At 68.1% G+C, this 41,876-nt stretch carries 43 protein-coding genes and 3 tRNA genes (1 of these 46 running past the window's edge); 15 read left to right on the top strand and 31 right to left on the bottom strand.

Annotated features, from left to right (window positions below; genetic code table 11):
* The coding region (locus FWJ24_RS11525; protein WP_150287971.1) for an integrase core domain-containing protein at positions 1-97 on the top strand (97 nt) is incomplete at its 5' end.
* A 22-nt stretch (positions 98-119) separates the two neighbouring features.
* On the opposite strand, the gene tcmP is transcribed toward FWJ24_RS11525, so the two are convergent.
* From tcmP to FWJ24_RS11510, 3 genes are all read right to left on the bottom strand, one after another.
* Entirely contained in the window at positions 120-1,169 is a 1,050-nt protein-coding gene (gene tcmP, locus FWJ24_RS11520; protein WP_150287970.1) for a three-Cys-motif partner protein TcmP, read from the bottom strand.
* A complete protein-coding gene (locus tag FWJ24_RS11515) occupies positions 1,169-1,936 on the bottom strand; it encodes a DUF5131 family protein (RefSeq protein WP_150287969.1) in 768 nt (255 codons plus the stop codon). Before FWJ24_RS11515 ends, tcmP begins: the two co-directional genes overlap by 1 nt.
* A 369-nt stretch (positions 1,937-2,305) precedes the next feature.
* Positions 2,306-2,395, bottom strand: a tRNA-Ser gene (locus tag FWJ24_RS11510).
* A 258-nt stretch (positions 2,396-2,653) separates the two neighbouring features.
* On the opposite strand from FWJ24_RS11510, the gene msrA reads away from it, so the two are divergent.
* Positions 2,654-3,310 (top strand): peptide-methionine (S)-S-oxide reductase MsrA, encoded by a 657-nt coding sequence (gene msrA, locus FWJ24_RS11505; RefSeq protein WP_150287968.1) that lies wholly within the window; start codon positions 2,654-2,656, stop codon positions 3,308-3,310.
* On the opposite strand, the gene FWJ24_RS11500 is transcribed toward msrA, so the two are convergent.
* Positions 3,307-4,026 (bottom strand): GntR family transcriptional regulator, encoded by a 720-nt coding sequence (locus tag FWJ24_RS11500; RefSeq protein WP_150287967.1) that lies wholly within the window; start codon positions 4,024-4,026, stop codon positions 3,307-3,309. The genes msrA and FWJ24_RS11500 overlap by 4 nt on opposite strands.
* A gap of 97 nt (positions 4,027-4,123) precedes the next feature.
* Between FWJ24_RS11500 and FWJ24_RS11495 the strand changes: the two genes are divergently transcribed.
* From FWJ24_RS11495 to uxuA, 4 genes are all read left to right on the top strand, one after another.
* A complete protein-coding gene (locus FWJ24_RS11495; RefSeq protein ID WP_246155662.1) occupies positions 4,124-5,107 on the top strand; it encodes a C4-dicarboxylate TRAP transporter substrate-binding protein in 984 nt (327 codons plus the stop codon).
* A 116-nt stretch (positions 5,108-5,223) separates the two neighbouring features.
* Positions 5,224-5,730, top strand: a complete 507-nt coding sequence (locus FWJ24_RS11490; protein ID WP_150287966.1) for a TRAP transporter small permease — start codon at positions 5,224-5,226, stop codon at positions 5,728-5,730.
* 6 nt (positions 5,731-5,736) lie between these two features.
* Positions 5,737-7,014 (top strand): TRAP transporter large permease, encoded by a 1,278-nt coding sequence (locus FWJ24_RS11485; protein WP_150287965.1) that lies wholly within the window; start codon positions 5,737-5,739, stop codon positions 7,012-7,014.
* Positions 7,015-7,029: 15 nt separating this feature from the next.
* Positions 7,030-8,220, top strand: coding sequence for a mannonate dehydratase (uxuA, locus tag FWJ24_RS11480; protein WP_150287964.1), 1,191 nt, complete (start codon positions 7,030-7,032; stop codon positions 8,218-8,220).
* A gap of 66 nt (positions 8,221-8,286) precedes the next feature.
* Here the strand turns inward: uxuA and ccoS are convergent, their stop codons facing one another.
* From ccoS to FWJ24_RS11415, 13 genes are all read right to left on the bottom strand, one after another.
* The gene (gene ccoS / locus FWJ24_RS11475; protein ID WP_150287963.1) at positions 8,287-8,433 is read right to left on the bottom strand and encodes a cbb3-type cytochrome oxidase assembly protein CcoS; all 147 of its coding nucleotides are present in this window, start codon (positions 8,431-8,433) and stop codon (positions 8,287-8,289) included.
* On the bottom strand, positions 8,430-9,263 hold the full coding sequence (locus FWJ24_RS11470) for a DUF2189 domain-containing protein (RefSeq protein ID WP_150287962.1): 834 nt from the start codon (positions 9,261-9,263) through the stop codon (positions 8,430-8,432). The genes ccoS and FWJ24_RS11470 overlap by 4 nt, the downstream gene beginning before the upstream one ends.
* 34 nt (positions 9,264-9,297) lie before the next feature.
* Complete coding sequence (locus FWJ24_RS11465) at positions 9,298-9,504, bottom strand: hypothetical protein (RefSeq protein WP_246155661.1); 207 nt, start codon at positions 9,502-9,504, stop codon at positions 9,298-9,300.
* Entirely contained in the window at positions 9,501-10,406 is a 906-nt protein-coding gene (ccoP, locus tag FWJ24_RS11460; protein WP_150287961.1) for a cytochrome-c oxidase, cbb3-type subunit III, read from the bottom strand. Before ccoP ends, FWJ24_RS11465 begins: the two co-directional genes overlap by 4 nt.
* Positions 10,397-10,573 carry a cbb3-type cytochrome c oxidase subunit 3 gene (locus FWJ24_RS11455; RefSeq protein ID WP_150287960.1) on the bottom strand — a complete coding sequence of 59 codons (177 nt, stop codon included), beginning with the start codon at positions 10,571-10,573 and terminating at the stop codon, positions 10,397-10,399. Before FWJ24_RS11455 ends, ccoP begins: the two co-directional genes overlap by 10 nt.
* Positions 10,570-11,301 carry a cytochrome-c oxidase, cbb3-type subunit II gene (ccoO, locus tag FWJ24_RS11450; RefSeq protein WP_150287959.1) on the bottom strand — a complete coding sequence of 244 codons (732 nt, stop codon included), beginning with the start codon at positions 11,299-11,301 and terminating at the stop codon, positions 10,570-10,572. Before ccoO ends, FWJ24_RS11455 begins: the two co-directional genes overlap by 4 nt.
* A gap of 4 nt (positions 11,302-11,305) precedes the next feature.
* Complete coding sequence (gene ccoN / locus FWJ24_RS11445) at positions 11,306-12,949, bottom strand: cytochrome-c oxidase, cbb3-type subunit I (protein ID WP_150287958.1); 1,644 nt, start codon at positions 12,947-12,949, stop codon at positions 11,306-11,308.
* Positions 12,946-13,266 carry a DUF6522 family protein gene (locus FWJ24_RS11440; protein ID WP_150287957.1) on the bottom strand — a complete coding sequence of 107 codons (321 nt, stop codon included), beginning with the start codon at positions 13,264-13,266 and terminating at the stop codon, positions 12,946-12,948. Before FWJ24_RS11440 ends, ccoN begins: the two co-directional genes overlap by 4 nt.
* Positions 13,267-13,499: 233 nt before the next feature.
* A complete protein-coding gene (locus tag FWJ24_RS11435) occupies positions 13,500-14,372 on the bottom strand; it encodes a PPC domain-containing DNA-binding protein (protein WP_150287956.1) in 873 nt (290 codons plus the stop codon).
* On the bottom strand, positions 14,369-16,006 hold the full coding sequence (locus FWJ24_RS11430) for an acyl-CoA synthetase (RefSeq protein WP_150287955.1): 1,638 nt from the start codon (positions 16,004-16,006) through the stop codon (positions 14,369-14,371). Before FWJ24_RS11430 ends, FWJ24_RS11435 begins: the two co-directional genes overlap by 4 nt.
* A 58-nt stretch (positions 16,007-16,064) precedes the next feature.
* Positions 16,065-16,922 carry an IclR family transcriptional regulator gene (locus FWJ24_RS11425; RefSeq protein WP_150287954.1) on the bottom strand — a complete coding sequence of 286 codons (858 nt, stop codon included), beginning with the start codon at positions 16,920-16,922 and terminating at the stop codon, positions 16,065-16,067.
* Positions 16,923-16,996: 74 nt separating this feature from the next.
* Positions 16,997-18,016 (bottom strand): TRAP transporter substrate-binding protein, encoded by a 1,020-nt coding sequence (locus FWJ24_RS11420; RefSeq protein WP_150287953.1) that lies wholly within the window; start codon positions 18,014-18,016, stop codon positions 16,997-16,999.
* 76 nt (positions 18,017-18,092) lie between these two features.
* Positions 18,093-19,988, bottom strand: a complete 1,896-nt coding sequence (locus FWJ24_RS11415) for a TRAP transporter large permease (RefSeq protein ID WP_425468933.1) — start codon at positions 19,986-19,988, stop codon at positions 18,093-18,095.
* Positions 19,989-20,353: 365 nt separating this feature from the next.
* Between FWJ24_RS11415 and FWJ24_RS11410 the strand changes: the two genes are divergently transcribed.
* Positions 20,354-21,163 carry an SDR family NAD(P)-dependent oxidoreductase gene (locus tag FWJ24_RS11410; RefSeq protein ID WP_150287951.1) on the top strand — a complete coding sequence of 270 codons (810 nt, stop codon included), beginning with the start codon at positions 20,354-20,356 and terminating at the stop codon, positions 21,161-21,163.
* 62 nt (positions 21,164-21,225) lie between these two features.
* Here FWJ24_RS11410 and FWJ24_RS11405 read toward each other — a convergent pair.
* Positions 21,226-21,300: transfer RNA gene (locus tag FWJ24_RS11405), tRNA-Gln, on the bottom strand.
* A gap of 199 nt (positions 21,301-21,499) precedes the next feature.
* On the opposite strand from FWJ24_RS11405, the gene FWJ24_RS11400 reads away from it, so the two are divergent.
* Positions 21,500-21,576, top strand: a tRNA-Pro gene (locus FWJ24_RS11400).
* Positions 21,577-21,727: 151 nt separating this feature from the next.
* On the opposite strand, the gene FWJ24_RS11395 is transcribed toward FWJ24_RS11400, so the two are convergent.
* Positions 21,728-22,927, bottom strand: a complete 1,200-nt coding sequence (locus FWJ24_RS11395) for an AGE family epimerase/isomerase (RefSeq protein WP_166443672.1) — start codon at positions 22,925-22,927, stop codon at positions 21,728-21,730.
* A gap of 145 nt (positions 22,928-23,072) precedes the next feature.
* Here FWJ24_RS11395 and folP point away from each other — a divergent pair, with 145 nt between their 5' ends.
* From folP to folK, 3 genes are read left to right on the top strand one after another with little or no spacing between them, the layout of a single operon-like run.
* Entirely contained in the window at positions 23,073-23,930 is an 858-nt protein-coding gene (gene folP, locus FWJ24_RS11390; protein WP_206110831.1) for a dihydropteroate synthase, read from the top strand.
* A gap of 14 nt (positions 23,931-23,944) precedes the next feature.
* The gene (folB, locus tag FWJ24_RS11385; RefSeq protein WP_150287948.1) at positions 23,945-24,331 is read left to right on the top strand and encodes a dihydroneopterin aldolase; all 387 of its coding nucleotides are present in this window, start codon (positions 23,945-23,947) and stop codon (positions 24,329-24,331) included.
* On the top strand, positions 24,328-24,867 hold the full coding sequence (gene folK, locus FWJ24_RS11380) for a 2-amino-4-hydroxy-6-hydroxymethyldihydropteridine diphosphokinase (protein ID WP_206110830.1): 540 nt from the start codon (positions 24,328-24,330) through the stop codon (positions 24,865-24,867). The genes folB and folK overlap by 4 nt, the downstream gene beginning before the upstream one ends.
* 91 nt (positions 24,868-24,958) lie before the next feature.
* Here folK and FWJ24_RS11375 read toward each other — a convergent pair whose 3' ends face one another.
* Positions 24,959-25,546, bottom strand: a complete 588-nt coding sequence (locus FWJ24_RS11375; RefSeq protein ID WP_150287947.1) for a biotin transporter BioY — start codon at positions 25,544-25,546, stop codon at positions 24,959-24,961.
* A 116-nt stretch (positions 25,547-25,662) separates the two neighbouring features.
* Here FWJ24_RS11375 and FWJ24_RS11370 point away from each other — a divergent pair, with 116 nt between their 5' ends.
* Positions 25,663-26,586 carry an MBL fold metallo-hydrolase gene (locus FWJ24_RS11370; RefSeq protein WP_150287946.1) on the top strand — a complete coding sequence of 308 codons (924 nt, stop codon included), beginning with the start codon at positions 25,663-25,665 and terminating at the stop codon, positions 26,584-26,586.
* A gap of 1 nt (position 26,587) precedes the next feature.
* On the opposite strand, the gene FWJ24_RS11365 is transcribed toward FWJ24_RS11370, so the two are convergent.
* Genes FWJ24_RS11365 through FWJ24_RS11355 form a run of 3 tightly spaced genes read right to left on the bottom strand, consistent with a single transcriptional unit; the run spans position 26,588 to position 29,774 of the window.
* A complete protein-coding gene (locus FWJ24_RS11365) occupies positions 26,588-27,358 on the bottom strand; it encodes a DUF1499 domain-containing protein (protein WP_150287945.1) in 771 nt (256 codons plus the stop codon).
* Positions 27,359-27,399: 41 nt separating this feature from the next.
* On the bottom strand, positions 27,400-28,530 hold the full coding sequence (locus FWJ24_RS11360; RefSeq protein WP_166443671.1) for a M48 family metallopeptidase: 1,131 nt from the start codon (positions 28,528-28,530) through the stop codon (positions 27,400-27,402).
* A gap of 5 nt (positions 28,531-28,535) precedes the next feature.
* Positions 28,536-29,774, bottom strand: a complete 1,239-nt coding sequence (locus FWJ24_RS11355; RefSeq protein WP_166443670.1) for a YjgN family protein — start codon at positions 29,772-29,774, stop codon at positions 28,536-28,538.
* A 210-nt stretch (positions 29,775-29,984) separates the two neighbouring features.
* Here FWJ24_RS11355 and FWJ24_RS11350 point away from each other — a divergent pair, with 210 nt between their 5' ends.
* Positions 29,985-30,500, top strand: a complete 516-nt coding sequence (locus tag FWJ24_RS11350; protein ID WP_150287942.1) for a MarR family winged helix-turn-helix transcriptional regulator — start codon at positions 29,985-29,987, stop codon at positions 30,498-30,500.
* A 125-nt stretch (positions 30,501-30,625) separates the two neighbouring features.
* A complete protein-coding gene (locus tag FWJ24_RS11345) occupies positions 30,626-30,823 on the top strand; it encodes a hypothetical protein (protein ID WP_150287941.1) in 198 nt (65 codons plus the stop codon).
* A 94-nt stretch (positions 30,824-30,917) separates the two neighbouring features.
* Here FWJ24_RS11345 and FWJ24_RS11340 read toward each other — a convergent pair whose 3' ends face one another.
* Positions 30,918-31,538: a L,D-transpeptidase gene (locus FWJ24_RS11340; RefSeq protein ID WP_150287940.1), complete on the bottom strand. Its 621-nt coding sequence runs from the start codon at positions 31,536-31,538 to the stop codon at positions 30,918-30,920.
* 163 nt (positions 31,539-31,701) lie between these two features.
* Between FWJ24_RS11340 and FWJ24_RS11335 the strand changes: the two genes are divergently transcribed.
* Positions 31,702-32,628, top strand: coding sequence for a histone deacetylase family protein (locus tag FWJ24_RS11335; protein ID WP_150287939.1), 927 nt, complete (start codon positions 31,702-31,704; stop codon positions 32,626-32,628).
* A 40-nt stretch (positions 32,629-32,668) separates the two neighbouring features.
* Here FWJ24_RS11335 and ribB read toward each other — a convergent pair whose 3' ends face one another.
* The 7 genes from ribB to FWJ24_RS11300 all read right to left on the bottom strand — a co-directional run.
* On the bottom strand, positions 32,669-33,742 hold the full coding sequence (gene ribB / locus FWJ24_RS11330) for a 3,4-dihydroxy-2-butanone-4-phosphate synthase (RefSeq protein ID WP_150287938.1): 1,074 nt from the start codon (positions 33,740-33,742) through the stop codon (positions 32,669-32,671).
* Positions 33,743-33,753: 11 nt separating this feature from the next.
* Entirely contained in the window at positions 33,754-34,839 is a 1,086-nt protein-coding gene (gene aroC, locus FWJ24_RS11325; protein WP_150287937.1) for a chorismate synthase, read from the bottom strand.
* Positions 34,840-34,922: 83 nt separating this feature from the next.
* Positions 34,923-38,936: a Pls/PosA family non-ribosomal peptide synthetase gene (locus tag FWJ24_RS11320; protein WP_150287936.1), complete on the bottom strand. Its 4,014-nt coding sequence runs from the start codon at positions 38,934-38,936 to the stop codon at positions 34,923-34,925.
* 226 nt (positions 38,937-39,162) lie between these two features.
* Complete coding sequence (locus tag FWJ24_RS11315; RefSeq protein WP_150287935.1) at positions 39,163-39,774, bottom strand: histidine phosphatase family protein; 612 nt, start codon at positions 39,772-39,774, stop codon at positions 39,163-39,165.
* Positions 39,775-39,778: 4 nt separating this feature from the next.
* Entirely contained in the window at positions 39,779-40,249 is a 471-nt protein-coding gene (locus tag FWJ24_RS11310) for a hypothetical protein (protein ID WP_150287934.1), read from the bottom strand.
* A gap of 8 nt (positions 40,250-40,257) precedes the next feature.
* Complete coding sequence (gene fabI, locus FWJ24_RS11305) at positions 40,258-41,094, bottom strand: enoyl-ACP reductase FabI (protein WP_281291969.1); 837 nt, start codon at positions 41,092-41,094, stop codon at positions 40,258-40,260.
* A gap of 120 nt (positions 41,095-41,214) precedes the next feature.
* Positions 41,215-41,876 carry the 3' portion of a DnaJ C-terminal domain-containing protein gene (locus FWJ24_RS11300; protein ID WP_150287933.1) on the bottom strand. 271 nt of this gene lie beyond the right edge of the window, so the window shows 662 of its 933 coding nt (coding positions 272-933); its start codon lies beyond the right edge, outside the window — the gene reads right to left on this strand; its stop codon occupies positions 41,215-41,217.

Below are 41,876 nucleotides of genomic sequence, written 5' to 3'. Positions count from 1 at the left end.
GCCGGAATGGTTCGACCACTACAACGAGCTTCACCCGCATCGGGCGCTCGGATATCGTTCACCCCGCGAGTTCATCGCGGCCCAAGCAGCACCGTGAGAAATGTCCGGGCTTTTGGGGGCTACAACATCTTGTTCAGATTGGTCGTGCGCACCGGAACCTGCTCCATGACCTGACTGGCGACTGCTCCGAACGCGATCCCTGGCCTCAGTGACACCGCTCGCAGCAACAGTTCGGTGGCCCAGCCCAAATGGGCCGAACAGCCCACCCCGTCGCAATCAGTCTCGAAAGCAATAATCTGATCCTCGGGGAAGAGCTGGGGCTGCCCGCTTTCCTCGGTCCGGATGTTGTGGCGGGTACGAACCGCCTCCTTTTCCACCTTCTCTTGAACGGTCCGGAACACCTCAACACCGAAACCGCTGTGGGTGCCGAGGATCAGACGCATTTTGATCCGTTCTTCGCGAGGCTTCCGGATGGCCATATCCGTGAGATATGTCGCGACCCTTGCTTCCTTCATCTTTGCTTTCAGAAGCTGCAGAATCTTCGTCTCATTTGAGCCTTCGGTCATCGCCTCGAATGACGTCTTCCAGGCTGGGTCCGCCAAGAATCGGCCGACAGACTCAGCAACGCCGTCCCAGCCGGCATGGCGGTTCACTTCCTCGGCCATGAAGTTGAACAGAAACTCGCCATTCAAGGCTCTGAGAAAATCGAAAACCTTGCTGGACTCAACATTCCATCCGGTCGGATCGATGAACGTGAACGTGAAGCCATCGCGACAGGCTGAGCGGATGGCATCAAGGTTGTCCTCGAAGGCGCCCGAAAAGACCTGGATGTCGAATTCTGGCTTCTGGGCCGCGAACTCCTTTAGCTTGGCGACCGAAGCCGGGTTCCTCTCACAGAAGCGGAACCGCACCTTGAGACCGGTGCGACCCATGCCGATGAGCGAGCTGCGTACGGTTTCGAGTGTTTCGATCGCCTGTGAGAAGGAGGCATCGGAGTACATGTTGGTGTCCGATACCCGCCAGGGGCCTGCAAATGCGTCGACGAATTTGAAAACCGGCGATCTACCTTGGAAAAGCTTGTAGGCTGCGGCCTCAAGATAATTGTTGAGAAACAGATGCTTGATGAAAGACTGCTCGCGTCCCTGGTAGTCTTCGATCCGTGGCGGCATTAAGCATCCTCGGGTTGCAAAGCGCGCATGATTGGCTCAGGCACGATTTGCCACGGAAAGCCGTTCCATTCCTCGCCATCGAGCAAACGCCCACCGGACTTCGGACGGGCGCCACCCCATTGCTTGAAGAAGAACGCAACGTCGTCACGATCGCAGATGTCCCGGATCTGTCTGGCCCAGCTTTCGTCCATGGGGCGAGCCCGCGGCCCGCTCTCGCCGCCGACGATGGCCCATGCGATGCCGCGTAGGTCGACGTCGCCGATAGGGCTGAGCAGTGGCTCGAACGATATGAAGCGGGCATCCGAGTTGATCTGCTTCAGATGGTCGATCCGGCTCGTGTGAGCGGCGTCCTCAACCGATACGCCAAGCCAGATATGGCGCGGAACCGCCCTGCCATCATACCGCTTCCGGACATAGTTGCGCATGAGCGAGCTGCGCTTGGTCAGCACCTGATAGACATGCCAGTGCGCCTGCTCCATGGCATCGAACACCTTGTCGATAAACGCGCGGTCGATGTCCTTGTGGAACAGGTCGCTCATCGAGTTCACGAAGATCATCCGCGGCTTTTTCCACTGCGCGGGTTGCATCAGCCTTGATGGCCAGAGCGTCAGGTCGAAGCCTTGTTCGTAGGGGTGCCCAGCAACCCCACGCCAACGTTCCGCAAAGCGTTCAGCGTAGCAGTTGTCGCAGCCCGGACCAATCTTGGTGCAGCCCGTCACCGGGTTCCAAGTTGCGTCAGTCCATTCGATTTCCGACGTTTGCGCCACGGGGCTGCCTCGTAATTGGACCTCATCCTATCCGAGGTTCGCATCAGAACAAAGAGCGAACCTGCGGCCTTCGAATAAGAATTTGCTGTTTCGAATCAACAGCCTATTTGGGAGCGATTGAGGTTTCGTTAACCAAAGAAAACTCGAACTCCCGCCCCGGCCTGATCGTCCAACCGTATGAAGAACCGAGGGTTTCTGTCCGTATGGTGGTGGCTTCAGTCCACAGGTCGGGAGAAAAACGGGCCATTCGGAGAATGCGGCCCGGATTTCGCGGGCATCGCAGTGCAGAGGTCGACCCTGCAAAGCCTTTGAAACGTTGCGCTTTCTTCTGCCGTGCCGCGCGCTGGGAGACGCTTCATTTGAAGGCAATGGCGGACAGGGAGGGATTCGAACCCTCGATACGCTTGCACGTATACACGCGTTCCAGGCGTGCGCCTTCAACCACTCGGCCACCTGCCCCGCACACGCCCGAAGGCGCACGCGAGTTGCGCGTTATGGCGGCGGGCAGGACAAAACGCAAGGCGCAAAAGCATGGATCAGAGCGGATGGCACAGGATGCGGGTGCGGGACCGCCGGGAACGCGGCAGGGCTCCCGCGGCCGCCCCCCTCCTCCCGCCCGGCGCCGCATTTCCCGCCTGCGGGGTCACGAGCCGGTGAGCGGGCTTGCGGCGCGGCCTGCGCGGCGCCACCTTGAGGCAACCTGAAAGCGAGGTTCCCATGCTCTTCCGCAAATCCGCGACCATGCCGAAACCGGCCGAGGCGCTGCCCGGCCGGACAACGCCGATCCCCACCGCCGAGACGCATTTCGTATTCGGCCGACCGCTCAGGGATCCCTATCCGGAAGGATATGAAACCGCCATGTTCGGTCTTGGTTGCTTCTGGGGCGCGGAGCGGAAGTTCTGGCAGCTCGGAGACGGAATCTGGATCACGGCCGTGGGCTATTCCGGCGGATTCACGCCGAACCCGACCTATGAGGAGACCTGCACCGGCCAGACCGGGCATAACGAAGTCGTCCGCGTGGTGTTCGACCCCAAGATCCTCCCCTACGAGACCCTGCTCAAGACCTTCTGGGAAAACCACGACCCGACCCAGGGCATGCGCCAGGGCAACGATATCGGCACGCAATACCGGTCCGGCATCTATGTCGCGGGGGAAGCGCAGCGCGCGGCCGCGGAAGCCTCGCGGGCGCTCTATCAGGCGCGCCTCGCCGCAGCCGGACATGGCACGATCACGACCGAGATCGTCGAGGCCGGGCCGTTCTATTTCGCGGAGGAATATCACCAGCAATATCTTGCCAAGAATCCGGGCGGCTATTGCGGCCTCGGCGGCACGGGAATCGCCTGCCCAATCGGGCTCAAGACCGCCTCGGCCTAGCCTCCCGGCAGCATCGCCCGCGCATGCGCGGGGATCGCCGTCAGGTCGAAGATCTCGGGATATTGCGCCTCGAGGCTTGGCAGGGCGGCGAAGATCTCGCGCAGATGCCGGCGCATCGCCGCCTCCGCCGCATCGGGATCGCGGGCGGCGAGCGCGGCAACGATCGCCTGGTGCTGGGCGATGAGGACATCGAGCCGCGTCGCGCCCGGCAGGCTGAGATAGCGCACGCGATCGGTCTGGGCGCGGGCGCTCTCGACGACGCGGGCGGCGTAGTCGCATTCGATGATGGTGGCGATCTCGCGGTGGAAGGCCTCGTCGAGATGGTAGAAGGCGCGGCTGTCCCCCGCCTCCGCCACGCGCTTCTGCTCGCCGATCAGCGCTGTGAGCCGGGCGATGCCGGAGGCGTCGATCAGTTCCGCGGCGCTGCGCACGATCGCCCCCTCCACCGCCTCGCGCACGAAGCGGGCATTGAGCACCTCCCGCACCGAAATCTTGACGACATAGGTGCCGCGGCTCGGCAGGATCTGCACCAGCCCGATCTCGCGCAGCTTGATGAAGGCCTCGCGAACCGGCTGCCGGCTCACGCCGTAGCGCTGGGCGATGTCGTTCTCCGACAGCGCCTGGCCAGGCTGGAGTCGCATCTCGATGATCGCCTGCCGGAGCAACTGGATGACCTGCGGAACGATCGGCTCCGAAAGTCGTAGGCTCTGCTCCATGCGAGACTCCTTGCGTGCGCCGCCAAAGCGGCTATCATTCCTGTATGGTGCCATACTCCATGAAATTGGAAAGGCCCCAAACAGGGAGGAGACAATAATGCGACATCATCTGTCAAAGCGCATGTTCGGGGCGCTCGTCGCCGGCGCGGCCCTGCTCGGCCTCGGCGCCGCGGCGCAGGCGCAGCACCAGCTCAACATCAACACCGCGCTCACCCGCGATGACCCGATCTACAAGGGGCTTGAGCGCATGCGCGACGAGGTCGCCAAACGCTCCAACAACCAGCTCACGATCCGCATCTTCCCCGGCTCGCAGCTCGGCAAGGACGAGGACGTGCTCGAACAGGCGCGCGCCGGCGCGAATGTCGCGGTGGTGGTCGATGGCGGCCGGCTCGCGGTCTTCGTCAAGGAATTCGGCATCCTCTCGGCGCCCTATGTCGCGAGCGGCTTCGACGGCATCCGCAAGGTCGTGACCTCGCCGATGTTCGAGGAATGGGCCGGCCAGCTCAGGAAGGCCTCCGGGCACCAGGTGCTGTCGTTCAACTGGTGGCAGGGCGAGCGGCATCTGCTCACCAACAAGCCGATCAAGCTGCCGGCCGATCTCGCGGGCGTCCGGCTGCGCACGCCGGGCGCGCCGGTCTGGATGGAGACGATCCGCGCCATGGGCGCCACCCCGACGCCCTTGGCCTGGGGCGAGGTCTATCCCGCGCTCCAGCAGAAGGTGATCGACGCCGCCGAGGCCCAGCACCCCGCGACCTTCGGCGCCCGCCTCTACGAGGTGACCAAGAACCTCACCAAGACCGGGCATTTCAACCTCATCACCGGCATCGTCACCTCCGCGCAATGGTTCGACAAGCTGCCGCCGGATCTCCAGAAGATCCTGCGCGAGGAATCGCTCGCCGCCGGTGATTTCGCTTCCAGACTGACGCAGGAATCGCTGGCCGGGCTCGAGGAGCAGATGAAGGCCAAGGGCATGGCGATCGCCGAGATCGACAAGGCCCCGTTCGTCGAGGCGACCAAGGGCGTCTACGAGAAGCTCGGCTATGCCGATCTCAAGACCAAGGTCGATGCGATCCTGAAATAACCCCGGGGTCCCCAGCGACCGGCGCCAGCCGCCGGCCGCGGACTGCCGCCGGCGTCGCCAACACGCCGGCGGCAATTTTCCCCGTCCATGCCGCCCCCTCGATCGCGGAGGCTTCCATGTCCGCCCTTCTGGCGCGCCTTGAGGATCTTGTCTCGAAGGCCCTGCTCGCCGCCATCGTGCTGCTGGTCTTCGCCGCAGCGATTGCCCGGACCATCGGCCATCCGCTGATCTGGTCGGTCGATCTGGCGCAGCTCCTGTTCATCTGGCTGTGCTTTCTCGGCGCCAACCGCGCGATGCGGATCAAGGCGCATATCGGGGTCGATCTTTTCGTCCGGAAGCTGCCCCACACGCCGCGCCACATCATCGAGGTCGGGCTGGGGATCGTCGCGCTGGCCTTTCTCATCGCGCTGGTCGTCGCCGGATACCGGCTGACCGTGCTCAACTGGCAGCGGATCTACGGCGATAGCGGCATCTCCTACGCCTGGGTGACCTCGGCGGTGCCGTTCGGCGCCGGGCTGCTCGCGATCACGCTCGCCGGGAACCTCATCGGCGCACTCCGCACGCGCGGGCTCGTCTTCTATGCCGACAAGAGCCTCGACCGCTCGGAAAGCCAGCTGGGGTAACGCGCGATGCTTCTGCTCTGGGGTCTCTTCTTCCTGCTGATGTTTCTCGGCCTGCCCGTTTCGCTGGCGATCGGCATTTCGGGCTTCAGCTTCTTCGTGTTCTCGGGCTCGGTTCCGCTCGGCATCGGCGTGCAGCAGATCGCGACCGCCTCGCAGAGCTTCCCGCTGCTCGCGGTGCCGTTCTTCGTGCTCGCCGGGCATATGATGAACAAGACCGGCATCACCCACCGGCTCATCACCGTCTCGAACGTCCTCGTCTCCTGGATGGCGGGCGGCCTCGCGCAGGTCTGCATCCTGCTCTCAACGCTGATGGGCGGCGTCTCCGGCTCGGCGGTCGCCGATGCCGCCATGGAGGCGCGCATCCTCGGGCCGGACATGATCCGGCGCGGCTATTCCAAGGGCTTCACCTGCGCCACGATCGCCGTCGGCTCGCTGATCACCGCGACGATTCCGCCGAGCCTCGGGCTGATCCTCTACGGTTTCGTCGGCAATGTCTCGATCGGCCGGCTCTTCCTCGCCGGGGTGATCCCCGGGCTGCTGATGATGATTGCGCTGATGGGCGTGGTGTTCGTCATCGCACGCAAGCGCGGCTACCAGGCCGCCGCCAAGGAATTGCCGGATTCCCGGACCGTGCTGCGGGCCGTGATCGACGCGAAATGGGCGCTGCTCTTCCCCGTCGCGTTGCTCGTCGGCATTCGCGGCGGCGTATTCACGCCGTCCGAGATCGGCGCCTTCGCGGTGGTCTATGCCATGGTGATCGGCGTGGTGTTCCACAGGGAGCTGACCTGGGGCAAGGCGCTGGAGGCGCTCGGCGAAGGCGTGCTCGACGTGGGCGTGATCATGCTGATCATCCTGCTCTCGGGCATGGTCGGCTACGCGCTGATCTTCGAGCAGGCGCCGCAGGAAGTGGCGGAATGGATGCTGGGCCTCTCGCGCGAGCCGATCGTCATCATCCTGCTGATCCTGCTCTTTCTGCTGATCGCCGGCTGCTTCGTGGAAAGCACCGTCCTGGTGCTGCTGCTGACCCCGATCTTCGTGCCGATCATCAAGGAGCTTGGCGTCGATCCGGTGCATTTCGGCATCCTGATGATGTCGATCGTCACGCTCGGCTCGATGACGCCGCCGGTCGGGGTGGCGATGTATACGGTCTGCTCGATCCTGGACACGAGCGTCGAGGAATACACGGTCGAGGCGATCCCCTTCGTCCTCATGATCGTGGCGGTGATCGCCTTCCTCGCGCTGATGCCGGGGCTGGTGCTCTGGCTGCCGAACATGCTCATGTAAGAGAGAGAATCGACGATGGAACAGACTTGGCGCTGGTTCGGTCCGGAGGACAGGGTCACCCTTGCCGCTGCGCGGCAGGCGGGCGCGACCGGCATTGTCACCGCATTGCACCATATTCCCTATGGTACCGTCTGGTCGCCCGAGGAGATCGAGACGCGCAAGGCCGAGATCGCGTCACCCGGCTTCGGGCTCACCTGGTCGGTCGTGGAAAGTCTGCCGGTGCACGAACAGGTCAAGATCGGCGAGGGTGATCTCGAACCGATCTTCGCCAATTACCGGCAATCGCTGCGCAACCTCGCGGCGGCCGGGCTCAGGACGGTGTGCTACAATTTCATGCCGGTGCTCGACTGGACGCGCACGCAGCTCGATGCTCCCGTGCCCGGCGGCGCGACGGCACTGCGCTTCAACCTGCATGAATACGTCGCCTTCGACTGGCTGATCCTCGAGCGTCCCGGCGCCGAGGAGGGCCATTCCGACGCGGTGCTCGCCCGGGCCCGCGCCTGGCATGACGCCGCGAGCGAGGACGACAAGAAACGGCTTCTCGCCAATATCATGGCGGGCCTGCCCGGCGCCTATGACCGTTACGACGTGCCCGGCCTGCGCACTATGCTCGCGCGCTATCGCGGCATGGCGCCGGACACCCTGCGCGCCAATCTCAAGCGGTTCCTGGAGGCGGTGATCCCGACCGCGGCGGAGGTCGGCATCAATCTCTGCATCCATCCCGACGATCCGCCCCGGCCGCTCTTCGGCCTGCCGCGCATCGTCTCGACCGGCGAGGATCTCGCGGCGATCCTGGCCATGGTCGACAACCCGGCCAACGGCGTCACGCTCTGCTCCGGCTCGCTCGGCGCGCATCCCGACAACGACGTGCCGGCGCTGGCGCGGCGCTTCGCGGACCGGATCTGGTTCGCGCATCTGCGCAATGTCCGCAAGGATCCCGACGGCTCCTTCATGGAGGCCGAACATCTCGGCGGCGATACCGACATGGTGGCGCTGGTCGATGCGCTGCTCGGCGAAGAGGCGCGGCGGCGCAAGGCCGGCTGGACGCATTGGCAGATCCCCATGCGGCCGGACCATGGCCACGAGATCCTCTACGATATCGGCCGCGGCAGCCATCCCGGCTACCCGGCGATCGGACGTTTGCGCGGGCTCGCGGAACTGCGGGGGGTGATGACGGCGCTGGAAGCCGTGAAGCCCTATGGCTGATCCGGCGGGCGGCGGTAACCTGCCCTCTCCCCAATCCGGAGCCGGTCCCCCAGGGGCCGGCCCGTCTCATTCCGGCCGCTCCTCCTCGATCAGCACCCGCTCGGCAGCGCCTTCGAGATCCTCGTATTGCCCGTTGCCGAGCGACCAGAGCAGCGCCGCGAGCGCCGCGGCGCCGATCACCAGCGCGGTGGGGATCAGGTGCAGCAACGTCATGGCGCCACCGTCTCCCGCCCGTCCGGCGCGGGCGCGCGCATCGTCTCATAGGCATGCCAGGTCGCGTGGCCGAGCAGGGGAAAGACCACGATCAGCCCGAGCAGCGCGGTCGCCACCGCAGCCAGGAACAGCGCGAGCACGATTCCACCCCAGAGCAGCATGACCGGCAGGTTGCGCCAGACCAAGGACATGGAACTGCCCATCGCGGTCAGCGCATCGACACGCTCGGTGAGCTGCATCGGCAGCGCGAACACGCTGATCGCGAAGGAGAAGGCCGCGAAGAGCGCGCCGATCGCGCTGCCGACGAAGAGCATCGCCCAGCCGGTGGGCGTGGTGAACAGCATCGGCGCGATCTGGTCGAGGCCGGGAAACGGCCGCAGGCCGAAGAACAGCGCGTAGATCAGCACCGCCGCCCGCATCCAGGCGAGCATCAGCAGGCAGAGCAGCGCGCCGGTGAACAGGATCTGCGCGCCCGAGGCCGGATGCAGGAACACCATCCGCCACAGCCCGGCCGTCTCGCCCGCCGCAAGCCGGCGGCTCTTCTCGTAGAGCCCGAGCGCCACCAGCGGGCCGACGACCAGGAACCCCGCCAGCAGCGGAAACAGGATATAATCCCGCCCATGCCGGACCACGAAAAGGATGAGCCCCAGCGAGGCCAGCCAGACGAGGACGCCATAGGCAAGGCTGGAGGCCGGGTCATGGCGCAGGTCCCGCCAGCCGGCGGCAAGCCAGGCGCGCGGCGCGGCACGCGTCACCCAGGGGCGGGCATAGGCCGATGGCACGGGCTCCGCGCGGGGCAGCGGCAGGTCGATCTCGGATCCGGGATTCATCGGCGGAACCTCCTCGCGGGAACGGGATGCCAGCTCATCGCGGCGCACAGGCGGAGCGCGCCGCGGCGGGGCGGCCGTCCCGCTCGCCGAGCCGCGCATGCGCGACGCAATCCGGCTGAGAGCGCTGCGAGACAATGTAGAGATGCGCATTCGCGGCGATGAAAAGCGCAAGCCCGGCGGCAATGCCGAGCCAGAGCACAAGCCGCCGGGGGACGCGGGCGCGATCCATGGAGCGGCTCATCGGGTGCTTCCTTGTGCGCTTCCTTGCGCGCTTCCCGGCTCCTGCGCCCGCAGATCGGCGACATAGAGCGCCAGCAGCCGGCGCTCCCACAGCGCAAGCCGCGCCTCCCAGCTCGGCATCTGGCCCTGCCGGCCGTTCCAGATGGTGTTGAACACCGCCTGCGCCCCGTCGCCATAGATCCAGGTCTCGTCGGCGAGATCCGGCGCGCCGGTCTCGCGGCTGCCCCGGCCATCGGCGCCGTGGCAGGCGGCGCAATTGCCGGCGAAGAGCTCGGCGCCGGCGACCGCATCCGGCGCGGCCGCGAGCCGCGGGTCCGCGAGCCCGCGCAGATAGGCCGCCACCGCCTCGATCTCGGCGCGCTTCAGTATCCCGTCGCGGCCGAAGGCCGGCATCTGCGCAACCCGGCTCTCGGGATGGGTGGAATTGATGCCGACCCTGAGCGTCTCGGCGATTTCCTCCGGCGCGGCGCCCCAGAGCGGTGTGCCCCGCCTGAGGCTCGGGAAGCCGGGACCGCCGGCGCCATCGCGGCCGTGGCACATCGCGCAATTGTCGCCGAACAGCGTCCGCCCCGTCTCGCGCATGATCGCCATCAGGCGCGGATCGGCCTGAATGGCCGCGAAATCCGCGCGCTCGAACCGCGCCGTCCAGCCCGCGCGGTCGCGCGCGGCTTCCGCCACGGCGGCGGTGACATGCGCCCGCTCGTCGGCGCCGAGCAGCCCGCGCGTGAAGGTGGTGCCGAGCGGCCAGGCCGGCATCAGCAGCCAATAGCCGATGCAGAACAAGGTCGTGACAACCAGGAAGAAATAGACCGGGCGCGGCACCGGGGTGTCGAGTTCCTTGATGCCGTTCCATTCATGGCCGGTCGTCAGCCGGCCGGTGACCGGATCGCGCTCTATCGCCATGGCCGATCCTCCTGCGAGAGAATGTCCGACGCCGCCTGATCGAATTCACGCTGCTTCGAGGGCCAGCAGGCATAGGTCAGCGCGAGCCCGGCCATCGCCAGCAGGTAGAACAGGCCGATCGTCTTGGCGAACCAGACGACCGTGTCATGCGCCACGAGATCCGTCATCGCGCCACCGCGGCGACCGGCCGATGCGCGGCATCGGTCAGGCGTCCCAGGATCTGGAGATAGGCGACGAGCGCGTCCATCTCGGTCAGCCGGTCCGGCCGGCCGTCGAAGGCCCTGAGATTGGTCGCCTCGCCATAGCGCGCCGTCACGCCGGCAGCCTGCGGGGAATCCGGCGCCGATTGCCCGAAGGCATCCTGCTCGGCATGGGCGATCATCGCGTCGCTATAGGGCACCCCCACCGCCTTCTGCGCGCGCAGATGGGCCGGCAGATCGGAAACGCGCAAGGGGTTGCGCGAGAGCCAGCGATAGGCGGGCATCACCGATTCCGGCACCACCGCACGCGGGCTTTCGAGATGCGCCACGTGCCAGGCATCGGAATATTTCCCCCCGAGCCGCGCGAGATCCGGCCCGGTGCGCTTCGAGCCCCAGAGCATCGGGTGATCGTATTTCGACTCCACCGCCAGCGAATAGGGCCCGTAACGCTCGACCTCGTCGCGCAAGGTGCGGATCATCTGCGAGTGGCAGGCATAGCAGCCCTCGCGGATATAGATGTTGCGTCCCGCGAGCTCGAGCGGGGTGTAGACGCGCATGTCCGGCGCATCCTCCACCGTCTGATGGATCGTGAATAGCGGGGCAATTTCGACCAGCCCGCCGATGCTCGCCGCGACGATGATGGCGAGCGAGAGCGCGAGGGTCCGGCGCTCGAGGCGCTGGTGCAATCCGAACATGGGGTCACTCCGCGGGCTGGAGCTGGCCGGCGGCCGGCGGCTCCGCATCGGCGGCCGCCGCAGGCGCCGGCGCGTGCCGGATCGTCAGCGCGATATTGACGCAGCCGATCACGGCGCCGGTCAGGAACAGCAGCCCGCCGAAGGCGCGGGCGATGTAATAGGGATGCATCGCCGCGACGGAATCGACAAAGCTGTAGGCGAGCGTGCCGCTCTCCGTGTAGGTCCGCCACATCAGCCCCTGGATGATGCCGGAATTCCACATCGCGACGACGTAGACGACGGTGCCGCCGAGCGCGAGCCAGAAATGCGCCTCGACCAGCCGGGTCGAATACATGCGCTCGCGCTTCCAGAGCCAGGGCACCGAGGCATAGATCGCGCCGAAGCTGATCATCGCCACCCAGCCGAGCGCCCCGGCATGGACATGGCCCACCGTCCAATCCGTGTAATGCGACAGCGAATTCACCGAGCGGATCGCGAGGAACGAACCCTCGAACGTGGTCAGGCCGTAGAACACCGCCGAGACCATCATGAAGCGCAGCGTCGCGTCGTCACGCACCTTGTGCCAGGCGCCGTTCAGCGTCAGCAGGGCATTGGCGGCCGAACCCCAGGACGGCACGAGCAGGACGATCGAGAACGTCATCCCCAGCGTCTGCACCCATTGCGGCAGCGCCGTGTAATGCAGGTGATGGGAGCCCACCCACATATACATGAAGGTGATGCCCCAGAAGCTGATGATCGACATCCGGTAGGAATAGATCGGCCGCCCCGCCCGGACCGGCAGGAAATAATACATCATCCCCAGGAAGCCGGAGGTGAGGAAGAAGGCGACCGCGTTGTGCCCGTACCACCATTCGGTGAGCGCGTCCTGCACCCCGGCGAAGAGGGAATAGCTCTTGTCGCTGCCGAGCGAGATCGGAAACGCCAGGTTGTTGACGATGTGCAGCATCGCCACGACCAGGATGAAGGCCAGATAATACCAGTTGGCGACGTAGATGTGCGGTTCCTTGCGATGCGCGAGGGTCCGCAGGTAGATGGCGAAATAGACCACCCAGACCACGACCAGCCAGAGATCGGCATACCATTCCGGCTCGGCATATTCCTTCGATTGCGTCACCCCCAGCGCGTAGCCGGTCACGGCAAGCAGGCAGAACAGGTTGTAGCCCAACAGCACGAACCACGCGCCGAGCTGATCGCGGATCCGCGCGCGGCTCGTGCGCTGCATGACATAGAACGACGTCGCGATCAGCGCGTTGCCGCCGAAGCCGAAGATGACGCCGGTGGTGTGGATGGGGCGGATGCGGCCGAAGCTCGTGAACTCGGAATCGAAATTGAGATCGGGCCAAGCGAGCAGCGCCGCGACCCAGACCCCGAAGAACATGCCGATGACCGCCCAGCCCATGGCGAGCAGGATGCCGGCCCGGCCTGGCGCATCGAAATATTCCCGCAGCCGCGCCGGATCGGGCGGCGGCGCGTAATAGCCGCGGATCACCGCGAAGAGCCCCGCGACCGAGAGCGCCAGCACGAGGGCGCCGTGGAAATCAAGCGCGCTCTCCCGGCCGAAACCGGCCATGAGAAGCCCGGTGAACGCCAGGACGCAGAGAATGATCAGGGCGGCCTGCCGCTCGCCGCGTGTCAGTTCCGCGATCATCGCGGGGTTCCTTCTTTCCGAGGGGAAGCCGGGGCCGGCGCGGGCGCGCGGGTCTCGACGGAGGAGCGCCAGCGCAGCCGGCCCTCCCGGTCCACGATCAGGCGGACGCGCCGCGTGCCGTGGCGGAAGGTGAGCCGCATCAGCCCCTCATCCGCCCCGATCCCGCGCTCGCAGATCGAGATGAGACTGCCCTCGCGGATCCGTGCAATGATCGCCTGCGGCTCGAGATCGAAGAGCGGCGCGAGAAGCCCGGCATCGACCGTGATCTCGGCCGCGCCCGCCTCCCCGCCTGCGATCGTCACGCCCTGCCTGCTCATCGCGCTCCACCGGTTCAAAAAAAGAATATATTAAATCTATCTTTTCGTCAAGCGTTGTGTGGGTTGGCGTCACCGGATTTCGGTGCGGCCGGAACATGCGGCACTCCGTTCCGTGATCGTGACGCATCGTCATGCCAGGATGATCTGCCGCCTGTGCTCCAGCCGCGCGGCGCACATATCGCAACATCCGATGACAGGCGGATATCAGGCCCGGCGCTCCGGCGCGCGGGGCCTCACGCGCCGTCCACGGCCTCGATTACGAGTTCGAAGGTCATCAGAACCGGGTTCTCGCCGCGCGCGAGCCGGCCGCGATGCAGCGCGCCGACATGGTTGACGAAGCCGGCCTCGATCGCGGCGCGATGGTCGCCGCCCGGCTGGCGCGCCACGGTGCCGGCGGCGATGAACACCTCGGTCGCGAATTCCGGGAAGCAGGCGCCGTCCTCGAACCGGGCGCCGATAATCGAGCCGACCCCGCCGCGGATCAGCGCCGCGCCGAAGCCCGCCGCCGCGCAGGCGGCCTCGATCGCGGCGTGCAGGTCCTGGTTTGGCCGCAGCCGGATTGCGAGCGCCGCGCGATCCCCCGCCCCGCCTGCATCGGCGGCAACCGGGCCGAAGATCGTGAAATTGGTTTCGGGGTCAGGCCGGGATTCGAAGATCGCGCCGTCGAGCCCGAAGGCCCGCACCCGCGCAGGCTCGGCGAGGGTGGTTTCCTCGGGCAGGATGTGGCCGCCCCCCCGACGGCCGTCCGCCTCGCGCCACAGCGCGTGGCAATGGAAGAAGGGCGCGCCCTCCCGCCGGCCGAAGGTCATGGCGCCGCCTTCAAGCCGGGTGATCCCGGCCGGGCGAAAGATCGCGGAATAGAAGGCGGCATGGCGCCCATCCGGCGATAGGGCCGGCATCACATAGGCGAAGGGGCCGAGCGCCAGCGCGCCGAGTTCCACGACCCCGCTCGCGAAGCCTGAAGCCGCAAACCCGCGCCGCACCGCCTCCAGCAGCGGCAACCCGGCGGCGAGGTCGAGATCCAGCGCCCGCCCGCGCGCCGGCTCGGCGACGATGCGCGGCAACAGCGCCGGCCCCGGCTGCCGGATGAAGCGGGTTTGCGTCATCCGGCGAGCCCGTCCGGCCCGATCAGCCCGCGCCGCTCCAGCTCATCGCGCACCATGCGCTTCGGAACCTTGCCATAACCGGATTTCGGTAGCGCCTCCCAGAAGAAGAAGCGCTTCGGCATCTTGTAGCGCGGGATCTTCGCGCCGAGGAAATCCGCGAGCGCCGCCTCGTCCGGCTGCGCGCCGGGGCGCGGCACGCAGATTGCCACCCCCACCTCGCCCCAGAGCTTGTCCGGCACGCCGAGCACCGCCACCTCGGCGATGTCGGGATGGGTGAGGATCTTCTCCTCGATCTCGCGCGGATAGATGTTGGAGCCGCCGGAGATATACATGTCGGAGGCGCGGCCGGTGATGTAGACGAAGCCCTGCGCGTCCATGTGGCCGAGATCGCCGGTGCGGAACCAGCCGTCGCGGAAGGCTTTCTCGTTCGCCTCCGGGTTCCGGTAATAACCGGCGAAGACCGCCGGGCCGATGACGCAGATCTCTCCGGTCTCGAACGGCGCAAGTTCGCGCCCCGCCTCGTCCTGGATCGAGACCTGCATGCCCGTGCGCTCGAAGCCGCAGGTGCCGACCCGGCTGTTGGCGTGGTCCTCCGGCTCATGCAGTGCCGGTGGCAGCACCGTGATGTTTCCCGTCACCTCACCAAGCCCGAAATACTGCACGATCACCTTGCCGAACTTCTTCAGCGCGAATTTCTGATCCTCGCGATACATCGGCGCGCCGGCATAAATCACATGGCGCAGCGAGGAATGGTCGAAGGCATCCGCAGCCGGATGCTCGGCCAGCATTTTCAGGATGGTCGGCACCGTGAACATGTTGGTGACGCGATGCGTCTCGATGAGCCGGAACGCCTCGGCAATGTCGAATTTCTCGCTTGGCATCAGGATCGTCGGAGCGCCGCGCGCGACGATGTTGAGCTGGTGGACGCCGGCGCCGTGGCTCAGCGGCGCGACGACAAGGCTCGCATCGCGCTCGGTGGTGCCCGGCAGGAGATCGCAAAGATGGTTGGTCAGCACGAAGGCCATCTGCCCGTGGCAGAGGACCGCCGCCTTGGAGCGGCCGGTGGTCCCGGATGTGAAGAAGAACCAGCACGGATCATAATGCTCCACGGCCGCGTCCGGCACGCGGGCGCCGCGATGCGCCGCGAGCAGCGCCCCCATCCCGGCCTCGCCGAAATCGCCGTCGCGCGCCTGTTCGTCGAGGCGCCAGATGAATTCGACATTGGCGACCCGGCCGGCGATCGCAGCAGCGTGGTCCGGGAAATCGCCATGGCAGAGGAAGCTCTTCGCGCCGGAGAACTCGGCGAGATAGATGATCTCCTCGGGCATCAGGCGGAAATTGGTCGGCACCCACACCGCGCCGAGTTTGAAGCAGGCAAACATCGAGAAGAACATCTGCGCCGTGTTCTTCGAATGCACGAGCAGCCTATCCCCCTTCGCGATCCCGCGCGCGGCAAGCGCGGCGGCGAAGGCATTCACCTCCGCGTCGATCTCGGCCCAGGTCCAGCGCCTCTCGCCCCAGATCAGCCCCGGCAGATCCGGAAAGCGGCGGGCGTTCTGGCGGATGAGATGCGCGAGATTCATCACCCGCGCCGAGCGCGGCGCCACCCCGCCGACGGGATCCAGCGGGGTCATGCCGCCGTCCTCCGATGCGCGATGCCTCCGGCGCCGGCGGCGCGGCTCCTGCGTTGCGTCATGGTTCCTCCCCTTCAGGCTTCCGGCGCCGGACCGCACCGGGTGGGATACGGGTCTCCGATTGATGGCTTGCGCGCAGGCGCTGTTCCACGAGCCGCACCTCCTCCGCAAGCCAGGCGGCGAGCTGGGGCTCGCGATCCGGCTGCATCCGGTTTTCAACCGCGGCCAGCGACAGGCAGGCCTCGATCCGGCCCGACGGCGTCCGGATCGCCATGCCCATGCCCCACGAGCCCGGAAAGAGCAGGCCGCGATTGAGGCTGTAGCCCCTGGCGCGCGTCTCGGCGACCAGATCGAGGATCTGCGGCCGGCTCAGCATCGGGTATTTGGTTTCGAGCAGCCGGGCATTGGCGGCCATCATCGCCGCGACCTCGGGATCCTCGAGCGCGGCGAGGATCGCGAGCGGCCCGGCCCCGACGCCGAGCGGATGGCGGTCACCCGCCGCCAGAACATGCGAGCGGATCGGATAGGTGCCGTCCTCGCGCGCGAGACAGACGACGACACTGCCGCGCCGGACCTGGAGAAAGGCCGCGTCGCCGGTTTTCTGCGCGAGGCGGCCGACGCAATCGAGCGCGAGGCGGTCGATCCCGAAGCGTTCCGCCGCGATCATGCCGAGCACATAGAGTTCCGGCCCGAGATAATAGCGGCGCGAGCCGGAATCCTGCTCGACAAGGCCAGCCTCCATCAGCGCCAGCAGAATACGCCGGCAGGTCGGCTTCATCAGCCCGCTTTCCGCCACGAGTTCGGAGAGGCTTGCGCCATGCTTCGGGCTGGCGCCGAGCAGCCGCAACACCGCGAGCGCGCGCCCGATGCTCTGCGCGCCGGGCGCCGTGTCGAGGGAGTTGATCTCAAGGTTCATGATCGGGATCGGTTCCGCGCGTCCGGCCCGCTCCGAAGGGCGCGCATCCGCGGCGCGCCCTTCGCAAGCCCGACTCAGCCCAGCGTGCCGCCGGAGGCCTTTTCGAGGATGCTCCAGGCCTCGTCGCCGTATTTCTTCTTCCATTCGGCGTAAAACCCGGCCTTGCGCAGGGCATCCCGGAACGGGTCGGCCTTGGTGTCGTTGAAGATCATGCCCTTGGCGGTGAGGTCCGCGCGGAGCCCGGCATTGAGCTGCGCCACGTCCGCGCGCTGGAGGATCGCGGCCGCGTTGAGATTCTTCGCCACGATCTCGCGCAGATCCGCCGGCAGCCGCTCCCAGGCACGGCGATTGGCGAGGAACCAGAACCCGTCCCACATATGGTTGGTGACGGAGCAGTATTTTTGCACCTCGTAGAGCTTGGCCGTCGAGATGATCGCGAGCGGGTTCTCCTGCCCGTCGACGATCTTGGTCTGGAGCGAGGTGTAGACATCCGCGAAATTGATGCTCGCGGGAGCGGATTGGAAGGCCGTGAACATCGAGGTCCAGAGCGGGCTGACAGGCACGCGGATCTTGAAGCCCTTGAGATCGTCCGGGGTGTTGATCGGCCCCTTGGAACTCGTCATCTGCCGGAAGCCGTTGTCCCAGATCCGGTCCATCACCACCAGATTGGCCTTGCCGATCTGGCCGCGGACATAGGCGCCGAGCTCGCCGTCCATCGCCTTCCACACCGCATCGTAATTGGCGAAGGCGAAGCCGATGCCGTTGAGCGAGGCGTTGGGCACGAGCGTCGAGAGAATGAGCGGCGAGAGCGTGAAGAAGTCGATGCCGCCCGAGCGCACCTGACTCAGCATATCGGTATCCGAGCCGAGCTGGCTCGACGGGAAGATCTGGATGACGAGCCGGCCGTTCGTCTCCTGCCTGATCTTCTCGGCCGCCTCCGAGGCGCGGATATGAACGGGGTGCGTCACCTGGAGGTTGTGCGCGTATTTGTAGGTGAATTCGGCGTTCTGGGCCTCGCCACGCCCGAGATGGAAGCCACCGAGCGTGGCGGTGGCGGCGCTGGCCTGAAGAAGCGCGCGACGGGAGAGTTTCATGGTTTCCTCCTATGTTGGTCGGCTATCCCGACAGGGTCTTCCGATATGCGTTCGCGTGTCCGGGCTCTTTCCCGGCTCACAGCAGGACGGTCGAGATGGCGGGCACGGCGGCGATGATCACGAGCCCGGCGACCAGCGCGACGAGATAGGGCCAGATCGCGGCCATCGCCTCGTCGGGCGGCACATCGCCGATCTTGCAGGCGATGTAGAAGCCGATGCCGATCGGCGGCGTCATCAGGCCGATATTCATCGCGGTCACCACCACCATCGCGTAATGAACGTCGTGGATGCCGAGCTTGCGCGCGATGGGGAACATCAGCGGCGCCATCAGCACGATGGCCGGCAGCCCCTCCAGGAAGCAGCCGAGCACCATGAAGACCACGATCGTGATCGCCATGAAGCTGATCCAGCCGCCCGGCAGGTTGGCCATCCAGCGCGCGAGTTCGTTCGCGAAGCCGGTCTGCGTCAGCGCCCAGGCCATCGCCAGCGCCGTGCCGAGGATCAGCAGGATCGCGCCTGAAAGCGCCGCCGTCTCCACCAGCATGGCGGCGAACCGGCGCCAGCCGATGCCGCCATAGAGCAGAATGCCGACCACGATCGCATAGAGCACCGCGATGGTCGAAACCTCGGTGGCGGTCGCCACGCCGCCGCCCACCGCACTGCGGATGATGAAGGGCAACACGAGCGCGGGTGCCGCCACGAGGGCGGTCCTGCCCACCAGCGCCAGCGGCGCGCGGCGGACATTGTCGAGGCTCTCGATCCCCGCCTTCCAGCGCGCGAGCACCGCCAGGACGACGAGCAGCACCATCGCCACGAGGAACCCGCTGGTGAACAGCCCGGCGATCGACACCCCCGCCACCGAGCCGAGCACGATCAGCAAGATGCTCGGCGGCACGGTCTCGGCCATCGCCGCGCCGGTCGCGAGCAGCGCGATCAGCTCGCGCGGGCGGTAGCCGCGCCGCTTCATCTCCGGGAACAGCGCCGGTGCCACCGTCGCCATGTCGGACACCTTGGAACCCGAGATCCCCGAGACGAGGAAGAGCGAGCCGAGCAGCACATAGGACATGCCGGCCCGGACATGACCGAGCAGCGAGGCAAGAAAATCCACGATGGCCTTGCCCATGCCCGTGGCATCGAGCACGCAGCCGAGCAGCACGAAAACTGGCACGGAAAGCAGGATGATGTTCGACATCCCCTCATCCATCCGCCCGATCATCACCAGCATCGGCACCTGGGTCGAGAAGGCGAGGAAGCAGAGCGTGCCCATGCCGAAGCAGAAGGCAATCGGCACGCCGGCGACGAGGCAGAGCGCCACCACGACAACCAGGAAGATGAAGATATTGCCGTAGCCGAGCCCCTTGAAAACCGGGGTCAACGCCCAGAACGCCGCCGCGAGGCCGACGATCAGCGCTGCGGCGAGGATGAGATCACGGCGCGCGCAGATGCGGAATGCATGGCGCAGCGTCAGCGCCAGCATCGCGGCGATGCCGAACGCGATCGCCGAGACGCGCCAGGAATTGGGAATGTCCAGGGCCGGGCTGCGGACGAAGGATTCCTCGATCGCGTAATCAATCGCGGGATACAGCATGCCGAGCAGGAACGCGGCCATGACCAGCAGCGCGAAGGCGTTGACGAAGGCGCGCAGCCGCGGCGGGAACATGCCGACGAACAGCGTCAGCCGCAGGTGCTCGTTGCGGTCGATCGCGATCGCCGCCCCGAGCATCGCGAGCCAGAGGAAGGAGATCGACGTCACCTCGTCGATCCAGATCACCGGCAGCGAGAAGACGTAGCGCGAAACCACGCCGGCCAGCAGCGCGCCGATGATCACCAGGATGAGGAGCGAGGCGGCGATCTCGAACGGGCGCATCAGGGCCGATCCGCCCGGCGGCGCGAGATCGACCCCCGGCGCCGGCGCGGAAGGCCCGGCCCCAGAAGATCCGGCCCCGGAAGGCCCGGCCCCGGAGGATTCGATTATGGTCGTTCCCGTCACGGCGTCTCGCTCCCGTCTTGCGCCGCCGCGACTCGGGAAGGGCTTGCCCCGCCGGCCGTGACCGGAACAGGGAATGCCGCGCCCGAAATCCTGCTATCGCCTTTCCGGCCGTTCGGCGCATGCCTTGGTCCGTATTGTGGATCTACGGTCCAAGATTTGTTTTGATCCTAAGCGGACTTCCCGTATCGACGCAACCTGCTTACAAAATAATATGGAATCGCCGCTCCATATTATGGACTCGTGAAATCGCGCGCGGCGGCCGCCCGGCCATGCCACCCGCGCGGGGCATGCGGGCGAGGCAAATCCGGAAAGCGCGAACGCAGAGCGCGCACCAGAGGAGGAAAGCCATGACGAGCGGGAACGGACCGGTGGAGCGTGTCGCGCTCGTCACCGGCGCGGCGCGGGGAATCGGCCGGGCGAGCGCGGCGCGCTTCCTCGCCGCGGGCTGGCGGGTCGCCGTGCTCGATATCGACGGTGCCGCGCTGCGGGAGACCTGCGCGGCGCTCGGCCCCGGCGCCTTGGTTCTGCCGATCGAGGGGGACGTGGCGGATCCGGCGGCGGTCACGGCGGCGATCGCGGCGGTCGAGGCCCGTTTCGGGCGGCTCGACGCGCTCGTCAACAATGCCGGCACGGCGGTGTTCAAGCCGCTGCTGGAAACGACGCTCGCCGAATGGAACCGTGTCCTCGCGGTCAATCTCACCGGACCGTTCCTCGCCACCGCGGCGGCGGCGCCCATGCTCGGAAAGACCGGCGGCGCGGTGGTGAACGTCACGTCGATTTCCGGCCTTCGCGCCTCGACCTTGCGGGTGGCCTACGGCACGAGCAAGGCGGCGCTCGCGCATCTCACGCGGCAGCAGGCCGTGGAACTCGGCGAACTCGGCATCCGCGTCAACGCCGTCGCGCCGGGGCCGGTCGATACCGCGATGGCCAAGGCGGTGCATTCCCCGGCTATCCGCGCCGATTACCACGACGCGATCCCGCTGAACCGCTACGGGCTCGAGGAAGAACTGGCGGCGGCGATCTTCTTTCTGGCCTCGCCCGAGGCGAGCTACATCACGGGCCAGATCCTGGCCGTGGATGGCGGGTTTGACGCGGCGGGAATCGGCCTGCCGACCCTGCGGCGCGGCGGGCGCGGAGCCGCCCCTTCGGACCGCTGACCCCGGTCATCCGTAAGGCTGATGCCGGCCTCGCCCGGCCATGGCGGCATCCCGGAACAATCTGGCTGGGGCGCCAGGATTCGAACCTGGGAATGGCGGAATCAAAATCCGCTGCCTTACCGCTTGGCTACGCCCCAACAGGATTTGCGGCCGGACCAGGACATGGCCGGCGCGGCCGTCCGTTTAGCTGCTCGCACGCCACGGGGCAACCGCGAAGGTTGGCGTCCTTGCGCATCGATCGTCGCAGCGCGTTTCCGCACCCGCGAAAAAAAACCGCCGCCGCCCTTGCGGCACGCCAAGCGGGGTTCTATAGAAACCGCCTCTTCGCTGGTCTTACGGAGTGTAGCGCAGTCTGGTAGCGCACCTCGTTCGGGACGAGGGGGTCGCAGGTTCGAATCCTGCCACTCCGACCAGTGAGACTGCTCCCGATCCGAGATTGCTCCTGATCAGCCTTCATCTCATGCAATTGTCGCGCCCTCCGGGCCCCGCGACATCGGAACTGACGATTCGGGGCCGGGCGCGAGATCTCGCATCCGGCAAGCCCCGTCAGACAGGGCTCCCCCGTCAGGCGCAGAGCACCCGGTCGGCTTCGACCGCCGCAACGAAGATATGGTAGAGCGTGCTCGCCGGCACGGTGTCGATGCCGATTGCTCCTGCCGCATCATAGCGATCATACCAGCCGCCGGCGAAGGGGCCGGAGAGATAGGTGGCGAGAAGCGTGCCGATCAGCGTATCGGCGGCCTCCTCGGCACGGTCGGCGCCGGTCTCGGCCTGCGCGAGCCAGGCCTTGATCAGCTCCGTCTGCGGCCATAGCCGCCGACTGGCGCGGCGGACCTGCTGCGCGGTGTCGATCTCGTCGATCAGGAAGCCGGTCTGCGGTTCGGCGGCGCGGAGCGCGGCGCCGAGCAGATGCGTGCCGAGGGGGGATGCCTTCTGGCCGAGCAGCTTCTCGTATTTGCGGATCAGCCAGACCCATTCCGCCATATGGCCCGGCTCGACCACGGCGGCGCCCTCCTCCGTGATGACGTTCCAGTCATCATCGAAGAATTCGACGAGCAACCCGGTCTCGCGATCGAGGAAGCTGCGCTCCAGCATGCGCCGGTAGCGCGTGGCGCGCGCGGCGGCATCGGGATGATTCACGGTTTCGAGCGCGGCCATCATCGCCTCGAGCATGTGCATGTGCGGGTTCTGCCGGCGTGGCAGTTCGGGCGGAAGCGCCTCGATCAGGAAGCCGTTGGCGTCGGTCAGCGCTTCCTCGCAGAAATCCATCACCCTGTCGAGCAGCGCGCGCACCTGCGCGTCACCGCTGGCGCGGGAGAGCCAGGAGAGCGCAAGGATCGCGAAGGCGTGGTCATAGGCGTCGCGCTTGCCTGCGGAGACCGAACCATCCGGGTTGAGGACATGGACGAAGCCCGGCGCGCCGTCCGGCGCCCAGGCGCGGGCGATCATGTGCTCAAGCCCCTTGAGCGCGATCTTGAGCCCCGCCGTCCAGCCAAGCTCATGCGCGTGCGCATAGACATAGATCTGCCGCCATTGCACCCGGGTGCGGCGCATGACGAGATCATCGGCCTTGCCGTCGAAGAACATGCGCTCGTGGAAGCCGCCGCGCCGGGCATCCCAGCCCCTGTCGCTCCAGAAGGGCAGCGCCTCGTTCCGGAGCCAGGAAACAAAACGGCGCGCATTCTCCTCGCCGGCGCGGATGCGCCGGGTGGCGATTCGCGCCGTGGCGGCGGCGTTCCGATCATCCTGGCTGTGCTGCGCCATGCTGCCCCCCGATTCGCGGGGCAGGCTCGCAGAAGCATCGGAACCTGTCCAGCCCCGAACCGATCCCTCGCGCGCGTTGCCTCGGGCCGGGCGAGCCGCTATGAGCGCCGAGGCCCGATGTGGCCGCCGCTTGCCCGAAACCGCCATGGCCCCGCCTTTGCCCATCCCGCCCGCAGAGCCTGCCCGCCTCGCCCCGCCCTGGCCGACGCCGACCGAGGCGCGCGCCCTGATCATGGGCATCGTCAATGTGACGCCGGATTCCTTCTCCGATGGCGGCCGCTTCCTCGCGGCGGAGGACGCGCTCGCGCAAGGGCTCCGCCTTGCCGGGGAAGGCGCCGACATCCTCGATATCGGCGGGGAATCGACCCGGCCCGGCCATGTCGAGGTGCCGGCCGATGAGGAAATCCGCCGCGTCCTGCCGGTGATCGAGGGGCTCGCCCGCGCCCGGCCGGATCTCGCGCTCTCGATCGACACCACCAAGGCCGAGGTCGCGCGGCGCGCCATCGCCGCCGGGGCGCGGATCATCAACGATGTCTGGGGCCTCCAGCGCGACCCGGCGATGGCCGGGATCGCCGCCGAGACCGGCGCGGGACTGGTCATCATGCATAACCGCGCCGACAAGGACCCCGGCTGCGACATCGTCGCGGATATGGAGCGCTTCTTCGAACGGAGCCTGACGCTTGCCGCGCGCGCGGGGCTCGATCCGGCGCGGATCGCGCTCGATCCCGGCATCGGCTTCGGAAAGAGCTTCGAGCAGAATCTCGCCGCCATCCGCGCGATCCCGCGGCTGCGCCGCCTCGGCCACGCGGTGCTGCTCGGGCTGTCGCGGAAATCCTTCCTGGGCCTGATCACCGGCCGGCCGGTCGAGGGGCGTGGCGCCGCGACCCTGGCGGCCGATTGCTTCGGGCTCCTCGCCGGCGCGGACGTGATCCGCGTCCATGACGTCGCGCCGCATCGCGACGCGGCGCTGCTGATCGCCGCGCTCGCGCGCGACCCCGCCTGAACGAGAGGCCCGCCATGACCGAACCTGCGCCCGCGCGCGACCGCATCGCCATCCGGCGCATCGGCGTCTTCGCCTATCACGGCGTCTACGAGGAGGAGAGCCGCCTCGGCCAGCGCTTCTACATCTCCCTTGAGGCGATGCTCGATCTCGCACCGGCCGGGAAGGCGGATGATCTCGAACTCTCCGTCTCCTATGCCGATCTCGCCCAGCTCGTGCAGGAAATCGCGGTGGCGAACCGCTTCCGGACCATCGAGGGGCTCGCCGAGGCGATCGCGGCGGCGCTGTTGCGCGATTTTCCGCGCATCGACACGATCGAGGTGACGGTGGAAAAGCCCAATGCCGCCGTGGCGGCGCTGCTCGACACGATCGCCGTGACCATCACCCGCACGCGGGCACGATGACGGGAAGGGAGCATCGGGAGCCGCTGCCGCGCGCCCATCTCGCGCTCGGCAGCAATCTCGGCGACAAGGCCGACCATCTGCGCCGCGCGGCGGCGGCGATCGCGGCGCTGCCCGGAACCCGGATCGCGGCGCATTCGCGCATCTACCGCACGCCGCCCTGGGGCAAGACCGATCAGGATTGGTTCGCCAATGCGGTGCTGGCGGTCGAAACAACCCTCACCCCGGAGGCGTTGCTGGAACTCTGCCTCGCCATCGAGGCGCGGCTCGGGCGCGAGCGCCGCGAACGCTGGGGGCCGCGCATCATCGATATCGACCTGCTGACCCATGGCACGGCGACCCGCGCGACATCGCAGCTCACCCTGCCCCATCCGGCCTTGACGGAACGCGCTTTCGTGCTGGTGCCGCTGCTCGATGTCGCGCCCGGCCTCCGGATCCGGGACCGGTCCATCTCGGATTGGCTCGCGGCGCTTGACCGGACCGGCATCGTGCCGATGGCCGATTTCGAGGCATCCGCCCCGCCGTCGCCGGAGACGTGAGGCGGAAGGCGGCCCGCGCGACGCGAAAAGGCCGGGCGAACCCGGCCTTCGCGTGCCCTCGGGATGATGATGCGGGGAGGATGCCGCCGGCTCAGTCCCGGCGCACCCGGTCGAGCAGCCACCAGGCCGCGGGCAGAAGCGCGGCACCGAGCGCGGTCTTGAGCACGGTCGCGGCATAGAAGGGCGCGACACCGGCAAGCCAGGCCTTCTCGGCGCCGATCAGTGTCGCGAGCCAGGCCCAGCCCGGCACGAACAGCGCGACATGGCCGAGCGCGATTGCGGCGAGCGCGCCGCCGGCGCTCTTCGTCCAGCCGCGCTCCGCGAGCCAGCCGGTGAGCGCGGCGCCGAGCACGAAGCCGAGGAGGTAGCCGCCGGTCGGGCCCATCATGTAGGGGAGGCCGATTCCCTTCTCCGGCGTGCCGGCGAAGACCGGGAGGCCGGCCGCGCCCTCGGCGAGATAAAGCAGCACGGTCGCCGCGCCGAGCCGCCAGCCGAAGGCCGCGCCGATCACCAGCACGACCAGCGACTGCATCGTCATCGGGACCGGATAGAACGGAATCTGGATCTTGGCCGAGAGCGTCAGCAGCAGCGTCGCGGCGAGCGCGAGCGCGGCATCGCGGATCAGGCGGGCGCGCCCTTCGGCACGGATGGCTTCATCGATCATCGGGGCGGCGCGCATCGGGCTCTCCTCTTTCGGCATTCCGGCCTGCGGTGGTAGCGCGCCGCCTGCCGCATTTCAATCCGGCCGGAGGTCGTATAAGCCCGACGCGATGGCCCAGGCGAGAGGAGGGGATCATGGACCTCGAATTCGACCGTGCGCCGCCCGCCGAACCCGGCCGGCTGCAGGCGGTGGCGCCGGGCATCCGGCGCATCATCGCCAACAATCCCGGCCCCTTCACCTTCACCGGAACCTGCACCTATGTCATCGGCCGGGAGGCGGTGAGCGTCATCGATCCCGGGCCGGAGGATGCCGGCCATGTCGCCGCGCTGCTCGACCAGCTCGGGGGCGCGCGGGTGGCGCGGATCCTCGTCACGCATACCCATCGCGACCATTCCCCCGGCGCGCGCCTGCTCGCGGCGCGGACCGGCGCGCCGATCCTGGGCTGCGGGCCGCACCGCGCCTCGCGTCCCCCGCGGGCGGGCGAGACGATGATGCTCGACGCCAGCGCCGACCCGGACCATGCCCCCGCCGGCATCCTCGCCGACAATGACCGGGTGGAAGGCCTCGACCACGCCTTCCGGGTGATCGCGACGCCGGGGCATACCGCGAATCACCTTGCCTTCGCGCTCGACGACGCGGCCGGCAAGCCGACCGGCATGGTGTTCTCTGGCGATCATGTGATGGCCTGGTCGACGACGATCGTCGCGCCGCCGGATGGCGCCATGAGCGCCTATCTCGCCTCGCTCGAACGGCTTCTCGCGCGCGAGGACGACGCCGCCTATTGGCCCGGCCATGGCGGGCCGGTGTCAGAGCCGCGCCGCTTCACGCGGGCGCTGCTCCAGCATCGCCGCCAGCGCGAGGGGCAGGTGATGGATTTCCTCGCCCGCGGGCCGGGCCGCATCCGCGAGATCGTGGCGACCCATTATCCGGGGCTCCAGCCGGCGCTGCTCGGCGCGGCAGCGCTTTCGGTCTATGCCCATGTCGAGGATCTGATCGGCCGCGGCCTGGTCGCGGCGGAGGGCGAGGCGACGCTCGACGCCGTGTTCCGCCGCGTGTGAACTATTCGGCTGGGTTCAGGATCTCCTGCACCAGCGCGCGGATCCGCGCGGCATTGGCACCGAAATCATGCCGGCCGACGCGCCCGGCGGCGCGGATATCGACGCGCGTCTCCCGCCCCGTCCAGCGCAGGCGGATGGTGATGTCGTGCGGCAGGCGCATGAGCCGGGATTCGTCGATTGCCTCGATCCGGCCGAGCCCACGCCGATCATCCGGGCGCTGCTCCTCGATCACCCGCCATTTGCGCCGGCGTACGGCCTCGATCACCTGCTGGAACGCCTCCTCCGGCTCGATATCGAGCACGAGGCCGCGCAGATCGGGATAGGCGCCGGCCTGCGCCGCGCGGCGGCGCGGGTCGAGATCGGGCGGGCGATGGCCGTCGCGGGCGGCGAGCGCGGCGCGGCTCGTCGAGAAGACCGGCGGATCGGCGAGATCGGTCGTCACATCGTTGAGAACCGGCAGCCGCAGCGCCTGCGCCGCCAGCCAGGCGGGATAGGCCAGAACCAGCCCCGCCACCGCAACGGCCCGGAACAGCGCGCCAAGCCCGAGATGGCCCGTCCGCCACATCTCGGCCGCGCCGACGCACGCCACCGCCAGTGCCGCCGCGGCGAGGATGGCGGCGCCCGCCATCACGGCAATGCCGGCCAGCGGCGCGACCTGCCCGGCCCGGGTGGCGAGCACCGCCGCCAGCGCGACCGGCACCGAAAGCCAGGCCAGGCGCTCGGCAGCGCGGGCAAAGCGCGAGGGCGGCAGGGGCGGCAGACGGTAACGCATGCGGCGGATATCGCCCGCGCGGCGCGGGCGTGCAAGCGGGTTCAGCCGCTGCCGCCGCGATCCTCGGCGCAGATCGCCTTCAGCGCCGCCCAATCGGCAGCGTCGAGGATCGGCCGGGTGGCCGCCGGCACCGCGCCGGCGAGCGCCTCTACCGCTGAGATGCGCTCTCCCGTCACCGGATGCGAGCGGAAGGCGTCGAGCAGCGAGCGGCCATCGCCGTCGAGCGGTGCGATGCGGCGGAAGAAGCGGTTGATCGCACGCGGATCCGCCCCCGCCGCCCGCATCAGGGCGATGCTCACCCGGTCCGCCTCGCTCTCGTTCTCGCGGCTATAGGCGGAGCCGGCGAGCGCCTTGCTCAGGATCGCCAGCGTTGAGCCGCCGGTGATGTCGCCGATCACCAGCCCGACGAGCACCGAGAGCGTCGCGTCGCTGATGAGGCCGCGCATCGCGTCGCGGTGGATCACATGGCCGATCTCATGCGCGAGCACGCCGGCGACCTCGTCCGGATGGCCGGCCTTCTCGATGATCGGACGGAACAGGAAGATCCGCCCGCCGGGCAGCGCGAAGGCATTGGTCATCGCGGTGTCGAGCACCGCCACATGCAGGGGGCCGGGCAGTTCGGCGCCCGCCATGAGCCGCCCGGCCATCCGCTCGAGGGCCGCGCGCCCCGGCCCGCCCGGCCGGCCGCAAAGGCGCGGCGCCTTGCCGTCCGTGAAGAAGTCGAGCACCTGCCGCTCGACCTGGAGCCCGATCGCCGCCTCCCATCGCCAGGGCACCAGCGGCGCGGCATGGCGCGCGAAGACGGGCAGCCCGACGAAGAACAGGAAAAGAAACGAGGCGATCGCCGCGCCGGACCACAGCGCGAGCCGCCGCAGGCTGATCTCGCCGGCACGGCCGCGGCCGAACCGGGTCATATCCGTCCCGAAGAGCGCGCGGAACGCCGCCGCCGGCACCACCAGCCGCTCGCCGTGATCCTCGCCCGCCTCCACGCGGTGGAGCTGGACATCGGGCGCCGTCCGGTCGATCCGCGCCTCGGCGAAGGGCCAGACGCGCGGTGGCGCCGGATCATCCGGGGCAGCGGGCAGGATCTCGATTCCATCGGGCGCGCGGCGCAGCCGCACCAAGCGGGGCGTCGCAATCTTGCCGTCGAAATGGCGGGCCGCGATCTCCATGGGGCTCATACCGGGAGATCGAAGCCGGTGTCGAAAGCCTCGCCGATGCCGCGCGAATCCTGCTGCGCGGTCTGGACGATCGCATCGAGCGCGGCGGCGTTCAGCACCGTCACCGAGGCCGCCATGCGCCGCCAGAGCGGCCGCCGCAGCAGGAACTCCCCGAGAAAGGCTGCGGCGAGCAGCGCGGCGAGCGCGCCGCCCGCGAGCACGATCCACCCGCCGGGCCCCGATCGCGCCAGCGCCTCGGCGGCGCCCTCGACGCCAGCATCCGCGCCGCCCCCCGCGAGAAGAGCGGCGGCGGCGGCCAGGACGACCAGCCCCAGCGCGAGAGCATAGCGCAGGAAGATCCCGATCACCGGCCAGAGGGCGAGATCGGCACGGAAGGCCAGCGGCCCGAGCCGCGTGCCGCCGGTGAAGGCCCGGAATTCCCGCACCCGGTAATTCATCCACAGGAAGGGCAACGTGATGAGAGCGAGGCCGCCGAAAAGGGCCGCGCCCGCCGCGAGCGCGACATTGCCGCCAAGCAGCATCAGGATCGCGGCCGCGAACCCGGCCAGCGTGCAGAGCGCCGTGAGCCAGCAGGCGATCCACGGCCCCATCAGCGGGCGGATGCGCGCCTCGAACGCGCCTTGCGCCGAGCCGAACCAGGTGTTGTCGATCTTGTAGCGCTCCTGCGCGGCGCGCAGATAGGGCAGCAGGATGCCGAATGTCGCGCCGGCGATCAGCAGCCATTTCACCGTCCGCGCGAGATAGGCCGTGCCGGTGCCGCCCTGGCGGAAGCGGATGCCGCGGAACCGGGTGCGCGACAGCCGATAACGCCGCGCCCGGTAGAGCGCGATCTGCACCAGGGCCGGCACCAGCACGAGGGCAACGAAGGAGGAGAGGAACGGCCCGAATAGCGCCCCGCCGAACAGACCGAGCAGCGTGACGGCAAGGTTGATCGGCACGATGATCGCCAGCGCGATCAGGAAGCCGATGAACAATTCCCGGCCGGTCCCCGTATATTCGAAGGCATCGCCGAGGAGCCGGGTCTGGCCCCAGTAATACCGCCGCAGGGCGGTGCGATACCAGAAGCGGTAGAGCCCCAGCGTCGCGAAGGTCAGCACCAGTCCCCGGAGCACCAGCCCGGCCAGCGGCGCATCAACCGGTTCGAGCCGCCGGCCGGCCGGCTCCCCCGAAGATGCCGGGGCGCTTGGCACAGGCGCCACCGCCCAGGCGCGGGTGATCGTCGGAACATGCACCATCGCGCCACCCAAACCCGTTCCCGTCGCCCGCGTTTCCCCAACTCCGGCACGCTTGTCGCACGCGCGCCGCCCGAGGAAAAGCGCCCCAAGGAAAACCGGCAGACGGACAAGCATCGTCAGGAAAAGCCATGCGCCGCCGCACAGCATCGCAAAACCGGATTGACAAGAACGGCTATCATCACAAAAGCCAGTATGGTAGAAGGATATCATATGTCCGAACGTCCAGCCGTCACGCCCGCGAGGATCTGGTTCCGGTTCCTGCGGCTTCACCAGCGCGGCCACGCCGCGATGTCACAGCGGCTTCGGCGGCTCGGGTTGTCGATTGCCCAGTTCGACCTGCTCTCGACCCTGACCGAAGCCGAGGGCATCACCCAGCGTGACCTCGCCGAGCGGCTCTATGTCACCAAGGGCAATGTCTCGGGCCTTGTCGACCGGCTTGTCGAGGCCGGGCTCGTCGACCGCCGCGCGATCCCCGGCGACCGGCGCTCCTACGCGCTGCATCTCACCACCGAGGGCCGCCAGGCGGCGCAGGCGGGGATGCAGGTGCAGCAGGTCTTCGTCACCGAGACCATCGGCCGCCTGAAGGATGTCGATCTCGAATATCTCGACCAGGTGATCAGCCGCTGGCGCGACACGTTTCGCGCGCTCGAACAGAGCGAGGCCGCCACGACCGTTGCGGAGGCGGGCCCGGCTCAGGGCGAGCCCAAGGCACGTAGAACGGCCTGACGCAGGATCGCGCGATCTCGGGCCGCGCTTTTTCCACAATTCGGCCGAACGGATTGCATCATCCTCGGGTTTCTCTTCCCGATGGTCGGCGGATCGTCCGGCCGTGCCAGGAAGGACAGATTGAGATGATGCCGGCCTCGATTCTTGCCGAAGCCATTCGCAACCAGGAAGAGATCCATATCGCGCGCGAGCGCGTCGCGGTCCGGGAGCATGTCGCCCGGAACTACCGCTCGATCGCGCTGCCGGCGCTGGCCGCCGCCGCGCGCCCGCGCCGCACCGGCACGGCGCCCTCCCGGCCGATGCCGCAGCCCGATCACGACTGACCCGGCTTCGATTATCCGATGCGAAAAGGCGGCCGGTCGGCTGTCTTTCTGGCATTCCGGAAACGTTGCCGCACCGAGTCCGGTGCAGGCCCGATCAGAGCACGACGACCTTCGAACCGATCTTGACGCGGTTGTAGAGATCGATCGCGTCGATATTGTGCATGCGGATGCAACCGAGCGAAACCGGGAGGCCGATCATATCCGGCTCGTTGGTGCCGTGGATACGGTATTCGGTGTCGCGGCCGCGCTCATCGTGGAGATAGATGGCACGCGCGCCGAGCGGGTTTTCCGGCCCGCCCGGAACCGTTCCCGGCAGGGCCGGGTTCATCTTGCGGGCCGTCGGCCCCGGTGTCCAGGACGGCCATTCGACCTTGCGGCCGATGGTAGCGATTCCGGTCCATTGATGCGCTTCCTCGCCCGGCGAGATCTCGTAGCGCAGAACCGTGTTGCCCTCCTCGACGAAATAGAGGAAGCGCGCCTGGGTATCGACCACGATGGTTCCCGGCACCCTCTCCTTCGTCGGGTTCGGCATGCGGTAGCGGGCGCGGGCCGGATCGAGATCGCGGTTGAGCGATTTGGGCGCGAGCGCGAGCAGCTCGACATCGCGCGCCGAAAGCTGCGGATCGGGGAAGGATGTGTAATTGCAGGCCGCCGCGGCCATGGCGAGGCCGGCAACCAGCGCGAATCGGGCAAAGCGAGAAAGAATCGTGTTCATGACTTGACGTAGATCAGGGAAAACTTGCGGTCTGCTTAACGCCGGATGAATCGCCGCAATAGTGCAACAAAGCCACAGTTTCGCCAAGCGATGGTTTGCCGCGGCCGGTCGGTGCGCTATCACACACCTTGAACGCCCCTGCCCGAGCCCATCCGGATCGCCCGTGACGACCCTCCTCATCTCCGACCCCCTCTTCCTGGGCCATGCGATGCCGGCCGGCCACCCGGAACGGCCGGACCGGCTGCGCGCGGTCGAGGCCGCGCTTGCCGATCCGCGATTCGCGGCGCTGCGACGCGAGGGCGCCGCCCCCGGCACGCCGGAACTCGCGCTCCTCGTCCATCCCGAGGGCTATGTGCACGATCTCGTCGCCGCGGCGCCGGAGACGGGTTTCGCCTTCCTCGATGCGGATACCTCGCTTTCCCCCGGGTCGCTGCCGGCGGCGCTCGCCGCGCTGGGCTCGGTGCGGCGCGCGGTCGCGGCGGTCCTCGGGGGCGAGGCCGCCAATGCCTTCGTCGCCGCCCGCCCGCCGGGCCACCATGCCGAACGCGAGACCGCGATGGGCTTCTGCCTGTTCAACACGGTCGCGGTCGCGGCGCGCCTCGCGCGCGAGGCCGGCGCGCGGCGCGTCGCCATCGTGGATTGGGACGTGCATCACGGCAACGGCACGCAGGACATCTTCTGGTCGGAGCGGGACGTGCTCTTCATCTCCAGCCACGAGATGCCGCTCTATCCCGGCACCGGTGCCCCGGACGAACGCGGCGCGCATGACAACATCGTCAATGTGCCGTTCCGCGCCGGGGATGGCGGCGCGGCGCTGCGCGAGGCCTATGAGGCGAAGGTCTTCCCGCGTCTTGTCGCGCATGCGCCGGATCTGATCCTGATCTCGGCCGGGTTCGATGCGCATCGGCGCGATCCGCTTGCCAATCTGCGGTTCGAGGCCGCGGATTTCGCCTGGGCCACCGCGCGGCTGATGGAGATCGCCGGCCGGCATTGCGGCGGCCGCATCGTCAGCCTGCTGGAAGGCGGCTACGATCTCGAAGGGCTCTCGACCTCCGTCGCCGCGCATGTCGAGACGCTGATGGGCGCCTAGCTAGGGGCGTTTCCGGGCGACATGGCGCCGGAACGGGCCGCTAGAGCGCCTCCGTGCCCTCGATCTCGATGCCGAAGGCCGCCAGCCCGACGAAGGCGCGGTTGCCGCTCGTGGAGAGATTGCGGATCGAGGAGACGCCGAGATCGCGCAGGATCTGCGCGCCGAGCCCGACCTCGCGCCAGGCGGTCGCGCGCTGCTGGTCCGAATTCTGCCGGCTTGCGAGCCCGGAACTCGGGACACCGGCGGTGCCATCGCGCAGATAGACAAGCACGCCGCGCCCCTCGGCGCGGAAGCGCTCCAGCGCCGCGCCGATCACCTTGCCGCCGCCGAACACGTCGGTCATGGCGTTGGCCCGGTGCAGGCGCGTGAGCACGCCGCGGCCGTCGCCGATCTCGCCATGCACCAGCGCCAGATGCTGCACCTCGTCGAACGGGGTCGAGAAGGCGTGCCCCCGGAGCGTGCCGATCGCGGTCTCGACCGGGAAGGTGACGACACGCTCCACAAGCTTCTCGCGCGCCTGGCGATAGGTGATGAGATCGGCGATCGTCACCGTTTTCAGCGCATGCCGGGCCGCGAAATCCGCGACCTGGCGGCCCTTGGTCACGCTGCCGTCGTCGTTCACCAGTTCGGAGATGACCCCGACCGGCGGCAGCCCCGCGAGCCGGCAGAGATCGACCGCGGCCTCGGTGTGCCCGGAACGCATCAGCACCCCGCCCTCGCGCGCGATCAGCGGGAAGATATGGCCGGGGCGGACGAAATCCCCCGCCTGGACATTGCCATTGGCCAGCGCGCGCACGGTGGCTGTGCGCTCATCCGCCGAGATGCCGGTCGTCAACCCCTCGCGATAATCGATCGAGACCGTGAAGGCGGTGGAATGCGCGGAATCGTTGACCGCCACCATCGGGTCGAGCCTGAGCCGCCGCGCCTCGCCGAGCGGCAGCGGCGCGCAGACGATGCCGGACGTGTGGCGAATGATGAAGGCCATCTTCTCCGGCGTGCACAGCGACGCCGCAACGATGAGATCGCCCTCGCCCTCGCGGTCGTCGTCGTCCGTCACGACGACGATCTCCCCGTTCCGGAATGCCTCGATCACATCGGCAATGGAATTGGCCACCTGATGCTCCCTCACCCAACCTGCCCGCGATGGCGGAGATAATGATCCGCCAGGACGATTGCCACCATCGCTTCGCCGACGGGCACCGCGCGGATGCCGACGCAGGGGTCGTGCCGGCCCCTGGTCAGGATCTCGGTCTCGTTGCCGAACCGGTCGACCGTCTCGCGCGGGGTCAGGATCGACGAGGTCGGCTTGACGGCGAAACGCGCGACCACCGGCTGCCCGGTCGAGATGCCGCCGAGGATGCCGCCGGCATGGTTCGAGGCGAAGATTGGCCGCCCGTCATTGCCGATGCGCATCGTGTCGGCATTCGCCTCGCCGCTCAATTCCGCGGCGCCGAAGCCGGCCCCGATCTCGACGCCCTTGACCGCGTTGATCGACATCAGCGCAGCGGCGAGATCGGAATCGAGCTTGCCATAAACCGGCGCGCCGAGCCCCGGCGGCACGCCCTCCGCCACCACCTCGATCACGGCCCCGATCGAGGAGCCGGCCTTGCGGATGCCGTCGAGATACTCGGCGAACAGAGCGGCGGCTTTCGCATCCGGGCAGAAGAACGGGTTGCGGTCGATCTCGTCCCAATCCCAATTGGCGCGGTCGATCCGGTGCGGGCCCATCTGCACCAGCGCGCCGCGCACGCGGCAGCCGGGCAGGATCTTGCGGGCAATCGCGCCGGCGGCGACGCGGCAGGCGGTCTCGCGCGCCGAGGCACGGCCGCCGCCACGCGGATCACGGATGCCGTATTTCGCGTCATAGGTGAAATCGGCGTGACCGGGGCGGAATTTCGCGGCGATCTCCGAATAATCCTTCGAGCGCTGGTCGACATTCTCGATCAGGAGCCCGATCGGCGTGCCGGTGGTGCGCTGGATGCCGTCGGCCTCGGTGAAGACGCCGGAGAGGATCCTGACCGTATCCGGCTCCTGGCGCTGGGTGGTGTAGCGGCTCTGTCCCGGCCGGCGCCGATCGAGATCGGCCTGGATCTCCGCCTCCGTCAGCGGGATCAGCGGCGGGCAGCCATCGACGACGCAGCCGATCGCCGGGCCGTGGCTTTCTCCGAAGGTCGTGAAGCGGAAGAGGTGGCCGAAGGAATTATGCGACATGTCCGGGCTCTAGTCGAACCCGGCCGCCTTGGCAAATCCGGCAGGTCCGCTTGTCCCGGCGAAGCGCCTGCCCTGCCCCTCCGTCACGGCGCGGCCCCCGCCGGCACCGCCGGCGCACCGCCCCAGACGGTATGCGCGGGGATCTGCTCGCCCTTCATCACCAGCGTCAGCGGGGTGAGCCGCGCGAAGGCGCCGACCTTGGTATCGTAGAGCACGGTCGCGAAGGAGCCGATCGACACCCCGTCCGCCACCTCGATCCGCCCGACCTTCATCACGCGATCCTCGTAGAGATGCGTCTGGAGGCAGGAGAGATCGTTCATCGCCACGTGATTGCCGATCCTGACGCAATCGAATTCGGTGATGTCGGTCGTGTCCATGTAGACACCCTCGCCGATCCGGGCCCCGAACAGCCGCAGGAACATCGGCAGATAAGCGGTGCCGCGCAGATGTTCGAGCAGGACCTTGCCGCCGAGCCCCCAATAGAGCACCGCCACCGCCTCGGTCTTCATCGCCCACCACGACCACATCGGCTTGGCGAGCGGCTTGTAGACGCCCATCAGCCCCCATTTGATCGCGCAGACGCAGAGCACCATCACCACCGGCATCACCATGCTCGCGGCGACGAAGGCGCCGAGAGCGCTGAGCCACAGCCCCTTCTCGTAGGCCGGGTAGATGAAGAAATAGACCGCGATCGACCCGAGCGTCAGGAACAGCATGGTCGGGAAGGTGGTGTGGAGCGCCTCGAAAGCGGCCCGCCACAGCTTCATCCGCAGCGGTGGCTCGTAGGTCCAGTTGGCGCCGATATCGCCGAAGGTCTGGCGCACGGGAAACTTGATCGGCGGCGAACCGAACCAGGTCTCGCCGGGCCCGACAAGGCCGGAATCCGGCGCGCGCGATTTCACGCCGACCAACGCGCCCTCCTCGATGCGCGTGCCATGGGCGATGACGGCGTTGTTGCCGACGAAGACGCGGTTGCCGATCGCGGTCTCGCGGAACGTGACCCAGCCGCGATGGTTGTCCTCGTCGCCGAGCACGCATTCATCGGCCATGAACGATCCCTCGCCGATCGAAACCAGATCGTAGCGCGCGCCGATATTGGTCGAGATCTCGGCGCCCTTGCCGATGCGGCAGCCCATCAGGCGATACCAGCCGCGCATGTAGATCGTCGCATAGAGCGAGGAGAGCGTGTCGAGGGAGACCTCGGTCGCGAGGTTCACCATCCATTGCCGGAGATAGAACCAGGAATTGACCGAATAGGTGCCCGGCTTCACCCGCATCGGCAGCAGCAGCCAGCGGATCGCGATCACGAAGGCAAGCGTGAAGACCACCAGCGCCGCACCCATGATCCAGGTCACGACCGGCAGGACGTGATACCATTCGAGCCAGGATACGCTGTCGACCAGCAGGGCCTCCACCTTGTCCATCAGGAAGAAGGCGGGGAAGAGCGGAATGAGGCCGATCGCCGAGAAGGCGAGGATCAGCAGGCCGTAGACCCAGTATTGCGCATGCCGCCAGAACGGGCTCGGCAGCGATTTCTCGGGCAGGGTGGCGCGATCGACCATGCCAACCCTGCGCGCCGGGGAGCCGTCCCAGATCTCGCATTCGCCCACGACCTGATGTTCGGCGAGCGCGGTCATGTCCTCGATGCGGGCATCGGCGCCGATCTCGCAGCCGAGGGGGATGATCGACTGGTTGCCGATATAGGCATCCGGCCCGATCCGCACCCGGCCGATCACCAGTTCGCCGGCGATCACCTCGGAATTGGCGATGTTCGCCTTGTGGCCGATCGAGGCGCCGGCGCCGATCTCGACAAGGTCGGCCGAGCCGAACTCGGCATGGGCGATCATCACCCCCGAGCCGACCCGGGCGCCCATCAGACGCAGATAAAGCCGCATGATCGGGGAATTGGCGAGATAGCTCGGATGGACGAGCGCGTTGAGGCGCTGCACGAACCACCAGCGGAAGAAATAGACGCCCCAGAGCGGGTAGCGCCCCGGTTTCGTGCGGCCGAGGACCAGCCATTTGAGCGCCACGACGAGCGCGAGCGTGCCGAATTTGATCCCGACATAGGTCGTGCACAGGATCAGCACCGTGCGGCCGAGCGAAAGGTTCTCGGCGCTCACGAACATGAAGGCCAGGAAGACGCCGAGCCATTGCAGCGTCGAGATCGAGAGGATCACCGGCATCGCGGCGAGCTGGGCGAGCGCGCAGGCGATGCGCCGCGCGCGCGAGGGCGGCGCGAAGGACAGATCCGGCGGCGGCGCATCGGCATGCCCGAAGCGCGCATCGAGCATCGCGCCGATCTTCCTCAGCGTGCGGAGCTGGTAGACATCCTGGAGCGTGATGCCGGAAAAGGCCGGAACCTCGCGGATCAGCGACACGAATTGCGCGGCGATCAGCGAATGGCCGCCGAGATCGAGGAAGAAATCGGCATCGAAGGCGATCGCCCGTCCCGGCATCACCTTGCGCGCGGCGACGAGCAGCAGCGCTTCGGTCTCGGTCGCGGGCGGCTCCTCGTCATTGGCGGCGACCGGCATCTCGGCGAGCGGCATCGCCTTGAGCGCCTTGCGGTCGGTCTTGCCCGAGGTCAGCCGCGGCAATGCCGCGACGGTCTCAAACCGCTCGGGGATCATGTAGGGCGGCAGGCGCCGGCGCAGCTCCTCGCGCAGGATCGTCGGCACGACGACGCTCTCCGGCTCCGGCACCAGGAAGGCGACGAGCCGGTCCATCCCGGCATCATGGCGCAGGACGACCGCCGCCTGGAGCACATCGTCGCAATCGGCGAGCGCGGCCTCGATCTCGCCGAGCTCGACGCGGAACCCGCGGATCTTGACCTGATCGTCGATGCGGCCGTGGAACACGATCCGCCCCTCGGCATCGAGGCTCACCGCATCGCCGGAGCGGTAGAGGACGGGATCCTTCCCATCGCCGCCGAACGGGTTGGCGATGAATTTCTCGGCCGTCAGCTCGGGGCGCTGAAGATAGCCGGCGGCGACGCCGGGGCCGCCGATCAGCAATTCGCCCTCCTGCCCCGGCGGCACGAGACGCAACGCCTCGTCGACGATGTAGCAGGTATAGTTCGGGATCGGCCGGCCGATCGTCACGGGCCGGCCGGGGGCGACCTCGTCGACGGTGGCGACCACCGTCGCCTCCGTGGGGCCATAGGTGTTGAGGATGCGCCGGCCGGGCCGCGCCCAGCGTTCGACGAGCGCCGGCGCCAGCGCCTCGCCGCCCAGCAGGATGAGGCGCAGGCCGGGAATGTCGTTCGGAATCACCGAAAGCAGGGTCGGCACCGTGTCGATGACCGTCACCCCCTCATCGGCGAGCAGCTTCGGAAGCCGCTCGAGATCGGCGAGGATCTCCGGCGTCGCAACCAGAAGCGTCGCGCCGACGAGATAGGGCGTCCAGATCTCCTCCATCGAGAGATCGAAGGCGACCGAGGCGCTCTGGAAGACGACATCGTCCTCGCGGATGCCGTAGACCGCGTTCCCGGCGCGCAGGAAATGGCAGATATTGCGGTTCGAGATGACGATGCCCTTGGGCACGCCCGTCGAGCCGGAGGTATAGATGAGATAGGCGGGATCATCCGGCGCGGCGGGCAGCGGCGCCGTCTCCGCCATCGGTGCCGCATCGGCGAGCGTCTCGAAGGCGGCGAGCGCGAGGCCGGTCTCCATGGCCTTGTGCGTCCCCGCTTCGTCCGCCAGCAGCAAGAGGCCGCCGGCATCGGCGAGGCAGGTGGCGATGCGATCGGTCGGCGCGTCGGCGTCGAACGGCAGGAAGGCCGCGCCGGATTTCACGATCGCGATCTGCGCCATCAGGAGATCGATGCCGCGCGGCATCCACAGCCCCACGACCCGGCCCGGCCGCGCGCCGAGCGCGGCGAGCCGCGCCGCGATACGGTCGGTGAGCCGGTCGGCCTCGGCCCAGGTGACCCGGCGTGCGCCGGAGCGGAACAGAACCTTGTCGCCCCGGCGGGCGGCGCTGGCCCGGAACAGGTCGGCGAGCACCTCGTCGCGCAGCAACCCGGGATCCCGCGCGCCGGCGAGCCATGCGGCCGGCGCCTCCACCGCAACCTGCGATGCGTCCATGCTGTTCATCGATGCTCCGATTGCGTGCCGACCAGGCCGCTCCCACCCATGCCGCGCGGCGGATCGATCCGCCCCGCGCTGTCGCCCGAGGATCCCGGCGCATCCGCGCCGCGTTTCATTCGGAACCGCCCGTCCACCGGACGACCCGATCGATTCCCGCCAGCGCGGCCCTTATACGATTTCGGGCTGAATAGCGACTGAATAGATGGCGCGACCTGTTTTCAGCGCGGCGCGGTCAGGCATGGCCGGCATCCGGCAGCCATTCGGCGCCGTGCGCGGAAAGCCGCAGCACCTTGCCCTGCCAGATCTCGCGATGCGCAGCTTCCTCCGGCGGAACACCGGCCAGCGCGACCATCAGCACGCGCGCCGTGCCGCCATGGGCGACGACGCAGAGATCCTCGCGGACCGATCCGAGCCAGGCCGAGACGCGATCGAGCATCGCGGCATAGCTCTCGCCGTCCGGCGGCTCGAAGCGCCAGCGGTCGCGGTTGCGCGCGCGGGCGCGGCCGGGCTCGCGATCGCGGATATCCGCCCAGCGCCGGCCCTCCCAGGCGCCGAAGCGGATCTCCTTGAGCCGCGCATCGGTGGTGTAGCCGTCCGGCGGAAGCCCCAGGCCGGCGCGGATGATCTCGACCGTCTCGCGGGTGCGCGCCATCGGGCTCGCATGGAAGGGCAAGGCGGCGAGATCGGCCACGCCGTCGGCCGCCGCGACCGCGCTCAGATGCGCGCCGGCGATGGCCGCCTGCCGCCGGCCGCGCGCGTTCAGGCTGGTCTCCGTCTGGCCCTGGAGGCGGCCCTCTCGGTTCCAGTCGGTCTCGCCGTGGCGGATGAAATACAGGACCGGCATCGCCCTATTGAACGATGACCCTGGCCGTCACCTCGCGGACATCGCCGGTTGGATAGACGACGCGGAAGACGATCCGGTCCTCGCCCCGGAAGCGGCGCTCCGAGCGGTAGATCACCGCGAGCCCGTTCGGCGAGGTGCCGATGCAATTGCCGCGCGGCGCGCCGGGCACCGCGCGCAGGTTGATCGGGAAGGGGCGGGTCGTCATCTTCCCGTTCTTCGGCGGTTCGGGATATTCGATCTTCGGCGTCGGCCCGACCTTGCATTCGCGGTTGAGCGTCAGATAGGTGCCGAGAAAGATCTCGAGCCCGGAGCGGCCCTTGCGCTCGGTCTCGGTCCGGACCACGTTCGGCGCGGAAGCCGGCGCCGTAGCGGTCGGTGTCGCGGAAGCCGGCGCCGCGGGAGCAGTCTGGCCGGAAGCGCCGGAGACGGCGAGCAGCATCACAAGACCGGAAACGGAATGGATGGCCGGCCGCATCGGAACCCTCATTCCTTGTCGAGCGAAAGATCCGGCGCCTCGGGGTTCTTCATGCCGACGACATGATAGCCCGAATCGACGTGCATCACCTCGCCGGTCACCCCGCGCGACAGGTCCGAGAGCAGGTAGACCGAACTGTCGCCGACCTCTTCGATCGTCACGGTGCGGCGCAGCGGCGCGTTGTATTCGTTCCATTTGAGGATGTAGCGGAAATCGCCGATCCCGCTCGCGGCCAGCGTCTTGATCGGCCCGGCCGAGATTGCGTTGACGCGGATCGCCTGCGGACCGAGGTCGGCCGCGAGATAGCGAACGCTCGCTTCGAGCGCCGCCTTGGCGACGCCCATGACATTGTAATGCGGCATCCATTTCTCGGCGCCGTAATAGGTCAGCGTCAGGATCGAGCCGCCGGCCCCCATCAGCTTCTCCGCGCGCTGGGCGATCGCCGTCAGCGAATAGCAGGAGATGAGCATGGATTTCGAGAAATTGGCCTCGCTCGTGTCGATGTAGCGGCCGGTCAGCTCGTCCTTGTCGGCGAAGGCGATGGCATGGACGACGAAATCGAGCCGGTTCCAGTGCCGGCCGAGCTCGGCGAAGACGGCATCGATCGAGCCCTGGTCGGTCACGTCGCAATGGCCGACCACCAGGCCCCCGAGCTCCGCGGCCAGCGGCTCGACGCGCTTCTTCAGCGCATCGCCCTGGTAGGTGAATGCCAGTTCGGCCCCCGCCGCTCGGCAGGCCCGGGCGATGCCCCAGGCGATCGAGCGGTTGTTGGCGAGCCCCATGATGAGCCCGCGCTTGCCTTTGAGGAGGCCGTTGCCCGGCTTCTCTTCCGTCGCCATCGTCATTCCGGCTCCGATTCCCGAACAGAGAAGACGGCCGTCCGCGGCGGATCGACCGTGATTGGCCGTCTTCCATACCCGGTTCGGAGCAAGGTTCAAGCGGGGACGGGCGACAATCGCCGTCTTTCAGCCGCGGCGGCGACGGAAGAAGCCCTCGATCTCCGGATCGTTGGGGCCGAGATCGATGTCGAGCGTCACGAAAAGGTCGCCCGTGCGCTCCTTCAGCGGCAGGCCCTTGCCGCGCAGGCGCAGCGCCTTGCCGCCGCTCGTCCAGGGGGGAACCGTGACCTCGACCTCGCCGGCCAGCGTCGGCACCCGCACCGAACCGCCGAGAATCGCCTCGCGCAGCGGCACGGGCACCGAGATCCGCAAATCGGCGCCATCGAGCGTGAAGCGCGGATGGCGCTGGTAGCGGATCGTCACCAGCGCATCGCCGTTCGGGCCACCGAAGGGCGAGGGCTGGCCCTGGCCGCGCAGCCGCATCGTCGCGCCGTTCGCCGCACCGGCGGGCACCTTGACTTCGAGCATGCGAAGATCCGGCAGTGTCAGCCGTACCGTTCCGCCCTGTGCGATCGTTTCGAGCGGCACTGCGGCCTCGAGTTCGATATCCTCGCCCGGCGGGATCGCCGAGCGTCCGCCTGCCGCGCCGCCCGGTCGCGGCCCCGCGCCGGCGCGCGGATCGGCGCCGCCGGCCTCGAAGCGGCGGAACAGGTCTGAGAAGATGTCGCGCGGGTCGGGGCGGCCGCCCGGAGAGGCATCCGCACCGAAATCGAAGCGGAACCCGCCCG

Source organism: Rhabdaerophilum calidifontis, from assembly GCF_008641065.1.
GTDB lineage: Bacteria > Pseudomonadota > Alphaproteobacteria > Rhizobiales > Beijerinckiaceae > Rhabdaerophilum > Rhabdaerophilum calidifontis.
The sequence above is the reverse complement of the archived record's forward strand: the minus strand, read 5'-3'. Positions and strand labels throughout refer to the sequence as shown.

Coding starts and splice junctions, on each gene's coding strand:
- tcmP (WP_150287970.1), bottom strand. CDS start 1,169: ATGCCGCCACGGATCGAAGACTACCAGGGACGCGAGCAGTCTTTCATC.
- msrA (WP_150287968.1), top strand. CDS start 2,654: ATGCTCTTCCGCAAATCCGCGACCATGCCGAAACCGGCCGAGGCGCTG.
- FWJ24_RS11500 (WP_150287967.1), bottom strand. CDS start 4,026: ATGGAGCAGAGCCTACGACTTTCGGAGCCGATCGTTCCGCAGGTCATC.
- FWJ24_RS11495 (WP_246155662.1), top strand. CDS start 4,124: ATGCGACATCATCTGTCAAAGCGCATGTTCGGGGCGCTCGTCGCCGGC.
- FWJ24_RS11490 (WP_150287966.1), top strand. CDS start 5,224: ATGTCCGCCCTTCTGGCGCGCCTTGAGGATCTTGTCTCGAAGGCCCTG.
- FWJ24_RS11485 (WP_150287965.1), top strand. CDS start 5,737: ATGCTTCTGCTCTGGGGTCTCTTCTTCCTGCTGATGTTTCTCGGCCTG.
- uxuA (WP_150287964.1), top strand. CDS start 7,030: ATGGAACAGACTTGGCGCTGGTTCGGTCCGGAGGACAGGGTCACCCTT.
- ccoS (WP_150287963.1), bottom strand. CDS start 8,433: ATGACGTTGCTGCACCTGATCCCCACCGCGCTGGTGATCGGCGCCGCG.
- FWJ24_RS11470 (WP_150287962.1), bottom strand. CDS start 9,263: ATGAATCCCGGATCCGAGATCGACCTGCCGCTGCCCCGCGCGGAGCCC.
- FWJ24_RS11465 (WP_246155661.1), bottom strand. CDS start 9,504: ATGAGCCGCTCCATGGATCGCGCCCGCGTCCCCCGGCGGCTTGTGCTC.
- ccoP (WP_150287961.1), bottom strand. CDS start 10,406: ATGGCGATAGAGCGCGATCCGGTCACCGGCCGGCTGACGACCGGCCAT.
- FWJ24_RS11455 (WP_150287960.1), bottom strand. CDS start 10,573: ATGACGGATCTCGTGGCGCATGACACGGTCGTCTGGTTCGCCAAGACG.
- ccoO (WP_150287959.1), bottom strand. CDS start 11,301: ATGTTCGGATTGCACCAGCGCCTCGAGCGCCGGACCCTCGCGCTCTCG.
- ccoN (WP_150287958.1), bottom strand. CDS start 12,949: ATGATCGCGGAACTGACACGCGGCGAGCGGCAGGCCGCCCTGATCATT.
- FWJ24_RS11440 (WP_150287957.1), bottom strand. CDS start 13,266: ATGAGCAGGCAGGGCGTGACGATCGCAGGCGGGGAGGCGGGCGCGGCC.
- FWJ24_RS11435 (WP_150287956.1), bottom strand. CDS start 14,372: ATGACGCAAACCCGCTTCATCCGGCAGCCGGGGCCGGCGCTGTTGCCG.
- FWJ24_RS11430 (WP_150287955.1), bottom strand. CDS start 16,006: ATGACCCCGCTGGATCCCGTCGGCGGGGTGGCGCCGCGCTCGGCGCGG.
- FWJ24_RS11425 (WP_150287954.1), bottom strand. CDS start 16,922: ATGAACCTTGAGATCAACTCCCTCGACACGGCGCCCGGCGCGCAGAGC.
- FWJ24_RS11420 (WP_150287953.1), bottom strand. CDS start 18,016: ATGAAACTCTCCCGTCGCGCGCTTCTTCAGGCCAGCGCCGCCACCGCC.
- FWJ24_RS11410 (WP_150287951.1), top strand. CDS start 20,354: ATGACGAGCGGGAACGGACCGGTGGAGCGTGTCGCGCTCGTCACCGGC.
- FWJ24_RS11395 (WP_166443672.1), bottom strand. CDS start 22,927: ATGGCGCAGCACAGCCAGGATGATCGGAACGCCGCCGCCACGGCGCGA.
- folP (WP_206110831.1), top strand. CDS start 23,073: ATGGCCCCGCCTTTGCCCATCCCGCCCGCAGAGCCTGCCCGCCTCGCC.
- folB (WP_150287948.1), top strand. CDS start 23,945: ATGACCGAACCTGCGCCCGCGCGCGACCGCATCGCCATCCGGCGCATC.
- folK (WP_206110830.1), top strand. CDS start 24,328: ATGACGGGAAGGGAGCATCGGGAGCCGCTGCCGCGCGCCCATCTCGCG.
- FWJ24_RS11375 (WP_150287947.1), bottom strand. CDS start 25,546: ATGCGCGCCGCCCCGATGATCGATGAAGCCATCCGTGCCGAAGGGCGC.
- FWJ24_RS11370 (WP_150287946.1), top strand. CDS start 25,663: ATGGACCTCGAATTCGACCGTGCGCCGCCCGCCGAACCCGGCCGGCTG.
- FWJ24_RS11365 (WP_150287945.1), bottom strand. CDS start 27,358: ATGCGTTACCGTCTGCCGCCCCTGCCGCCCTCGCGCTTTGCCCGCGCT.
- FWJ24_RS11360 (WP_166443671.1), bottom strand. CDS start 28,530: ATGGAGATCGCGGCCCGCCATTTCGACGGCAAGATTGCGACGCCCCGC.
- FWJ24_RS11355 (WP_166443670.1), bottom strand. CDS start 29,774: ATGGTGCATGTTCCGACGATCACCCGCGCCTGGGCGGTGGCGCCTGTG.
- FWJ24_RS11350 (WP_150287942.1), top strand. CDS start 29,985: ATGTCCGAACGTCCAGCCGTCACGCCCGCGAGGATCTGGTTCCGGTTC.
- FWJ24_RS11345 (WP_150287941.1), top strand. CDS start 30,626: ATGATGCCGGCCTCGATTCTTGCCGAAGCCATTCGCAACCAGGAAGAG.
- FWJ24_RS11340 (WP_150287940.1), bottom strand. CDS start 31,538: ATGAACACGATTCTTTCTCGCTTTGCCCGATTCGCGCTGGTTGCCGGC.
- aroC (WP_150287937.1), bottom strand. CDS start 34,839: ATGTCGCATAATTCCTTCGGCCACCTCTTCCGCTTCACGACCTTCGGA.
- FWJ24_RS11320 (WP_150287936.1), bottom strand. CDS start 38,936: ATGAACAGCATGGACGCATCGCAGGTTGCGGTGGAGGCGCCGGCCGCA.
- FWJ24_RS11315 (WP_150287935.1), bottom strand. CDS start 39,774: ATGCCGGTCCTGTATTTCATCCGCCACGGCGAGACCGACTGGAACCGA.
- FWJ24_RS11310 (WP_150287934.1), bottom strand. CDS start 40,249: ATGCGGCCGGCCATCCATTCCGTTTCCGGTCTTGTGATGCTGCTCGCC.
- fabI (WP_281291969.1), bottom strand. CDS start 41,094: ATGACGATGGCGACGGAAGAGAAGCCGGGCAACGGCCTCCTCAAAGGC.